General features: G+C 50.8%; 54 protein-coding genes and 1 pseudogene (2 of these 55 running past the window's edge). 22 read left to right on the top strand and 33 right to left on the bottom strand.

The window, feature by feature from the left end; genetic code table 11:
- The 6 genes from glcA to glcD all read right to left on the bottom strand — a co-directional run.
- Positions 1 to 1,279 carry the 5' portion of a glycolate permease GlcA gene (gene glcA, locus ACJHYO_RS01920; protein ID WP_000259280.1) on the bottom strand. 404 nt of this gene lie to the left of the window's left edge, so the window shows 1,279 of its 1,683 coding nt (coding positions 1-1,279); it begins with the start codon at positions 1,277 to 1,279; the stop codon falls past the left edge of the window.
- A gap of 354 nt (positions 1,280 to 1,633) precedes the next feature.
- Positions 1,634 to 3,805 carry a malate synthase G gene (glcB, locus tag ACJHYO_RS01925; RefSeq protein ID WP_085455530.1) on the bottom strand — a complete coding sequence of 724 codons (2,172 nt, stop codon included), beginning with the start codon at positions 3,803 to 3,805 and terminating at the stop codon, positions 1,634 to 1,636.
- 21 nt (positions 3,806 to 3,826) lie between these two features.
- Complete coding sequence (locus ACJHYO_RS01930) at positions 3,827 to 4,231, bottom strand: heme-binding protein (protein ID WP_085455531.1); 405 nt, start codon at positions 4,229 to 4,231, stop codon at positions 3,827 to 3,829.
- Between the two features lie 4 nt (positions 4,232 to 4,235).
- Positions 4,236 to 5,459 (bottom strand): glycolate oxidase subunit GlcF, encoded by a 1,224-nt coding sequence (glcF, locus tag ACJHYO_RS01935; RefSeq protein WP_001194819.1) that lies wholly within the window; start codon positions 5,457 to 5,459, stop codon positions 4,236 to 4,238.
- 10 nt (positions 5,460 to 5,469) lie between these two features.
- Entirely contained in the window at positions 5,470 to 6,522 is a 1,053-nt protein-coding gene (gene glcE / locus ACJHYO_RS01940; protein ID WP_000943075.1) for a glycolate oxidase subunit GlcE, read from the bottom strand.
- Complete coding sequence (gene glcD / locus ACJHYO_RS01945) at positions 6,522 to 8,021, bottom strand: glycolate oxidase subunit GlcD (RefSeq protein ID WP_000026153.1); 1,500 nt, start codon at positions 8,019 to 8,021, stop codon at positions 6,522 to 6,524. The genes glcE and glcD overlap by 1 nt, the downstream gene beginning before the upstream one ends.
- Positions 8,022 to 8,271: 250 nt before the next feature.
- Between glcD and glcC the strand changes: the two genes are divergently transcribed.
- Complete coding sequence (gene glcC, locus ACJHYO_RS01950; protein ID WP_001314155.1) at positions 8,272 to 9,036, top strand: transcriptional regulator GlcC; 765 nt, start codon at positions 8,272 to 8,274, stop codon at positions 9,034 to 9,036.
- 6 nt (positions 9,037 to 9,042) lie between these two features.
- Here glcC and yghO read toward each other — a convergent pair whose 3' ends face one another.
- Positions 9,043 to 10,185 carry a protein YghO gene (yghO, locus tag ACJHYO_RS01955; protein ID WP_001312102.1) on the bottom strand — a complete coding sequence of 381 codons (1,143 nt, stop codon included), beginning with the start codon at positions 10,183 to 10,185 and terminating at the stop codon, positions 9,043 to 9,045.
- Positions 10,186 to 10,555: 370 nt separating this feature from the next.
- Here yghO and ACJHYO_RS01960 point away from each other — a divergent pair, with 370 nt between their 5' ends.
- From ACJHYO_RS01960 to spt, 4 genes are read left to right on the top strand one after another with little or no spacing between them, the layout of a single operon-like run.
- A complete protein-coding gene (locus ACJHYO_RS01960; protein WP_001533618.1) occupies positions 10,556 to 12,280 on the top strand; it encodes a fatty acyl-AMP ligase in 1,725 nt (574 codons plus the stop codon).
- Positions 12,277 to 13,191 carry an NAD-dependent epimerase/dehydratase family protein gene (locus ACJHYO_RS01965; RefSeq protein ID WP_001077196.1) on the top strand — a complete coding sequence of 305 codons (915 nt, stop codon included), beginning with the start codon at positions 12,277 to 12,279 and terminating at the stop codon, positions 13,189 to 13,191. The genes ACJHYO_RS01960 and ACJHYO_RS01965 overlap by 4 nt, the downstream gene beginning before the upstream one ends.
- Before the next feature lie 31 nt (positions 13,192 to 13,222).
- The gene (locus tag ACJHYO_RS01970; RefSeq protein ID WP_000248098.1) at positions 13,223 to 13,471 is read left to right on the top strand and encodes an acyl carrier protein; all 249 of its coding nucleotides are present in this window, start codon (positions 13,223 to 13,225) and stop codon (positions 13,469 to 13,471) included.
- Entirely contained in the window at positions 13,471 to 14,643 is a 1,173-nt protein-coding gene (gene spt, locus ACJHYO_RS01975; protein ID WP_000524959.1) for a serine palmitoyltransferase, read from the top strand. The genes ACJHYO_RS01970 and spt overlap by 1 nt, the downstream gene beginning before the upstream one ends.
- A gap of 34 nt (positions 14,644 to 14,677) precedes the next feature.
- Here spt and lptG read toward each other — a convergent pair whose 3' ends face one another.
- Genes lptG through ACJHYO_RS02010 form a run of 7 tightly spaced genes read right to left on the bottom strand, consistent with a single transcriptional unit; the run spans position 14,678 to position 21,149 of the window.
- Complete coding sequence (gene lptG / locus ACJHYO_RS01980; RefSeq protein ID WP_001331686.1) at positions 14,678 to 15,757, bottom strand: LPS export ABC transporter permease LptG; 1,080 nt, start codon at positions 15,755 to 15,757, stop codon at positions 14,678 to 14,680.
- Complete coding sequence (gene lptF / locus ACJHYO_RS01985) at positions 15,754 to 16,824, bottom strand: LPS export ABC transporter permease LptF (RefSeq protein WP_000779629.1); 1,071 nt, start codon at positions 16,822 to 16,824, stop codon at positions 15,754 to 15,756. The genes lptG and lptF overlap by 4 nt, the downstream gene beginning before the upstream one ends.
- A gap of 30 nt (positions 16,825 to 16,854) precedes the next feature.
- The gene (locus tag ACJHYO_RS01990; RefSeq protein WP_001141145.1) at positions 16,855 to 17,415 is read right to left on the bottom strand and encodes a YtfJ family protein; all 561 of its coding nucleotides are present in this window, start codon (positions 17,413 to 17,415) and stop codon (positions 16,855 to 16,857) included.
- Positions 17,415 to 18,251, bottom strand: a complete 837-nt coding sequence (locus ACJHYO_RS01995; RefSeq protein ID WP_024231639.1) for a hypothetical protein — start codon at positions 18,249 to 18,251, stop codon at positions 17,415 to 17,417. Before ACJHYO_RS01995 ends, ACJHYO_RS01990 begins: the two co-directional genes overlap by 1 nt.
- On the bottom strand, positions 18,251 to 19,600 hold the full coding sequence (locus ACJHYO_RS02000; RefSeq protein ID WP_000257922.1) for a lipopolysaccharide biosynthesis protein: 1,350 nt from the start codon (positions 19,598 to 19,600) through the stop codon (positions 18,251 to 18,253). Before ACJHYO_RS02000 ends, ACJHYO_RS01995 begins: the two co-directional genes overlap by 1 nt.
- Positions 19,601 to 19,645: 45 nt before the next feature.
- The gene (locus tag ACJHYO_RS02005; RefSeq protein ID WP_001445422.1) at positions 19,646 to 20,404 is read right to left on the bottom strand and encodes a hypothetical protein; all 759 of its coding nucleotides are present in this window, start codon (positions 20,402 to 20,404) and stop codon (positions 19,646 to 19,648) included.
- Positions 20,405 to 20,435: 31 nt separating this feature from the next.
- Positions 20,436 to 21,149 (bottom strand): dTMP kinase, encoded by a 714-nt coding sequence (locus ACJHYO_RS02010; protein ID WP_001076281.1) that lies wholly within the window; start codon positions 21,147 to 21,149, stop codon positions 20,436 to 20,438.
- A 174-nt stretch (positions 21,150 to 21,323) separates the two neighbouring features.
- On the opposite strand from ACJHYO_RS02010, the gene ACJHYO_RS02015 reads away from it, so the two are divergent.
- The gene (locus ACJHYO_RS02015) at positions 21,324 to 22,016 is read left to right on the top strand and encodes a dTMP kinase (protein WP_001190683.1); all 693 of its coding nucleotides are present in this window, start codon (positions 21,324 to 21,326) and stop codon (positions 22,014 to 22,016) included.
- A 48-nt stretch (positions 22,017 to 22,064) separates the two neighbouring features.
- Here the strand turns inward: ACJHYO_RS02015 and pitB are convergent, their stop codons facing one another.
- Complete coding sequence (gene pitB, locus ACJHYO_RS02020) at positions 22,065 to 23,564, bottom strand: inorganic phosphate transporter PitB (protein WP_000933277.1); 1,500 nt, start codon at positions 23,562 to 23,564, stop codon at positions 22,065 to 22,067.
- 291 nt (positions 23,565 to 23,855) lie between these two features.
- Positions 23,856 to 25,715 carry a bifunctional glutathionylspermidine amidase/synthase gene (gene gss / locus ACJHYO_RS02025; RefSeq protein WP_024704867.1) on the bottom strand — a complete coding sequence of 620 codons (1,860 nt, stop codon included), beginning with the start codon at positions 25,713 to 25,715 and terminating at the stop codon, positions 23,856 to 23,858.
- A gap of 204 nt (positions 25,716 to 25,919) precedes the next feature.
- On the opposite strand from gss, the gene yghU reads away from it, so the two are divergent.
- Entirely contained in the window at positions 25,920 to 26,786 is an 867-nt protein-coding gene (gene yghU / locus ACJHYO_RS02030; RefSeq protein WP_001331683.1) for a glutathione-dependent disulfide-bond oxidoreductase, read from the top strand.
- Positions 26,787 to 26,927: 141 nt separating this feature from the next.
- Here yghU and hybG read toward each other — a convergent pair whose 3' ends face one another.
- From hybG to ACJHYO_RS02080, 10 genes and pseudogenes are all read right to left on the bottom strand, one after another.
- Complete coding sequence (gene hybG, locus ACJHYO_RS02035) at positions 26,928 to 27,176, bottom strand: hydrogenase maturation factor HybG (RefSeq protein WP_000334896.1); 249 nt, start codon at positions 27,174 to 27,176, stop codon at positions 26,928 to 26,930.
- A 12-nt stretch (positions 27,177 to 27,188) separates the two neighbouring features.
- Positions 27,189 to 27,530 (bottom strand): hydrogenase maturation nickel metallochaperone HypA, encoded by a 342-nt coding sequence (hypA, locus tag ACJHYO_RS02040; protein WP_000544952.1) that lies wholly within the window; start codon positions 27,528 to 27,530, stop codon positions 27,189 to 27,191.
- Complete coding sequence (hybE, locus tag ACJHYO_RS02045; RefSeq protein ID WP_000134031.1) at positions 27,523 to 28,011, bottom strand: hydrogenase-2 assembly chaperone; 489 nt, start codon at positions 28,009 to 28,011, stop codon at positions 27,523 to 27,525. Before hybE ends, hypA begins: the two co-directional genes overlap by 8 nt.
- Entirely contained in the window at positions 28,004 to 28,498 is a 495-nt protein-coding gene (locus ACJHYO_RS02050; RefSeq protein WP_001221940.1) for a HyaD/HybD family hydrogenase maturation endopeptidase, read from the bottom strand. Before ACJHYO_RS02050 ends, hybE begins: the two co-directional genes overlap by 8 nt.
- On the bottom strand, positions 28,498 to 30,201 hold the full coding sequence (gene hybC, locus ACJHYO_RS02055) for a hydrogenase 2 large subunit (protein ID WP_000083050.1): 1,704 nt from the start codon (positions 30,199 to 30,201) through the stop codon (positions 28,498 to 28,500). The genes ACJHYO_RS02050 and hybC overlap by 1 nt, the downstream gene beginning before the upstream one ends.
- Entirely contained in the window at positions 30,198 to 31,376 is a 1,179-nt protein-coding gene (hybB, locus tag ACJHYO_RS02060; protein ID WP_000017687.1) for a Ni/Fe-hydrogenase cytochrome b subunit, read from the bottom strand. Before hybB ends, hybC begins: the two co-directional genes overlap by 4 nt.
- Positions 31,366 to 32,352, bottom strand: coding sequence for a hydrogenase 2 operon protein HybA (gene hybA, locus ACJHYO_RS02065; protein WP_001081868.1), 987 nt, complete (start codon positions 32,350 to 32,352; stop codon positions 31,366 to 31,368). The genes hybB and hybA overlap by 11 nt, the downstream gene beginning before the upstream one ends.
- A gap of 2 nt (positions 32,353 to 32,354) precedes the next feature.
- Positions 32,355 to 33,473: a hydrogenase 2 small subunit gene (gene hybO, locus ACJHYO_RS02070; protein ID WP_000145410.1), complete on the bottom strand. Its 1,119-nt coding sequence runs from the start codon at positions 33,471 to 33,473 to the stop codon at positions 32,355 to 32,357.
- A 188-nt stretch (positions 33,474 to 33,661) separates the two neighbouring features.
- Positions 33,662 to 33,949: a DUF2623 family protein YghW gene (gene yghW, locus ACJHYO_RS02075; RefSeq protein WP_001059136.1), complete on the bottom strand. Its 288-nt coding sequence runs from the start codon at positions 33,947 to 33,949 to the stop codon at positions 33,662 to 33,664.
- 118 nt (positions 33,950 to 34,067) lie between these two features.
- Positions 34,068 to 34,851 (bottom strand): annotated as a pseudogene (locus ACJHYO_RS02080) (dienelactone hydrolase family protein).
- Between the two features lie 156 nt (positions 34,852 to 35,007).
- On the opposite strand from ACJHYO_RS02080, the gene gpr reads away from it, so the two are divergent.
- Positions 35,008 to 36,048, top strand: a complete 1,041-nt coding sequence (gene gpr, locus ACJHYO_RS02085) for an L-glyceraldehyde 3-phosphate reductase (protein WP_000262171.1) — start codon at positions 35,008 to 35,010, stop codon at positions 36,046 to 36,048.
- 39 nt (positions 36,049 to 36,087) lie between these two features.
- Here gpr and ACJHYO_RS02090 read toward each other — a convergent pair whose 3' ends face one another.
- Positions 36,088 to 36,582 (bottom strand): TIGR00645 family protein, encoded by a 495-nt coding sequence (locus ACJHYO_RS02090; protein WP_000439331.1) that lies wholly within the window; start codon positions 36,580 to 36,582, stop codon positions 36,088 to 36,090.
- 190 nt (positions 36,583 to 36,772) lie between these two features.
- Here ACJHYO_RS02090 and yghA point away from each other — a divergent pair, with 190 nt between their 5' ends.
- A complete protein-coding gene (gene yghA / locus ACJHYO_RS02095) occupies positions 36,773 to 37,657 on the top strand; it encodes an NADP(+)-dependent aldehyde reductase (RefSeq protein WP_000018758.1) in 885 nt (294 codons plus the stop codon).
- A 38-nt stretch (positions 37,658 to 37,695) separates the two neighbouring features.
- On the opposite strand, the gene exbD is transcribed toward yghA, so the two are convergent.
- Both exbD and exbB read right to left on the bottom strand, forming a co-directional pair.
- Positions 37,696 to 38,121 carry a TonB system transport protein ExbD gene (gene exbD, locus ACJHYO_RS02100; protein WP_001240712.1) on the bottom strand — a complete coding sequence of 142 codons (426 nt, stop codon included), beginning with the start codon at positions 38,119 to 38,121 and terminating at the stop codon, positions 37,696 to 37,698.
- Between the two features lie 6 nt (positions 38,122 to 38,127).
- On the bottom strand, positions 38,128 to 38,862 hold the full coding sequence (gene exbB, locus ACJHYO_RS02105; RefSeq protein WP_000527844.1) for a tol-pal system-associated acyl-CoA thioesterase: 735 nt from the start codon (positions 38,860 to 38,862) through the stop codon (positions 38,128 to 38,130).
- A 251-nt stretch (positions 38,863 to 39,113) separates the two neighbouring features.
- Between exbB and metC the strand changes: the two genes are divergently transcribed.
- Together metC and yghB are read left to right on the top strand one after the other, a co-directional pair.
- A complete protein-coding gene (metC, locus tag ACJHYO_RS02110; protein WP_001683298.1) occupies positions 39,114 to 40,301 on the top strand; it encodes a cystathionine beta-lyase in 1,188 nt (395 codons plus the stop codon).
- 139 nt (positions 40,302 to 40,440) lie between these two features.
- Positions 40,441 to 41,100: a DedA family general envelope maintenance protein YghB gene (yghB, locus tag ACJHYO_RS02115; RefSeq protein WP_000268419.1), complete on the top strand. Its 660-nt coding sequence runs from the start codon at positions 40,441 to 40,443 to the stop codon at positions 41,098 to 41,100.
- Positions 41,101 to 41,139: 39 nt separating this feature from the next.
- Here the strand turns inward: yghB and yqhC are convergent, their stop codons facing one another.
- A complete protein-coding gene (gene yqhC, locus ACJHYO_RS02120) occupies positions 41,140 to 42,039 on the bottom strand; it encodes a DNA-binding transcriptional regulator YqhC (RefSeq protein WP_139815377.1) in 900 nt (299 codons plus the stop codon).
- A 193-nt stretch (positions 42,040 to 42,232) separates the two neighbouring features.
- On the opposite strand from yqhC, the gene yqhD reads away from it, so the two are divergent.
- The 4 genes from yqhD (at position 42,233) to yqhH (ending at position 45,762) form a co-directional block, all read left to right on the top strand.
- The gene (gene yqhD / locus ACJHYO_RS02125) at positions 42,233 to 43,396 is read left to right on the top strand and encodes an alcohol dehydrogenase (RefSeq protein WP_085455534.1); all 1,164 of its coding nucleotides are present in this window, start codon (positions 42,233 to 42,235) and stop codon (positions 43,394 to 43,396) included.
- Between the two features lie 104 nt (positions 43,397 to 43,500).
- The gene (gene dkgA, locus ACJHYO_RS02130; RefSeq protein ID WP_000013163.1) at positions 43,501 to 44,328 is read left to right on the top strand and encodes a 2,5-didehydrogluconate reductase DkgA; all 828 of its coding nucleotides are present in this window, start codon (positions 43,501 to 43,503) and stop codon (positions 44,326 to 44,328) included.
- A 199-nt stretch (positions 44,329 to 44,527) separates the two neighbouring features.
- A complete protein-coding gene (locus ACJHYO_RS02135) occupies positions 44,528 to 45,454 on the top strand; it encodes a YbjP/YqhG family protein (protein WP_000691613.1) in 927 nt (308 codons plus the stop codon).
- Positions 45,455 to 45,504: 50 nt separating this feature from the next.
- A complete protein-coding gene (yqhH, locus tag ACJHYO_RS02140; RefSeq protein WP_085455535.1) occupies positions 45,505 to 45,762 on the top strand; it encodes a lipoprotein YqhH in 258 nt (85 codons plus the stop codon).
- A 41-nt stretch (positions 45,763 to 45,803) separates the two neighbouring features.
- Here yqhH and ACJHYO_RS02145 read toward each other — a convergent pair whose 3' ends face one another.
- Positions 45,804 to 48,023 carry a YgiQ family radical SAM protein gene (locus tag ACJHYO_RS02145; RefSeq protein ID WP_000095186.1) on the bottom strand — a complete coding sequence of 740 codons (2,220 nt, stop codon included), beginning with the start codon at positions 48,021 to 48,023 and terminating at the stop codon, positions 45,804 to 45,806.
- Between the two features lie 251 nt (positions 48,024 to 48,274).
- On the opposite strand from ACJHYO_RS02145, the gene ACJHYO_RS02150 reads away from it, so the two are divergent.
- From ACJHYO_RS02150 to ACJHYO_RS02180, 7 genes are all read left to right on the top strand, one after another.
- Positions 48,275 to 49,024: a FadR/GntR family transcriptional regulator gene (locus tag ACJHYO_RS02150; protein ID WP_000438655.1), complete on the top strand. Its 750-nt coding sequence runs from the start codon at positions 48,275 to 48,277 to the stop codon at positions 49,022 to 49,024.
- Positions 49,025 to 49,348: 324 nt separating this feature from the next.
- A complete protein-coding gene (locus tag ACJHYO_RS02155; protein WP_085455536.1) occupies positions 49,349 to 50,821 on the top strand; it encodes a mannitol dehydrogenase family protein in 1,473 nt (490 codons plus the stop codon).
- Positions 50,818 to 51,834, top strand: a complete 1,017-nt coding sequence (locus ACJHYO_RS02160; protein WP_000853929.1) for a zinc-binding alcohol dehydrogenase family protein — start codon at positions 50,818 to 50,820, stop codon at positions 51,832 to 51,834. The genes ACJHYO_RS02155 and ACJHYO_RS02160 overlap by 4 nt, the downstream gene beginning before the upstream one ends.
- Before the next feature lie 10 nt (positions 51,835 to 51,844).
- Positions 51,845 to 52,855, top strand: coding sequence for an Ldh family oxidoreductase (locus ACJHYO_RS02165; RefSeq protein ID WP_000214542.1), 1,011 nt, complete (start codon positions 51,845 to 51,847; stop codon positions 52,853 to 52,855).
- A gap of 72 nt (positions 52,856 to 52,927) precedes the next feature.
- Positions 52,928 to 53,911, top strand: coding sequence for a TRAP transporter substrate-binding protein (locus tag ACJHYO_RS02170; RefSeq protein ID WP_000645961.1), 984 nt, complete (start codon positions 52,928 to 52,930; stop codon positions 53,909 to 53,911).
- Positions 53,912 to 53,970: 59 nt separating this feature from the next.
- Complete coding sequence (locus tag ACJHYO_RS02175) at positions 53,971 to 54,435, top strand: TRAP transporter small permease (protein ID WP_219121305.1); 465 nt, start codon at positions 53,971 to 53,973, stop codon at positions 54,433 to 54,435.
- Positions 54,436 to 54,445: 10 nt separating this feature from the next.
- Positions 54,446 to 55,750, top strand: coding sequence for a TRAP transporter large permease (locus tag ACJHYO_RS02180; RefSeq protein ID WP_085455537.1), 1,305 nt, complete (start codon positions 54,446 to 54,448; stop codon positions 55,748 to 55,750).
- 70 nt (positions 55,751 to 55,820) lie between these two features.
- On the opposite strand, the gene ftsP is transcribed toward ACJHYO_RS02180, so the two are convergent.
- A complete protein-coding gene (gene ftsP / locus ACJHYO_RS02185) occupies positions 55,821 to 57,233 on the bottom strand; it encodes a cell division protein FtsP (RefSeq protein ID WP_000059395.1) in 1,413 nt (470 codons plus the stop codon).
- A 74-nt stretch (positions 57,234 to 57,307) separates the two neighbouring features.
- A protein-coding gene (plsC, locus tag ACJHYO_RS02190) for a 1-acylglycerol-3-phosphate O-acyltransferase (protein ID WP_000965712.1) crosses the window boundary here: on the bottom strand, positions 57,308 to 57,671 show its end. 374 nt of this gene lie beyond the right edge of the window; only the last 364 of its 738 coding nucleotides appear in the window; its start codon lies beyond the right edge, outside the window — the gene reads right to left on this strand; the stop codon is at positions 57,308 to 57,310.

Below are 57,671 nucleotides of genomic sequence, written 5' to 3' on the forward strand. Positions count from 1 at the left end.
CAAATGCCAGCACCATGCCAATCGACAGTATCGGCCACTTCAGACTAATTAGCGTTTCGGCAAAGACACCAATACCTTTCTTGATCCCCACGCCGAGGATGAAGATAGAGATAATCGCCGCAATAAAAATAGCGGTGCCACCAGCAGAGAGGGGGTCGAATTTAAACACCGCGTCCATTGGCGTCGGCTGGGCGACAATGGGGGCCGCTTTCAACACTTGTTGATGCAAATGAGGGATCTGGAAATTAATCACCAGCGAATAAAACGCGCCGCCCGGAGCAAATAACGCTTTAAACGGCTTCATGGTCCAGATGGTGACCAACACCGTTAAGATTAAAAACGGTGACCACGCACGAATGATTTGCCCCAGACGATATTCTGAAGGCACGGGACCGCCAGAAGACGGTTTATTCACCACCATCGCACCTGCGGATTGTCCCATACTGATTGCCGTTTCGGTATTTTTTGGCCGCCAGACTTTAAGAAATAAAGAAAGTGAGACGATACTCACCAGCGCCGAAGTAATATCCGGCAGTTCCGGACCAATATAGTTAGAGGTAAAGAACTGAGTGACAGCGAAGCTTCCCCCTGCAACCAGCGCCGCTGGCCACGTCTCTTTCACCCCTTTCCAGCCGTCCATCATTGCTACCAGCCAGAACGGCACAAGAACCGACAGGAACGGTAACTGACGTCCCGCCATTGCGCCAATGTCGAACGGATCGATTCCCGTTACCTGACCGGCGACCAGAATTGGCACACCCAACGCACCAAACGCCACCGGCGCAGTGTTGGCAATCAGACACAGCCCCGCCGCGTATAGCGGTTTGAAGCCCAGGCCCACCAGTAGAGCACCGGTAATCGCCACCGGTGCGCCAAAGCCAGCCGCCCCTTCCAGCAGCGCACCAAAGGAGAAACCAATCAGTAACACCTGCAAACGCTGATCGTCGGTGATGGAGATAACCGAGCTGCGGATAATATCGAACTGGCCGCTGGCAACGGTTAATTTATACAGGAATACCGCCGCGACAATAATCCACGCAATAGGCCATAAACCATAAATAAAGCCATAGCCCGCAGCAGCAAATGCCATATCAATCGGCATTTTAAAGGCGAATATCGCAATCAGAATAGATAATATAAGGGTTATTGCTCCAGCGACATGTCCTTTCAGACGTAATACCGCGAGTGCAACGAAGAAGAATATTATTGGGATCAGGGCGACCAGAGCGGATAGCCCCAGTCCTCCCATCGGCATATACATTTGGGTCCAGGTAACCATATTGTTCAGTCTCTTATTATCTTTATATGCTTGATATACTTAAGGTTGTAATAAGCAAAAGAGGACTGAACTGTAAAATATAGGCGTTATACTTTACAGCAACAGTACGCCGCTAACGCAATTGCTACCTCTGGCATAACAAGTATATCGGGTAAGGGTTTCTGTTCCGCACACGCAGGCGCAGAGTATCGTTAAGATGTCCATATTGTTGTTTTAATCCCGCTAGTGATGCGCTACGGGTATTTAATATTGTTAACCCCTGATAATCGCTCCGGTTATTTCCGGGATAAATGTACTACCGCAGTTACTATCATAGCCCCGACAATAAAACTTGCCGGGGCTTTTTTGACGCTATTAATGACTTTCTTTTTCGCGTAAACGCCAGGCGTGTAATAACGGTTCGGTATAGCCGTTTGGCTGTTTCACGCCGAGGAAGATTAAATCGCTGGCAGCTTTAAAAGCACACGAGTTAACAAAATTCCCCGCCATCGGACGATAAGCCGGATCGCCAGCGTTTTGCTGATCAACCACTTTCGCCATATTCTCCAGCGACGCCTGCACCTGATCTTTGGTCAGAATACCGTGACGTAACCAGTTGGCGATATGCTGGCTGGAAATACGCAGCGTTGCGCGGTCTTCCATCAACGCCACGTTGTGAATATCCGGCACTTTTGAACAACCAATCCCCTGCTCCACCCAACGCACCACGTACCCCAGAATCCCCTGCACGTTGTTATCCAGCTCTTGTTGGATCTCTTGCGCCGACCAGTTAGCGTTTTCAGCAACCGGAATAGTCAGCAGATCGTCCAGCAGCGGTTCAAATTCAGCATTGAACTCGGTCTGGGCAATGTTGGCTTGCACGCTCTGTACGTTGGTTTGGTGGTAGTGCAGCGCATGGAGCGTAGCGGCAGTTGGCGACGGAACCCAGGCCGTGTTTGCCCCGGCACGCAATTGGTCGCCCTTCTGGCTGTACATGTCTGCCATCAGGTCCGGCATTGCCCACATGCCTTTACCGATTTGCGCTTTTCCACGTAGCCCACAGAACAGACCGGAAAGCACGTTATTACGTTCGTAGGCTTTGATCCACGGCGTCGATTTCATCTGGTTTTTACGCAGCATCGGGCCCGCTTCCATCACCGAATGCATTTCATCGCCGGTACGGTCGAGGAAACCGGTATTGATGAACGCCACGCGGTTGCGCGCCTGAGCGATACAGCTACGCAAGTTCAGCGAGGTCCGGCGTTCTTCATCCATAATGCCCATTTTCAGGGTATTCGGTGCCATACCGAGCATTGTCTCAACGCGGGAAAACAGTTTGTTGGCGAACGCCACTTCCTGCGGACCGTGCATTTTCGGTTTCACAATATAGACGCTGCCAGTGCGCGAGTTTTTCTGCACTTTTAAATCATAGAGGGCAATCGCGCCAGTCATGACGCCATCAAGAATGCCTTCCGGGATTTCATTGCCTTCGCTGTCCCAAATCACAGGAATGGTCATCAAATGACCCACGTTGCGGATAAACAGCAACGAGCGTCCGTGCAGAGAAATTTCAGATCCATCGGCGGCAGTGTACTGACGATCGTCATTCAGTTTACGCACGATTTGCCGACCGTTCTTCTCCATTTTCTCTTGCAGAGTTCCCTGCATCAGGCCCAGCAGGTTGCGGTACAGCAGGATTTTATCTTCCGCATCAACCGCCGCAACCGAATCTTCGCAGTCGAGAATGGTACTGATGGCCGCTTCGACGATAACATCGTTGATGTGCGCCGAATCGTCTTTGCCAATCCGCCCGTTGGCATCGATTTGTAGCTCAATATGCAGGCCGTTATTTTTCAGCAAAATGCAGGTCGGCGCAGCAGTATCGCCACGGTAACCGACAAACTGTGCTGGAGTACGTAACGTGGTTTCTTTACCATTTTTCAACTGGATGCGTAATTGTTTATCGACCACCTTAAACGCCACCACATCCTGATAGCTGCCATTTTCCAGCGGTAGTGATTCATCGAGGAAACGCCGAACCCAGGCGATAACCTGCTCACCACGCTGCGGATCGTAGCCGCTGACCATCGCCCCTTCCTGCGGGATGATGTCGCTGCCGTATAACGCATCGTACAGTGAGCCCCAGCGAGCGTTCGCCGCGTTCAGCGCGTAGCGGGCGTTCATCGCCGGAACCACCAGCTGTGGCCCCGCCTGACTGGTGATTTCGCTGTCGATGCCCGTGGTTTCCACCGTAACGTGGTCAGGCTGTGGCACCAGGTAGCCCAGTTCACGCAGGAAAGATTTATAGGCCGCTTTATCTTTTACCGGCCCTGGATTGCTGCGATGCCACTCATCAAGCGCCGCCTGAATGCGATCGCGCTCTGCCAGCAACTGACGATTCTCTGGCGCCAGATCGTGAACGATCTCATCAACATTGTGCCAGAACGCGGCAGCATCCAGTTCCACGCCAGGCAAAACTTCTTCATCCACAAAACGTTTAAAATTGGCGTCAATGCGTAAACGGCCCTGGGTTATGGTTTGACTCATTGTTTATCTCCTCGTTTTCGCTTATTTCGCCAACACCGCTGCTGCCGCTTTCGCGACCTGCGCATCCTGTGCTCCGGTTAAACCAGAAACGCCCACGGCACCAATAATTTGCCCATTCACAACAACCGGTACGCCACCTTCCAGCGACGTCAGTAACGGCGCAGTCACGAACGCGGTACGTCCGTTGTTCACCATCTCTTCATAGCCCTTAGTTTCACGACGCCCCAGCGCGGCGGTACGCGCTTTCTCCTGGGAGATGTAAGCCGCAATCGGCGCGCAATCGTCCATGCGACTTAACGCCAGCAGATGACCGCCGTCATCGGCAACAGCAATGGAAACAGACCAGTTATTTTTCTGCGCCTCTTCCTGACCTGCGGCAATAATTGCACTCGCCATTTGCTGGCTAAGAATGACTTTAGTTTTCATTTTGTTATTCCTTTTCAAGGGCTTGTTCTACAATTTCAATCCAGTGACGCACAGAGGTACGACCGGCGCTCGCCAGATGCGTCTGGCAACCAATGTTGGCGGTGACGATCATTTCCGGTTTGCCGCTTTCCAGCGCATTCATTTTGTTATCCCGCAGCTGGCGTGCCAGATCGGGATGCGTTAACGCATATGTTCCCGCTGAACCGCAGCACAGATGGCTGTCGGGAACGTCCGTTAAGGTAAATCCAAGACGAAGCAACACTTTTTCCACTTCGCCGTTCAGCTTTTGCGCATGTTGTAGGGTACACGGGCAGTGGAAGGCCAGTTTTTTATCGCCGCGAATTGCCAGTTTTTCCAGCGGTTCCTCGCGCAGAAGTTCGACTAAATCGACCGCCAGCTCACTGACCTGACGCGCTTTATCGGCATACAACGCATCGTTTTTCAGCATCTGCCCATACTCTTTGACAAACGCGCCACAACCGCTGGCGGTTTGCAAAATTGCCTCGGCACCTGCTTCAATCGCGGGCCACCAGGCATCAATATTATTGCGCGCCCGCGCTAACCCTTTCTCTTGCGCATTAAGATGATAGTCCACCGCGCCACAACAGCCTGCTTCGTTAGCTGGCATGACGCTGATCCCCAGACGATCCAGCACTCGCGCAGTTGCCGCGTTGGTGTTGGGCGAAAGCGTAGGCTGGGCGCAGCCTTCCAGCATTAAAACCCGACGCTTATGGCGCAGTGGTGGACGCGGTTTAGCTTTCACGGTTTCAGCAGGCAGTTTTGCTCTGACCTGTTCCGGTAAAAACGGTCGCAGCACCAGCCCTACCTGCGTCAGCGCACGGAAGACCGCCGGACGCGGCACTACCTGGCGCAATCCTTCGCGCAGCATTCGCTCCGGCAGTGGGCGTTTCACTTTCTGCTCGACAATATCACGCCCGATATCCAGCAAATTGTGATAACGCACACCAGAAGGACAGGTGGTTTCACAATTGCGGCAAGTGAGACAGCGATCGAGATGCTCCTGTGTTTTAAGCGTGACTTCGTTGCCTTCCAGCACCTGTTTAATCAGATAGATGCGCCCGCGCGGCCCGTCCAGTTCATCGCCCAGAAGCTGATAGGTTGGGCAGGTTGCGGTACAAAATCCGCAGTGAACACAGGCGCGCAGGATGCTGTCGGCTTCCAGCGCGCGCGCGTTCTGCCGCATCTCTTCTGTTAATCGGGTTTGCATAGCCTGCTCCTCAAAGTTCCGCGTACATGCGACCGGGGTTAAACACGCCGCAAGGATCGAGCTGCTGTTTAAGCTGCTGGTGATAGCGGAATAAAGGTGCCGGTAGCGGGGCAAAGCCACCGTCTCCGGCACTAAACCGGGTCGCATGACCGCCAGCGTTGCGGGCGATGCGATGGATTTGATTATCATCGGCTGTCGATTTCAGCCAGCGTAACGCCCCGCCCCAGTCGATCAGTTGCTCGCCGGGTAAATCCATCATCGGCGCATCACTGGGTAATGAAATGCGCCATAAGGTACCTGGTAACGAGAAGAACGGCAGTTGTTGTTCACGCAATTGCTGCCAGAACTGACCTGCAACCTCTTCGCCACCCAGCAGTTCACGCGCTGCTTTTACCGATCCTTCGCCGCCCTCAAGGCGGATCCACAACGCATTGTCGAAGTAACATAAGCCACTAATGGGTAGCGGCTGGAGTTGCCACTGGGCGATTTCATTCATGGCTTCTTGCAGGCTGATTTCCCGACGCAGGCTCAGGGAGGCGCGCGGTCGCGGTAACACTTTCATCGAGATTTCAGTGAGCACGCCAAGACAACCGTAGCTTCCGGCCATTAACCGTGAGAGATCGTATCCGGCAACGTTTTTCATCACTTCGCCACCAAAACGCAGATGTTTTCCAGTGCCGGTAATAATGCGCGTGCCGAGGACAAAATCGCGGACCGAACCACTCCACGGGCGACGCGGCCCCGCCAGCCCGCAAGCGACCATCCCGCCCCAGGTGGCTTCTTCACCATAATGCGGCGGCTCGCAGGGGAGCATTTGCCCGGCGCTCTCCAGCGCTGCTTCAATCGCCACCAGCGGCGTTCCGGCACGCGCGGTTATCACCAGCTCGGTCGGGTCGTAATTAACAATGCCGCGATGACAACGCACATCCAGCGTTTGCCCGGTGACAGGGCGACCTAAAAAGGCTTTACTATTGCTGCCCTGAATCACCAGCGGCGTTTTATCGCTAATCGCCTGATTCACCTGCTCCAGCAGCGCCTGGCTGTAATCACACTCGCGTAGCATCAGAAACGCTCCAGTTCAGGAAAAGGTAAATGACCGTGATGCACATGCATGGCACCAAATTCAGCACAGCGGTGTAGCGTGGGAATGTTTTTTCCTGGGTTCAGCAAACCATCGGGGTCAAACGCCGCCTTGACCGCATGGAAGGTCGTGATTTCATCGCTGTTGAACTGGGCGCACATTTGATTGATTTTTTCGCGCCCGATGCCATGTTCCCCACTGATGCTGCCGCCAACTTCAACGCAGAGTTCGAGGATCTTCCCGCCCAGTTCTTCCGCGCGGGCAAATTCACCGGGTTCGTTGGCATCGAAAAGGATTAACGGGTGCATGTTGCCGTCTCCGGCATGAAAGACGTTGGCAACGCGTAAATCATATTGCTGCGATAAACGGGCAATGCCTTCCAGTACGCCTGGCAGGGCGCGGCGCGGGATGGTGCCATCCATGCAGTAGTAATCCGGGGAGATACGTCCTACCGCCGGGAACGCATTTTTGCGACCGGCCCAGAAACGTACTCGCTCTGCTTCGTCCTGTGCCAGACGGACGTCAGTCGCACCCGCGTTCAACAAGATGTCGTTAACCTGCTCGCAGTCTTCCTGTACGTCAGACTCCACGCCGTCCAGTTCGCATAACAAAATCGCTTCGGCATCGACGGGATAACCGGCATGAATAAAATCTTCCGCCGCGCGAATCGACAGGTTATCCATCATCTCCAGCCCACCGGGGATAATGCCATTGGCGATGATGTCACCAACCGCAAGTCCGGCTTTTTCTACCGAGTCAAAGCTGGCTAACAGAACCCGCGCCACGGGCGGCTTCGGCAACAGCTTCACCGTTACTTCGGTGGTCACGCCGAGCATACCTTCCGATCCGGTAAACAGCGCCAGCAGGTCAAAACCAGGCGAATCCAGCGCGTCCGATCCCAGCGTCAGCGCCTCGCCATCCAGCATTTGCACTTCAATTTTCAGCAGGTTATGTACGGTTAGACCATATTTCAGGCAGTGAACGCCACCGGCATTTTCCGCCACATTGCCGCCAATCGAACAGGCGATTTGTGAGGACGGATCCGGCGCGTAATAGAGATTATGCGGCGCAACGGCCTGGGAGATCGCCAGGTTACGCACGCCCGGCTGCACGCGCGCGCGGCGACCGATGGGGTTAATGTCGAGGATCTCTTTAAAGCGCGCCATCACCAACAACACACCTTTTTCCAGCGGCAGCGCGCCACCAGAAAGCCCGGTGCCTGCGCCACGGGTCACCACCGGCACACGCAGGCGGTGGCAGACAGCCAGAATCGCCGTCACCTGTTCCATCTGCTTAGGCAGAACAACCAGTAATGGACGCGTGCGATACGCGCTCAACCCGTCACACTCGTAAGGAATGATCTCCTCATCGGTATGCAGGATCTCCAGTCCAGGGACATGCTCACGCAGTGCCATCAGTACCGATGTGCGGTCGACTTCGGGTAAAGCGCCATCAAGACGCTCTTCGTACAAGATGCTCATGAGTAGGGTTCGCTTTGTTGTGTTGTGTGGCAGCTGATTTTTTCGCGCTGCTTCTGTGAACAGTTATTAAGCGGGCTTTTCGTTTTCGTCTATCTCTTTAGCTACCGGTCAGACCATTTTTTTTCCAGCTCTGTGACCTTGCTTTGGTTAACTTAATGTTAAATTGATGTAACATAATCACTTACGTGATGTGCGTGTTTTGCGAGTTAAGAACAGAAAAATTGGTCCTACCTGTGCACGAGGTCCGGGAATGAAAGATGAACGTCGCCCTATTTGCGAAGTGGTTGCAGAGAGTATCGAACGGTTAATTATCGACGGCGTGTTGAAGGTCGGTCAGCCGCTTCCCTCGGAACGTCGACTGTGTGAAAAGCTCGGCTTCTCACGCTCCGCACTGCGTGAAGGGCTGACCGTGCTGCGCGGGCGCGGGATTATTGAAACGGCGCAGGGTCGCGATTCTCGTGTCGCACGGCTTAATCGGGTGCAGGACGCCAGCCCGCTGATCCATCTGTTCAGTACGCAGCCGCGAACGCTGTACGATCTGCTCGACGTTCGCGCATTACTGGAGGGCGAATCGGCAAGGCTGGCGGCAACGCTGGGAACCCAGGCTGATTTTGTTGTGATAACCCGCTGTTATGAAAAAATGCTCGCCGCCAGTGAGAACAACAAAGAGATTTCGCTGATCGAACATGCGCAGTTGGATCACGCTTTCCATCTCGCCATTTGTCAGGCTTCTCACAATCAGGTGCTGGTGTTTACGCTGCAATCATTGACCGACCTGATGTTTAATTCGGTGTTTGCCAGCGTAAATAATCTCTACCATCGACCACAGCAAAAAAAGCAGATCGATCGCCAGCATGCGCGGATCTACAACGCGGTGTTGCAGCGGCTGCCGCACGTTGCCCAGCGCGCAGCACGCGATCATGTGCGGACCGTGAAAAAGAATCTCCACGATATCGAGCTGGAAGGCCACCATTTGATTCGCTCGGCGGTGCCGCTGGAGATGAAGCAGGGGTGACTGCCATCAAATCTGCTTTTCATACAATCGGTAACGCTTGTACGGTTCCGCCCCAATGCGTTCCAGCATGTTATTCATGCCTGTATTGGTTTCGAGGATCCATGACATTTCCAGCGCATCGATCTTCCGGCGGGCAAACGGATCGCGTAAGGCTTCAATCAATAACAGCGCAATCACCGGGCCGATGCGGCTGAACTGATACTCGTCCCGCACGCCCATCAGCGGCACTCGCGCAGTTCGCACACCGCTGACTTTCAAACGCCACAGCAATTTTGCCCAGCCGAAGGGAAAGAGCGATCCGTTCAGATCGGCAATCGCCTCGTTGATGTTCGGCAAGCCGACAATAAACGCGCAGGGTGCAGAATCAATCTCAGCGATGTAGATCATATCGTCCGGCACCAGATATTTAAGTTGATCGCCCATGGTCGCGAATTCATGTTCGGTAAACGGCACAAATCCCCAGTTGTGCTGCCAGCCAGAATTGAAAATCTCACGCAGGATCTGCATCTCTTCGGCAAACCGCTGGCGATTGATGCAGCGAATGGTTACTTTTTTGCGCACCTGATCCATCAGTTTTTTTAGCGCCGGAGAGAAAGTGAGATCGGTTCGCTGCATCCACCACGCCAGTAAATCAATGCCTTTGTGATAACCCAGTTGTTCAATATGCGCGGCATACCACGGTTTGCCGTGTGGCATCATCGCACAGGGAGGTGTGTCAAAACCTTCAATCAGTAATCCGCTTTCCTGATTGATATTCAGGCTGAAAGGCCCGCTGATCTTACTTGCACCTTGTGACTTCAACCACGCCTCCGCTGCGCCAAACAACGCGGCAAAAACCTGCGGATCATCAATGGCATCAATCATTCCGAAATGACCGGTATCTTCACCGTAACGCTCACGGTGCAAGGTATCTATTTGCGCGGTAATACGCCCAACTATCTGCCCCGCTTTTTTTGCCACCCACGCCTGCCAGATGATATGGTCCGTCCCCGGATTCTTCGCAGACAAATGCTCGCTACGTTCAATGAATAAAGGGGGTATCCAGTTTGGATCATCGGGATAAAGTGATGACGGAAAAGCGATAAATGCCTTAAGGTCTTTTTTATTAATTACTTTTTCAATTTTAATCATCAGCAGATCGCATTCCATATCTCTGTGGATAACAAATAATTAACGGTGAAAAACAGGTTGCAACAGCAACGAACGGCATCTTAATAATCAACCCAATGAATACAAACAAAGAATAAATAGTATTTATTAATGATTACGATAAGGTCAAAGACTACACAGAAGCGCCACAATGCCTCTTGTCGATTTAAGGCGACCGGACAAGGCTCCTTCTTAATATATTCACAAATTAAATATCATTCACAATAAAAACAAAAAAGCCAAACTTATTATTTAAATCAATGTTCATTTTCACACCGATGAAAATACTATCTCATTTATCTTTTATGCCTATATAATCCACCGCATTATTGTCATTTTATTTTTGATATCCAATTTTTTCGTGGTGTATATGTCTAATAAAATCTTTACGCATTCCCTACCTATGCGCTATGCCGATTTTCCAACGCTGGTTGATGCTTTGGACTACGCCGCTCTGAGTAGCGCCGGAATGAATTTTTATGACAGACGTTGCCAACTTGAAGATCAACTGGAATATCAGACGTTAAAAGCGCGTGCCGAAGCTGGTGCGAAAAGGTTGTTATCGCTGAACCTGAAAAAAGGCGATCGCGTGGCGCTGATTGCCGAAACGAGTAGCGGGTTTGTAGAGGCTTTTTTTGCCTGCCAGTATGCCGGCTTAGTCGCCGTCCCGTTGGCGATTCCAATGGGCGTAGGTCAGCGGGATTCCTGGAGCGCCAAACTGCAGGGTTTACTGGCAAGTTGCCAGCCCGCAGCCATTATCACTGGTGATGAGTGGTTGCCACTGGTCAATGCCGCGACGCATAACAACAACCCCGAATTACATGTTTTAAGCCACGCCTGGTTTAAGGCATTACCGGAAGCCGATGTTGTGCTCCAGCGTCCAGTTCCAAACGATATCGCCTACCTCCAGTACACCTCCGGCAGCACCCGTTTTCCCCGTGGCGTCATTATCACCCATCACGAAGTGATGGCTAATCTACGTGCTATAAGCCACGATGGGATTAAATTACGCCCTGGCGACCGCTGCGTCTCCTGGCTGCCTTTCTACCATGATATGGGACTGGTCGGCTTTCTCCTGACCCCCGTCGCCACGCAGCTTTCAGTAGATTATTTGCGCACTCAGGATTTTGCCATGCGTCCTCTGCAATGGCTTAAATTGATCAGTAAAAATCGTGGCACCGTTTCCGTTGCACCGCCGTTTGGCTATGAATTGTGCCAGCGCCGCGTGAATGAAAAAGATCTCGCTGAACTGGATCTTTCCTGCTGGCGCGTCGCTGGTATTGGCGCAGAACCCATATCCGCAGAACAACTCCATCAATTCGCTGAATGTTTCCGTCAGGTTAACTTTGACGATAAAACTTTCATGCCGTGCTACGGACTGGCAGAAAATGCGCTGGCTGTCAGCTTCTCTGATGAAGCCTGCGGGGTTGTGGTTAACGAAGTGGATCGCGACATCCTCGAATACCAGGGTAAAGCCGTCGCGCCGGGTGCTGAAACACGCGCCGTATCGACTTTCGTCAACTGCGGTAAAGCGTTGCCTGAACATGGCATTGAAATCCGCAATGAAGCAGATATACCTGTCGCGGAACGTGTGGTAGGCCATATTTGCATCTCCGGCCCCAGCCTGATGAGCGGGTACTTTGGCGACCAGGTTTCGCAAGACGAGATTGCCGCGACGGGCTGGTTAGACACCGGCGACCTTGGTTATCTGCTGGACGGTTATCTGTATGTCACCGGACGCATTAAAGATCTGATTATTATTCGTGGCCGTAATATCTGGCCGCAGGATATTGAATACATTGCGGAACAGGAGCCGGAAATTCATTCTGGCGATGCGATTGCTTTTGTTACCGCCCAGGAAAAAATCATTTTGCAGATCCAGTGTCGGATCAGCGACGAAGCACGTCGCGGGCAGCTTATCCACGCGCTGGCAGCTCGGATCCAAAGCGAATTTGGCGTTACCGCGGATATCGATCTGTTGCCGCCCCACAGTATTCCCCGAACATCCTCCGGCAAGCCTGCCCGTGCGGAAGCGAAAAAACGTTATCAGAAGGCTTATGCTGCCAGTCTTCATGTGCAGGAATCCCTGGCATGAATCAAACTGTCGCGGTGACGGGCGCTACCGGGTTTATCGGTAAATATATTATTGATAACCAGCTCGCCCGCGGCTTTCACGTTCGCGCATTGACGCGTACTGCCCGCGCTCACGTCAATGATAATCTCACTTGGGTGCGCGGTTCGCTGGAAGATACACATTCGCTTAGCGAACTGGTTGCCGGAGCCAGCGCGGTGGTCCATTGCGCCGGGCAAGTGCGCGGGCACAAAGAAGAGATTTTTACCCGCTGCAACGTTGACGGCAGCCTGCGCCTGATGCAAGCGGCAAAAGAGAGCGGCTTTTGCCAACGTTTTCTGTTTATCTCTTCGCTGGCGGCGCGCCATCCCGAACTCTCCTGGTACGCAAATTCCAAACACGTCGCCGAACAACGGCTGACTGCAATGGCTGACGAAATTACGTTGGGCGTTTTTCGCCCGACAGCCGTGTATGGTCCCGGCGATAAAGAGTTAAAACCGCTGTTTGACTGGATGCTGCGCGGTCTGCTACCACGACTTGGCACGCCAGAGACACAGCTCTCTTTTCTTCACGTCACCGATTTTGCGCAAGCAGTGGGTCAGTGGTTAAGCGCCGAAACTGTACAGACGCAAACCTATGAATTATGCGATGGCGTCGCCGGAGGCTATGACTGGCAACGTGTCCAACAGCTTGTTGCCGATGTCCGCTGTGGTTCCGTGCGGATGGTCGGTATTCCTCAGCCGCTACTCACCTGCCTTGCGGATATCAGTACCGCGTTGAGCCGTCTGGCGGGTAAAGAACCGATGCTGACTCGTTCGAAAATCCGTGAATTAACCCATGCCGACTGGTCGGCAAGTAATAACCGTATTTCTGAAGATATTAATTGGTTTCCCGGGATTAGCCTGGAACACGCATTACGCAACGGGCTATTTTGATTGTCTTGTTTAAAGGTGTGTTAACGTTTCTATGGTAAATCGTGAAATAGTAATGGATTACATCCTTTCCTGTTTACAGGATTTGGTCGAAAACGGTGTGGAAATTAAGCCCGACAGCGATCTCGTCAACGATCTTGGCCTGGAGTCGATCAAAGTGATGGATCTCTTAATGATGCTGGAAGACAGATTCGATATTTCCATTCCTATTAATATTCTGCTGGATGTCAAAACCCCTGCGCAATTAATGGAAACTCTACTTCCATGGCTGGAGAATAACTAATGGGGCTATACGATAAATATGCGCGCCTTGCTGGCGAGCGCCTGCAATTTAGTGACAACGGGTTAACACCATTTGGCACCTGTATTGATGAAGTGTATTCCGCCACCGAAGGCCGGATCGGCAATAAAAAAGTGATTCTGGCCGGGACCAATAATTATCTCGGTTTAACCTTTAATCATGATGCTATCCGCGAAGGTCAGGCAGCGTTAGCGGCCCAAGGCACCGGCACCACCGGTTCTCGTATGGCAAACGGCAGTTATGCGCCGCATCTGGCGTTAGAGAAAGAGATTGCCGAGTTTTTCAATCGCCCTACCGCTATCGTTTTTTCAACCGGTTATACCGCTAATTTAGGCGTCATCAGCACACTTGCCGACCATAACGCCGTGGTGTTACTGGATGCCGACAGCCACGCCAGTATTTATGACGCCTGTTCTCTCGGCGGCGCGGAGATTATTCGTTTCCGCCATAATGACGTCAACGATCTGGAACGGCGCATGGTCCGCCTCGGTGAACGGGCGAAAGAGGCGATTATTATCGTTGAAGGCATCTACAGTATGCTCGGTGACGTTGCGCCGCTGGCAGAAATTGTTGATATCAAACGTCGTCTCGGTGGTTATTTGATTGTCGATGAAGCACATTCGTTTGGCGTGTTAGGCGCTACGGGGCGCGGACTGGCCGAAGCTGTCGGCGTTGAAGACGACGTGGATATTATCGTTGGCACCTTCAGTAAAAGTTTGGCTTCCATTGGTGGTTTTGCCGTGGGTTCAGAAGCGATGGAAGTGCTGCGCTACGGCAGCCGCCCGTATATTTTTACCGCCTCTCCTTCTCCGTCCTGCATTGCGACCGTGCGCTCGTCGTTAAGAACCATTGCCTCACAACCAGAGCTGCGGCAAAAGCTGATGGATAACGCCAACCATCTGTATGATGGTCTGCAAAAACTGGGTTACGAGTTAAGTTCACATATTAGCCCGGTAGTGCCAGTAATAATCGGTTCGAAAGAGGAAGGTTTACGCATCTGGCGCAAGCTTATTTCGCTGGGCGTTTATGTGAATCTTATCCTGCCACCTGCCGCGCCTGCTGGCATCACGCTGCTGCGCTGTAGCGTAAACGCTGCCCACAGTCGTGAGCAAATCGATGCCATCATTCAGGCATTTGCTACTCAGAAGCAGTAATGTGAACCCGCCGTGGTGTTGCGCCACGGCGGGTTTAATGTTGTCTGTCATACCAATACACCAGGCTCAACGCCACCAGCACAAACGCTACCGGTAAACCGAGCGCGGTAACAGGTGCGCTCAACGCAAATAGCAATCCCAGATTGACCATGATTTGATAGCTGATCCAGGTGAGTAAACCAACGATGACGCCTACAGCGAGACGGCTACCCATCCCTGGCGAGCGCGGGACACTAAAGGTAAACGGCACAGCCAGCAAAATCATCGCCAGAGTCAAGATCGGTTGCCCCAGTTTTTCCCACAGTGCAAGGTGGTATTCGCTGCTGGGTTGCCCGGTATCCTGCAAATAATGGATGTAATGATTAAGCTGACGGACAGAAAAAGTATTCCCCGGCATCGATAACTCTTCAAGATTCATACTGGTGAAGGCCGATTGCCAGGCAAGATTATCTAATGTTTCCAGCGTTTCTTTGCCATTCAACCATTTTTTATAATTCACACCATGCAGGATCCACGTTTTATCGTCTTCAATGGTGGCACTGCGCGCATAAATGTAGGATTCGAGCGAGAGATCGTCGCGGTAATGAAAAATCTCCACGCCCACCGGCTGGCCCTGCTCGTTCAGCGATTTCACCGTCACAAATTCATTACCGCGCCTGGCCCAAAGCATATTGCCGATAATGTCATTGTCCTCCCCCAACGCGGTGGCAGTCGATTTGATTTGCAGCGCCTGTTGCTGCAATGGTGACGCCACCCACTCATCAATCGCGCCTAACGAAACAGTCCACAGTATCCCTGCAACCAGCGCCACCAGTGCAATGCGGAAGATAGAAAACCCCGTGCTGCGAATGGCGGTAAGCTCACTGTTTTTCGATAACTGCCCGAGACCAACAATCCCCCCCAATAACGCGATAAACGGCGAAAGTTCGACCAGTGTGCGCGGTAAGGTCATCAGCACCACCAGCACTGCCTGAGTCCAGCGATAACCGCCCGGACTGACATCATCCAGTTCGTTAATCAGGTTGAAGGTGGTAAAAAGCGGCAGCAATAGCCCTGCGGCGGCGGCAAAACCGAGAAAGAGGTGACGGATTAAATAGCGACTGAAAACATTCATCGGGGAAATTTCTGCAGCAAGGAGAAGTCGCGTGCGACCAGCATCAACAGGCCCATTAGCATGAGTCCGGGCACTAACCACAAACCAGGAATGAGGGGAATCGCGCCGTTAGCCACCAGCGTACGACAGACGTCGCCGCCATAAAAAATGGCAACAAACAGCAACGTCAGTGGCAGTAGCGTTGAAAATCGCCCCTGCCGCGGTTTTACCCGACTTAATGAAATGGCCAGCAGCGCCATCAACAATGCTGTCAGGCCACGGCTTTGTCGCCATTGCAGTTCGGCATGATCGGCTGGAAAGACGGAGCGTGCCAGCTCCGTGACCGATTTTGCTTTGCGTTTGACGTTAGGGCTTTGATCCAGCGGATTGAGATGCAATTGCAGATTACGGTAGATCTGTTCGTTGTCGTCACGCCCCTGATGATCGAGAAGATAGGCGGTACCGTTATGCAACATAACGGTCGGTTTCTCGGGTGATGGGTCAACCACATCAACCGAACGGGCGCGGAAAATGCGGGTTCGATTGGCAGTAGAAGTATAAATCAGCGCGTCAGTCAGGCGATTATTATCCTGATCAACCGTCTGCGAAAGGATCATTCGTCCGTTATCGTTAGTGTTAAATTTCTTTGCCCGCAACTGACGAACATCCAGCTCCGACTGCGATTGTTGCTCCAGTTGATAAATCTGCGCATAAGCCCAGGGACGACCATACATCGACAGAAGGGTGACAAAAATACTTAGCGGTATCGCCAGATAAAGAACGGCTTTGTACAAACGTCCCGGACTGCCCCCCGCCGCGGAGATAGCGGTAATTTCCGAGTCGGTATACATTTGCCCTAGCGTCACGCCAACTGAAGCATATAGTCCAACAGGTAACAGCATCTCCAGTGCAATCAGCACTTTGTAGAAAACGATATCCAGCACAACATCAAGAGCTAATGTCCCATTTGCCGCTTCGGTCAGATAACGCTGTGCGGAGTAGCTGGCGAAAATAAAGATCAGAAAACCGACGATAATCAGCACCAGACGGCGCGTACCACGCATGATGTAGTGTTCAACCAGCTTCATCTCGCTAACGCCCTCAATCCTTTGAATTTTTTATTCATTGATCAGTTTCTGCGCCAGCGCAATGACATGATCTACCTCTTCCGGTGTCAGGCTGCCGTCCTTTGCCCACTGAATTCGCCCGGCTTTATTCAATACCAGAATGGTTGAACTCTGCTCCGGCAATTGCCAGGCAACGCGTCCCAGACCATTGCCGTCAATAACGAATTGCGCCCACGGATAGCGGCGTTTATTTTTTTCGATTTTGCCAACGACAAAATAGCCAGTACCAAAGATGGCATCATCGGTGTTCACAATAGTGGTGGGCTGAAAACGATCCTGCGAAAAGTTTGCCGCTTCAACCGCTTTAATTAACAGTGAGTTCTTTTTCTTCGCAGACTTACGTCCGGCGATATACTGAATAATGCGGACTTTTCCCGTCAATTGTGTGCTGTTCCACTTTTGGTAGTGAATTTCGTCGTCGCTATTCAGAAGCAGCTCGCCGCCTTCCTGGATATAAACAGGGGTAACCGTTTTGCCAGTGACGAAATTGTGTGCCGCCGCGCCTGGCGCTAAGAGTGCGATGATCAGAGCGAAAATCCAACGAGATGGCATTATTGCTCCGGATAGAGTGGGAAACGCGAAATAAGCAGTTCTAAACGCTGGCGAATATCGCTATCCAGCGCCACCGGTGCATCATATGACCGGCGGTTCTCCATATCATCCGCCACCATGTCGTCGTGCTTATCCCCCATCAGACCATTAATGGCGGCGAGAAAACGGGAAATCAGTAACGCCTCTTTATTTTCAGGATCAAGCGATCTTAAGGTGTCGTAATAAGAAACCTGCTGGCTGATGATTTTTCGCACATCATGAAATTCCCTGCCAGTTAGTTGCGGTTTAGCAATAATCTCTTTCAGGATGTACATTTGCTTCTGGCGGTAGGCGATAAAACCGTTCACGGTTTCTAACTGGCTATGGCGCAATGAATAGTTCACCAGCCACCAGACAGGGGAGCTCAAATAAACACGTAACAGGTTACCGTAAAACGACACAATATTTTTCTTACCGTTACGAAAGCCATCCTGAAAATGCCCAAGAAAAACGGTCGTTTTGCCGAATAAAAATCCGGCCTGATGCTTCTTTAAATACAGCCGTTGCGCAAAACGCAGATGCTTGTAGCGCGCTCGCATGTATTTAAACTGTTTGCGCTCGTCTGTCGTCAGCTCATCGCCTTTCGCCTGTTTGCGGATTAAACGCAGTAACTCCTGACGATTAACACCATCCAGCCAGAATTTCAGGCATAACGCGTAATTATCATGGATGATTTCGGTGGTACAACTTAGTGCGATAGTCGGCGGCAAACTGACCTGTGCATCAACAACATCATCTTCTTCAATCGCAACAAATAGACGCTCGCTCGCCTCAAGCGGGAAATATTTTCTCATCATCAGGATTTCTCTCCGGTTGAGTTATAAAGCAAGGAATGGCGCTGAAAAAATGCCTTTAAGGTCGGAATTAGCGAGAGCACCACATCCAGACATTGCCCACCGAAGTAAGCAAATGCAGCCCCCAGCACGCCAAACAGATGACAGAACATGAACAGCAATACGATGTAGCCGATTGAGGCGATGGTTTGCGCCACGAGAAAAGCGCGCTGTTTTCCCGCCATCAATAGCAATGACTCCTGTGGGAAGCCCAGCATCGAAATCACAATTGCGCCCAGCATCACCTGAATCAGGTCATACGCTTCGAGATACTTAACGCCAAACACCAGCGAAATGAGCGGCTTGCCGACGATCAACACCGCGAGCGCCACCAGAATACCGATTCCGCCCGCCAGTAAACCGGACTTCACGCCTAACAACCACGGTCTGGTGGTGCGTGGATCTAAACGCATCACCTCTGGGTAAAAACTTTTGCCCAGTAAACCCGCTGGCGTTCCGGCGGCATCGAAGAATGTCATGGCGATTTTAAATAACCCGGCGGCAGCGGGTCCTAACACGATCCCCACCAACACTGTGCTGCACGAGTTACGCGCCGACCAGATGGAGTGGGCAATGTTGGTTGACCAGACAAAACTCCACGCGCCTTTAATGTGTCGGGCAGACTCAAACAGATTCAATTTGAAGGCGTTATGGATATTTCTGCGGCGTAATTCGCGCGCGGCAAACCACCAGTACATGGTGCCGCCAACCAGATTCGACACGTACCAGGCAATAACAAAACCCGCAAAACCAAAGTCAAAATACCAGGCTACGACGCTCCCCGCTGCGCGCAGAAAAGGTTTCGTCGCCTGCTGTACAGCAATCAAATCAAAGCGATCTACCGCACGCAGAATGCCGGTCGGCGTGGAGGAAGCCATTGAAGGAATGAGCGTGCAATAGAGCGCCGCCAGCCAAAAGCTTTGGTCATCCAGACCTAATGAATGGGAAAGGAATGGCAGTAAGGCAATGCCGCCGACAATCGCCACCGCGCCGCTGACGATATCCAGCGAGAAGGAAAATGAGACAACATTGCGAAATTGCTGCGGATCATTGTTGGTCAAAGCTGGCGTTCCGTACTGAACCACCAGCTGCCATGTCTGAAACTTAATAAAATCGCTGATCGACTTGGCGTACGATTGCACAATTACCAGTACGCCAAACATGGCGGGCGTCATCCCTTTACCGGCACACGAGAGCGCCAACAGCCCCAGCAAAGCGCTCACAACATTACTGGAGCCTAACCAGGCGCTATTGCGAATAATGGTGCGAAACGCGCCATCTGCAAACCAATGTTTGATGTTAAAAACCGCCAATTCAGCCTGACCTTATCGTTGATAGTAAAAAGTATCCCGCCAGCCTTAAGTTAAACTTCGGCGGTCAGAAACGATGGCAACCAGAGAAACCGCCTTCTGTGCCTGTTCCAGCACCTCGCTGTAAGGCGCTCTGGAATCAATCTCAAGAATTTTTGTGCCGTTATAACCAATCGTCGACATGACGCCGATTTTGTCCTGCAGCTCGGCATAGTCATGGTCAGGCTTGCGGGAGATGGCAGTATCAATATCAATCCCCAAGCGAATGATTAATTCAGGACGGTATTGCGCCATTTTTTGGTATAAACGCCGTTCACGCTGCGCCAGAAACCTGCTGATTTTCCCGGTCGCACGTTCGACGCCAATCCCCGGTCCGTCATAATAAAATCCCGAAATTTCAGCCTGCGGGAAGCGATCGCTAACCACCAGAACGCCACTTTGCGCCAGTCGCTGAACCTTGCGCAGATTCGCCATTCTTCGCAGCGAGAAGCAGTACATAATCACCGCCGCCCATAGCGCCGGAGATTTGGTTTTCATGCTTTGGGTTTTCGAGGATTTGGCCGCCAGTCGCCGTTCGAGCCAGACACCAACCAACGGCAATCGTTTGATTTTGTCGCCGTCTTCGCCGGAGAGCAGCCCCAGATAGCGCCGCTCGGTTTGCCAGTGTTGTTGCAGCGATTTCACCAGGTCATTGGTCAGTGTGGATTTACCGGTGCCATCACACCCGACCACCGCAATCAGCCCCGGAATGTAGTTGGGCTGCGGCGCGGTTGTACTCTTAACAGTTTGTGTTTGTAGTGCATCCATTCGTTTAATCATCCCCTATCCATTTTGGTGATCAGGAAAGCGCGGCGTGAATTGCGAGTAGTGACGCTTGCAGAATTTCATCGGCTGGTTGCCGACCATCCAGTTCAAGGATCCTGGCGCCATTGAATGTCAGTTGCGGCGTAACGGCGATTTTTTCCTGTAACGCTGCCAGTTGGTGGTCAGGTTTACGCGCAAACGCGGTTTGTTCATCAATGCCAAGACGAATCAACAATACAGGCAAATAAGACGCCATCCATTGGTACAGCTTCAGCTCACGCTGCCTTAACATTTTTATCCAACCGTTACCGCCCGTGGTTTTTGCCAATTGCGGGCCATCAAAGCGGAAACCCGGCACTTCAACCTGCGGGTAGCGGTCGGTGATGAGCAGATAGCCTTGCTGGTTTTTACACAACATTTTGCGAAACTTGTACGCCCGCCAGCAGGAAAGCAGATAGATAACCAGCGCAGTAATATTGCCAGGCGGTGTTGAGGGCTTTTCGTGCACATGTGCCGCTTTACTTCGCAAATAACGCCCAAAAGGTGCGCCAATAACAGGTAGCTGTGAAATCCATTCGCCAATTCGCCCGGACGATTGCCCGAGATAAATGTGTTCTGTTGGCATTCTTGATGCCAGTTCATTTACCAGGCTTGCCGTGAGGGTCGATTTACCTGAACCATCACATCCTACAATGGCAATAACACGCACTGGCGTGGAATTAATTATTGACATATTACGTTGATTCACGAAAAACCCGGCAGCAAATAATGTATTGAATATTACGTGGTCCGTGCTCAGAATATCCGTTCAACCTTATTGTGACAATGGTTAATTGTGACATTGACCTGAATTACGCTTTCATCAAAAACATATTAACCAAATAAATATTTTGGATGGATATTTAAATTTAAGGATATATTCATGCAGTCAATAATACCTCCATTAATTGCCGTTATTGGTAGCGATGGTTCAGGCAAGTCAACGGTGTGTGAACATCTTATTACCGTTGTCGAAAAATATGGTGCTGCCGAAAGGGTTCATTTAGGAAAACAGGCCGGAAATGTCGGTCGTGCAGTGACAAAATTACCGTTGATGGGAAAATCCTTACATAAAACAATTGAACGAAATCAGGTAAAAACAGCAAAAAAATTGCCTGGACCAGTTCCGGCGCTGGTAATTACAGCGTTTGTCGCCCGCCGCTTACTGCGCTTTCGTCATATGCTTGCCTGTCGTCGTCGCGGGTTAATTGTTTTAACCGACCGTTATCCGCAGGACCAGATTCCTGGCGCTTATGATGGTACGGTGTTTCCGCCTAACGTTGAAGGTGGTCGTTTTGTCTCATGGCTGGCAAGTCAGGAACGTAAAGCATTTCACTGGATGGCGAGCCACAAGCCCGATCTGGTCATCAAACTCAATGTTGACCTTGAAGTTGCCTGCGCGCGTAAACCCGACCATAAACGGGAATCGCTGGCGAGGAAGATTGCCATAACGCCACAGTTAACCTTTGGTGGTGCACAACTGGTTGATATCGACGCCAATCAGCCACTGGAAAAGGTGCTGGTTGATGCAGAAAAAGCGATTACGGATTTTATGACCGCGCGTGGTTATCACTAGTGAAAAATGGAAATGCCCGATCGCCAGGACCGGGCATTTTCAGGAAGGTTAAATCAACTGCAATGCTATCCAGTACAACCCACCAGAAAGAAAAATCGCCGCCGGTAAAGTAAATACCCACGCCATCAGGATGCTGGTTACCGTTTTACGCTGTAACCCACCGCCGTCCACCACCATCGTTCCTGCTACGGCAGATGAGAGTACGTGTGTTGTGGAGACGGGCATCCCAATATAACTGGCAAGGCCGATAGACACTGCCGCCGTCATTTGTGCCGCCATGCCTTGCGCATACGTCATGCCGCGCTTACCAATCTTCTCACCGATGGTCATCGCTACACGACGCCAGCCAATCATGGTGCCGATGCCGAGCGCCAGTGCTACCGCCATGATGATCCATACCGGTGCGTACTCAATGGTGCTTAACATATCGCTGCGCAGTTTTTTCAGCAGGTTCTGGTCTTCTTTACTGACGCCTGGCAGTTTCGCCAGCTTCGCGGAGGTATCAGAGATGCACAGCATAATGCGGCGCAGCTGGCTGCGCTGACTCACGCTTAACGGCTCGTAACTTTCCATATTGCCTGGCAGCATCGTTTTAACGCGCGCAATCGCATCAAAGGTATTTGCTGGATGACAGTGAAACTCTGTTACTTGCGTGCCATCAGTCGATGTCGCAGGCAATGGAGGTTCCATCGTAATCAACTTCTGCGGCAGTTCAGGATGCTGTTGCAGGTAGTGTTCGAAGTTGGTGACGGCATCGCGGGTACGGGTAATTTCATAGCCGGACGCGTTCATATTGACGACAAACCCGGCGGGAGCAATCCCCACCAGCACCAGCATCACCAGACCAATTCCTTTCTGCCCGTCGTTCGCGCCGTGCGAAAACGCCACGCCCGCAGCGGAAACAATGAGGGCAATACGCGTCCAGAATGGCGGCTTACGTTTGCCTTTTTTCTTTTTGCGATCTTCAGGAATACGATGAATACGGTCACGCTTTTTCGTCCCACTCCAGAAACGGCGTAGCAGAAAAATTAGCCCCCCCGCAATCACCAGCCCCACGATGGGAGAGACAATGAGTGAAGAGAAAATCTTGGTGACTTCGCGCAGGTTTAACGCATCCATCACCGACGAGCCGGTTAACAGCGCGTTGGTTAAACCAATGCCGATAATCGCACCAATCAAAGTGTGCGAACTGGAGGCCGGTAAACCAAAGAACCACGTTCCCAGGTTCCAGATAATCGCCGCCAGCAGCATGGAAAAGACCATCGCCAGACCGTGAGTTGACCCCATATTCAGCAACAAATCGGTTGGCAACATATGGACGATGGCATAGGCAACGCTAAGCCCGCCAAGCAATACGCCAAAAAAGTTAAAAAATGCCGCCATGACCACGGCAAGCTGTGGTTGCATGGCACGGGTATAAATAACGGTTGCCACCGCATTCGCCGTGTCATGAAAACCATTGATTGCTTCATAGAACAACACAAATGCCAGAGCAAGTAATAACAAAAGCCCCGTATATATATCAAGGCCAACAAATAAATTTAGCATATATTAGATTACGCCATTTTGAATTTACGAACGGAGGCATTATCAGTGACTTTCACGGCGTGGGCAAAGTGAAATATCATTTTTTAACGATAAAAAGCGTGTTATTTCTTGTGTATCAGACAATAAGCCTTCATTCAAAACCTTTAGAAATAATCAAAACACAGGTATTTCACTTGTTAATATATTCATATATAAAATGAATAAATATTGAAATATATAAATATTGAATATTTTGATTAATCCCCGTACTGATTATTCTTCATAATCAGTACGGGGTTGCTACAACATGTATTACTCTTTCACCACAATTAACGGTTCAATATCACTCTCTTTTTTGATGACCAGTGATTCATCACCGCGCAAACACGTCCCACCGTAGTTGCCGCCAACGGTGAAAGTACATACCTGAATGTATTTACCGTCCACTTTCGGCAAACACCACAGTTGCTGGTAAATATTTTTCTGTTCGGCAAATTTACCACTGGTCTGATCAAGCACCTCTTCATGATGGCTGACCAGGTCAATGTTGCTACCACAGCGCCCGGCAATCGGTTTAACGGCATAACCGGTTTTAACCAGCTCATCATTCACGGTGAAGTCAGTATCCAACAGATAACGATGGTGCGGGAACAGCGACCAGAGGATCGGCAGAATCGCTTTGTTGCCGGGGATCACCGTCCACAGCGGCTCAAAGACCAGCACTTCCGGGCGCAGCAATACGTCGATAAGACGCACTTCATTTTGCGGATGACCGGTCCGAATCGGCACTGCGGCAAATTCACGGTCGCTCACTTCGCGGATTTGATCAAATGCCGTTTCCCACGCCCAGGTTTTCCATACGCAGTTAACCTGTCGCCCTTCTCCATCAATCAGTTGCCCGGCAGCATCCCAACGCAGTTCCTCTAACCCGCGTAAAATACGCGTTTCAAAGCCTGCTTGTTGCAGCGCCTGCTCCATAAACTGCGCGTGATAGTTTTCCTCGATATCTTTGTCCTGCATGATATGGACAAACGGACGTGCACGACTGTGTTTCCAGGCACCAGCCAGTTCGTTAATCAGTCCTTCCGCAGGATTGAAGCCGTTGCCTTTATAGCCCTGCTCCGCCCAACGTTCGAGGATCAAGCCCGCTTCGGTATGACAGGAGGCAGAATCGGCGTTGTATTCGTAGACTTTCAGACCACGTTCATCCATGCAGAAATCCATACGACCAGTGATCATATGATGACGGCGACGCTGCCAGGAGAGACGCAAACGTGGCCAGAGGATTTTCGGAATGTCGAACAACGCCAGCAGGTTGTCATCTTTCAGCACCTTGTCGGTGGCGTGAAGATACATCAGGTGCAGCTCGTTGGTGGCTTTAATCAGCTCCTGCTCGGCGCTCTCGGTAATGGTGTAGTAATGATACGGATCCTGATTGATCACCTGACCGTTGGCCTGTACATAGACGTTTTGCAGCGGATCTTTTTCATCCAGCCATTTACCGTCAAACTGGCCTTTGTTTTCCAGACACGCCCCGCTGATTTTCAGCAGTTCGCCTGCAATTTCCGGCTGTGGCAAGCTGTATTCGGTATCTTCCGTCTGGATCATCCAGCCCAGAATAGTGGTGTCATCGAAGGTGTCTTTCAGGGTATAGCCGCCGTTTTCGACCACCATCTCCAGCTCGCGTGTCCACTGTTGTCCTTGCGGCAACGGGGTATGAATCACGTTCTGTTCCGCAATACGGACTTTGTTGCCATGCAATTGGGTAATGATGGCGACATGGCCAGTGTCTTTAAATTCACCGCCTTTATCCCAGATAAGAAGCGCCCCCGCTACCGGTGCACGCGGCGAACCGTTAGGAAATGCCTGCAATGGCAGGATGTTGTCATTGACCACTTCACGCAGGAAGCGCAGTGAGAAAATCTCCCATGCCATACCCACGTCAGTGAAGACTACACCGTAGTTCAGAAAGAGAAAACGGCGAGCAAATTCAACGCATTGCCATTTGTGGCCCATATATTCATCGTCGATATAGCTACGGAATACGGCGTCATCTTCGTATTCCTGCGGATCGAGAGAACTGTAATCTGAAGAGTAGATTGCTACCCCACCTGGGGCGTAGCCCAATAATGTCCCGAACGGGGCATCCTGGCTGGTCGTTCCTTTGCTCATCACTTTACCTTTAACAATACAACCTAAGCAGTTGGCGTAATTGTTGTGCTCTGATTACCTGCTCAGCGACATTAACCGGACAGAGGTCAGACTAATCATACACCTCATCGCAGCGGCTGGCGCAAAGGGTTAAAAAATTCACATTCTGTACAGCAAGTGACCTGCTACACTGCTTCAACACTACCACTCAGAAGGCAACTCACTATGACAGACAATACTTATCAGCCCGCGAAAGTCTGGACGTGGGATAAATCCGCTGGCGGCGCGTTCGCCAATATCAATCGCCCGGTTTCTGGTCCGACGCATGAAAAAACGCTGCCGGTGGGCAAACATCCATTGCAACTTTATTCGCTGGGAACGCCGAACGGTCAGAAAGTAACGATTATGCTTGAGGAGCTGCTGGCACTGGGCGTTACTGGTGCAGAGTACGACGCCTGGCTGATTCGCATTGGCGATGGCGATCAATTCTCCAGCGGCTTTGTCGAAGTGAACCCGAATTCGAAGATCCCGGCATTGCGCGATCATACCCATAATCCGCCGATCCGCGTGTTTGAGTCAGGCTCGATTCTGCTTTATCTGGCGGAGAAATTTGGCTACTTCTTGCCGCAGGATCTGGCAAAGCGTACTGAAACGATGAGCTGGCTGTTCTGGTTACAGGGCGCGGCACCGTTCCTCGGCGGTGGTTTTGGTCACTTTTACCATTACGCGCCGGTGAAAATTGAGTACGCCATCAACCGCTTTACTATGGAAGCCAAGCGCCTTCTCGACGTGCTGGATAAGCAACTGGCGCAGCATAAGTTTGTTGCGGGCGATGAGTACACCATTGCGGATATGGCGATTTGGCCATGGTTTGGCAATGTGGTGTTAGGCGGCGTATATGACGCCGCAGAGTTTCTTGATGCGGGCAGTTATAAGCATGTACAACGCTGGGCGAAAGAAGTGGGCGAACGTCCGGCAGTGAAGCGTGGGCGTATTGTTAACCGCATCAACGGACCGCTGAACGAGCAGTTGCATGAGCGCCATGACGCCAGTGATTTCGAGACAAATACGGAAGATAAGCGTCAGGGGTAATGGTTAGCGTTCGTCGCAGCAAGCCATCCAGACCAATGTAGGCCGGATAAGGCGTTCACGCCGCATCCGGCAATCAGGCACAATGCCTGATGCGACGCTGCCGCGTCTTATCAGGCCTACGAAAGCATCCGGCTTTAATCATCACGCGCTGGTAATGTCGTAATCCATTTGGCGCAGTGCGTCTAATGTGGCTTTGGCTTCGTCTTCATCGATAATGCTCATGGCAAATCCGACGTGTACCAGTACCCACTGGCCCAGCAGATCGGCAGGGTTACCTTCACAAATCAGGGCGATATTCACGTCGCGCTTGATACCACATACTTCAACCTGCGCAAGCTGGTGAATATCTTCACCGACAGCCAGCACCTGGCCTGGAACGCCAATACACATTGTTAACTCCGGTTATTCAACTTCAATACTTTTGACGATTAGCGAATCGCCGGTATCGACACGCAACCGCTCGCCGTGACAGATCGGACACTGCGCATCGTGCTGATGAATCTCCACCACCTGGCTGCAATCCCAACACCAGGCCTGGGCGGGTTTATAGACGATATGTAAATCGCACCCTTGCGCTACCGTTCCGTGGCAGACAATTTCAAAACTAAAACGGACGGCGCTCTCCTCAACGCAGGAGAGTGCACCAATTTCCAGCCACACGGCGGTGACGCGCTTAACATCGTGCTGCTCCGCCTGCCGTTGGATAATTTCAACGGCGCTCTGGCAAAGCGACAACTCATGCATTTTCGCCACTCCTGCGGCCAAATAGCAGGGCACGACGCCCTGCGTGTGGTACATCCGGATTGGTGACTGGCAGCGAAAGGATCATTCGGGCGCAGTCATCCGTCAGCCGTTGGCCCTCTTCAATCGACATGCTGTGCGAAAGCGGCGACATCAGCGAGCAGGAGAGGTATTGCGAAACACCGTCCAGTTCACCAACAGTAAAGGTCATAGTGCCATACGGCAGTTGCAGACCAATTTTTTCACTCACTTTGCGCAGCGGCCAGAGTTGATCCGGGCCGGGGAAGATAACTGCACTCAGCATCCACGGGGTGATCACACACCCCGTCCACTGACCTTCGAACAGCGTAAAGTCAGAAACATACACCGGCATTGAAGGATGCAGAAAAGAGAGATCATGCATCGAACGCCGGGCAATTTCTTCAAAAGCTGCCTGTACTTGCACCTTCGGGGAGGTCTGGAAACCTGCTATCTCTTCAGTCATGAGTCGCCTCCCGTGGGATAGCTTCCACGCCTGATTCGCGCAGCGCAGCCAGAACCTGCTCAAGCGCAGGTTCAATCATCGCTTCGACCGTCGGCGTCAAACCGATGTGTGGCTCCAGTGATTCCGGGATCACGCCGACCAGGGTCAGCTTTTTCGGAAACTCGCCGGTGAAGCGCAGGGCCGACAATACGTCGGCCAGGCCAAGCTGATGCGGAGAGATTTTGTTGGTAAACAACGCCGGAACTTCTTCATCCCGCAGGATCATCATCGTTCCCGGTGCGTTCTTTTTTGACACAATGGCATCCGCAATAATCAGATGATCGCGATTTGCCATGTCACCAAGCAGCTCCATTCCCGCCGTGCCGCCATCGAGGATCTCAACATAATCCGGCAGAATGTATCGTTGCTCTAACGCTTCAACAATCCGCACACCGATGGCTTCATCGGTCAGCAAAATATTGCCGACCCCTAAGACTAAAATACGCATTACAGAACCTTCACTGAAACCACTTCGTTGCCGTCGGCATCCACTACGTGTACCGCACAGGCCATGCACGGGTCGAAGGAGTGAATGGTACGCACCACTTCCAGCGGTTTATTCGGATCGGCAACCGGTGTACCCACCAGCGACTGCTCGTAAGGACCGACGTCATCATTGAAGTTACGCGGGCCAGAGTTCCAGGTTGATGGAACAACCGCCTGGTAGTTACTGATAATACCGTCTTTGATCACCATCCAGTGAGAGAGCATACCGCGCGGTGCTTCGAGGAAGCCTACGCCTTTGAACTCACCCGTTGCCGGAATGTTCGGCTTCACAAAGGTGGTGTGATCGCCTTTGCCGATATTGGTGATCAGTGCACTGTATTGATTTTGCAGGATATCCTGCAATTCACAGCAGTGAACGGTACGACCAATAATACGGCCCAGCGTGGAGTGCAGCTGCGCCACTTCCAGCGTGTTGCCAGTCAGTTTCTGATAAATCGCAACGATTTCATTCAGTTTGTTCTGGGTAGACTCGCGTCCTGCCGCCAGTTTCACCAGCATGTTAGCCAGCGGACCCACTTCTACCGTTTTGCCGTAGAAAGTCGGTGATTTCACCCAGGAATATTTACCGTCGTCAGACCAACCATCATAAGCCGGAATGGTGGTACCTTCCCACGGTGCCTGCGGCGCTTCGTCTTTATACCAGGAGTGCTTCGCGCTTTCCTGAATCCCTTTGATCAGGTATTCATCGGAATGAGAAGTGATCGGACGATACGAGGACAGATCCGCATTCTCAATGTAGCCGCCCGGGAACAGGAAGCTGCCATTTTTACTGTCGGTCGGGAATTCCGGCACGCTCAGGTAGTTCACCGCACCTTTACCGCGCGTCAGCCATTCCGGGTAGAACGCAGCGATAACTGCAGTATCAACCTTGTAAACCTGCTCAACAAAGTCGCTCAGCTTGTCGATGAAGGACTTGATGTACATCAGGCGCTCAAGGTTCAGCACACCCAGACCGTCGAGGTTGATCGGGTTCGCGACACCACCTACCGCCAGGTTCTGAATATGCGGCGTTTTACCGCCCAGCAGCGCCACAACGCGGTTAGCGTCACGCTGGCACTCCAGCGCCTGCAGGTAGTGCGCTACCGCAATCAGGTTCACTTCCGGCGGCAGTTTCATTGCCGGGTGACCCCAGTAGCCATTGGCGAAAATACCCAACTGACCGCTGGCAACCAGATCTTTGATCTTGTTCTGAACTTTGGTGAACTCTTCCGGGCTGTTCAGATGCCAGGTCGAAACGCCTTTCAGCATTTCGGAGGCTTTGGCTGGATCAGCTTGCAGTGCAGAAGTGATGTCCACCCAGTCCAGCGCCGAAAGCTGATAGAAATGAACAATATGGTCATGCGTGGTGTGCGCAGCCAGAATGATGTTACGGATGTATTGCGCGTTAACCGGAACGTCGATATTCAGCGCACTTTCTGCCGCACGAACGGAAGACAGCGCGTGAGTGGTAGTACATACGCCACAGATACGTTGCACAATCATCCATGCATCGCGCGGATCGCGGTTTTTCACGATCTCTTCCATGCCGCGCCACATGGTACCGGAAGCCCATGCTTTCGAAACGACGCCATTTTCGATTTCGCAATCGATGCGTAAATGCCCTTCAATACGGGTTACCGGATCAATAGTAATTCTCTGGCTCATGCTTTGCTCGCCTCATGACGATTATGATCGTTTTGTTTTAAAGGAGGAAGTATCGGCAGTAGACGAATGAGTACGATATAAGCGCAAATCTCAATAGCCACAAAACCAATAGAAATCAACAGTTCTTCCCAGGTCGGGAAGTAGGCGTAACCGCCACCCGGGTTGAATGCCACCAGCGAATAGGTCAGACGCCAGGTTGCACAACCTAACAGTGCACTCAGTGCTGACAGAAACAGCATGCGGGAATCATTACGCAACTTCGCCACACGCAGAACGACCAGCGGGAAGAGCATCAGCAGGACTTCAATCCAGAACATCACGGAGTAGAAGTCACCGGCAAACGCTAACGACAGCTTGTCGCGATAGATAAGCTCGCCAAAGCGCAGCACGATGAAAATCGCCAGCAACACACTGATGGTATTGGTCAGCTTAACGAACAGACTCTTTTCATCCGGACCGTTGCCACGCAGACCCGCCTGCACCAACGAACCTTCAAAGATGACAATCGAGAAGCCCATGATGAACGCCGTCAGCAGCGAGAACAGCGGCAACATTTCATAGCTTTGCCACAGCGGATGCACCTTGTAGCCCGCCGAGATCATCAGCGATCCCATTGAAGACTGGTGCATAGTTGGCAGCAGCGCACCAAGCGCGATGATAAAGAACATCACCTTGTTCAGACGTTTGAGTGACAGCTTCCAGCCCAGACGTTCAAACAATGCCGGAGCAAACTCCAGTGCCATCACACCGATGTAGATGGTCATACAGACCGCCGTCTCGAACAGTACCGAGTTCACGTTGAAGTGACCCGGAATGTAGAAGTACGGCAGGTTCCAGTAGCGACCCACGTCGATAGTGATCGACAAGCCACCCAGTGAATAACCAAACAGACTCGCCAACAGCGCCGGACGCACCAGCGGATGGTATTGCCCACGGTTAAAGACGTATACTGCCCACGCCAGCGCCCAGCCGCCACAGGCAAAGCCGGTACCGATCAGCAGGTCAAACGCGATCCACACGCCCCACGGGAAGCCGCCGTTCAGGTCGGAGACAGAGCCCAGACCGAACACCAGACGCTTCACAATCAGGAGCATACAGATGACGATTAACGGTCCAAAAATCATGACCGGTTTACTGATGATTTTGCCGCCCAGCGGTTGTGGATCATGACTCATGATCGTCTCCTCCGTCGTGATGGTCGTTTTTAGTGTTGCGACGAACCAGCACGGTTAAGCCCGCCAGCACAGCCAGTGGTAGCATCATGCCTTTATACAGGGTGTGTTGGACATGTTCGGAACGCGCACCAGTAGAAAGATCGTCCAGTTTCGGCAGGTCGAGATTTTCATAAGGCACACCCGTCAGTACCAGAACCTGAGTACCGCCGCCCTCTTTCTCGCCGTACAGATGCGGATAATATTTCGGCACCGTATGCAGGTAAGTGTCGCCAGATTTCAGCGTCTGACGCGGATAGTGGTATTCGCTGCCCGGCTTCAGCGCCAGACGTTTTTTCGCCTCCGCCATCAGCTCTTCACGCGTACCAAAAATCACCGCGCCCGCCGGGCACACTTCTACGCAGCCAGGCAGACCGCCTTTATCGAGACGTTCCACACCTTTCTGGTTGCACAACTCGCACTTATGCAGCGCACCAAACGGGTTGTTGTAGTCGTACTTCGGCACGTTGTATGGGCAGGCGACCATGCAGTAACGGCAGCCGGTGCACACATCTTTGTCGTAATGGACAATGCCGGTTTTCGGATCTTTTTTCAGCGCAGAGACCGGGCACACAGAGACACAGTTCGGATCGACGCAGTGCATACACTGTTTCTTAATGTACGCGTAGCCATTCTCCTCCTGGTCTTTGTTGACCCCTGTGCCGCTGGTCCACACCTGAATGATGTTATTGGTATACGGCGACAGTTTGTCGTTGTTCGACCAGGTCTGTTCCCCTTGCGGGTTACGTTCAGGGAAGTTGATATCCTGACACTTGGTGACGCAAGCCTGGCAGCCTACGCACAAGGTCGAGTCGTACAACATCCCCAGCGATCCCGGAATTGGCGGGCGGTTTTCAGCAGCCGCATGACTGACAGACGGCAGCGCGCCCGTCAGCAATGCCCCGCAGGAGGCTGCTTTAATAAAATTACGTCTGTTCACGGTTATTCTCCCCGTGAGTCAGCGTTATCTTTCTTTTGCTGACGACCCAGTTCACGCACCGCCATCACGCTGACACCGGCAACCAGCCCAACCACTCCGCCGAGCAAACCAATAGCGCCTGCCGAGACGTTGCCGCCTTCTTTAGCGTTAACGTCCGGTTTCTGTGAACGCGGAGTCTGGTTTTCGACGTTGGCAAGCTGATGGATGCCTTTATGGAAGCCGATACCTTCTTCGTTACAGCCATAGCACGGGTGACCAATCGCTACCGGCCACACGCCGCCAACATCGCAGAATTGCAGCGTTGAGCAGTTGCCGTAAGTTTCTGGCCCTTTACAGCCGAGGTGGTACAGGCACCAGCCTTCGCGGTGACCTTCATCACCGAACTCTTTGGCAAAACGACCAGCATCGAAGTGCGGGCGACGTTCACAGTGTTCGTGAATCAGACGACCATAGGCGAAAGTCGGACGGTTTTTGTCATCCAGTTTCGGCGGTTTGCCGTAAGTGATGATGTGCGCAACGGTCGCGAGGAAGTTGTGCGGGTTCGGCGGGCAGCCAGGAATATTGATAACGGTTTTGCCCGGTAGAACTTCTTGCAGGCTGACTGCGCCAGTTGGGTTAACTCCAGCTGCGGCAACACCGCCCCACGCAGAGCAGGAACCGATAGCGATAATGGCTGCTGCGCCTTCCGCCGCTTTGCGGATGTGATCCACAATCGGCTCACCGGCAACCATGCAATAAATACCGTTATCTTTTAATGGGATGGAACCATCCACCACTAACACATACTGCCCTTTGTACTTCTCGAGAGCGTTATGTTTGTTCTCTTCGACCTGATGACCGAAGGCGGCGGAAAGCACTTCGTGATACTCCAGAGAGATAGTCTCCAGCACGAGGTTTTCTACCGTTGGATGCGTTGCACGAAGCAGAGATTCCGTACAACCGGTGCACTCCTGCGCGCCAATCCAGATAACTGGCGGACGCTGCGGGTTAGTAACCGATTCGGCCATCTCTGCAGCGGCTTTGCTACTTAACCCCATGGTGGCGGCTAATGCTGCACAAAGCTTCATGAAATCACGACGGTTAATGCCGTGAGAATGGATGAGGGTGTTATCTCCAGTCATTTATAGTTATTCCGTTGCGAAGACCTGGCATATATTTTGCCTCAATCGCAAAATCAATAATGCGATCGATGCGCCATTTACCACACATTTATTATGGTTATCGATATCATGATACTGCGGCGGGGCACTAAAACGAAGGGAAGAAGCATTAGTGTAATTAATTAAAGCAAGATAATACGTATGTTTGATCAATTTTCTAGGCGATAACCGGCCATAAAAAAGCGCAACGTAGAACAGGAATTATTCTCACGAAAGAAATCCATTACCATCTCTTTATCCAGTCCATAACGGCGCGTCAGAATACCCGCTTCCCAGGCGCTAAGCTGGCGATCTCCGGTCTTTTCGTACATCCGGTGTGAGTAGCCTAATACAAAACCGCGTTTATAATCGGCACAGAATTTTGTCACATTAACCGCACTGTCGGCATGCGTTGCTTTTAATCCCGCCATTAAGCCTTTACCAAAATGGTTATTCATCGTTCACCTCATTCGCTATATATTGTCATATATAGCGATATTTTAGGCAAAGAACGACATTTGCGCACGCTATTTTTTCATGCTTGTTTAAGACGTAATCCTGTAAGAGATAAACCCATCAGGAGAGATATTTATCGAACCATTTCAGCGTCCTTTGCCAGGCAAGATCGGCGGCAGATTTGTCATAACGGGGCGTGGAATCATTATGGAATCCGTGATTAACCCCCGGATATATATACGCCTCATAGACCTTATTATTGGCTTTCAACGCCGCCTCGTAAGCGGGCCAGCCCTCGTTGATTCGGCTATCCAGTTCAGCGTAGTGGAGCAGTAAAGGCGCTTCAATCTTCGCCACATCGGCAGTGGGTGCCTGACGCTTGCGGATAGCGTTGCATAAACTCAATTGCGGCAAAGAAATCATTCATCAGTTTGGTTGGATCAACCTGCTGTTGCAGTTCGCGGCCTTTATCATCGTTACCAGGATAGCCACCTACTGAGCTTAAACCGTCTGGCGCCAGGGCGATGTACCCTTCCTTCGCCACTCGCCGCGTCACATCTTCGATATACGGATTCAGCCCTCGATTCTCATGCACCACTACCACGGCTGGCGTTTTACCGCTCATTTTTGCGGGCTTCACCAGATAACCCCGTACCTCGCCGTGACCATTTGGCGAGGGATACGTGATGTACTCTGCAACAATTTCCGGGTCAGTAAACTCTACCTGAGTCGCCAGCGCATAATTTGGCTTGAGCAAATCAAACAGCGCTAATGCCGTCATCCCGCCCACCGCATACTTCGCCGCAAGGTTGAGGAACTCACGTTTCGAGATTTTCCCGTGAGCGTAATAGTCGTAGTAATCCAGCAACTCTTGTGGGAAAGCTTTGGCAGTTAAACGCGGCATCGTTGCACTCCTCAACTGGTGTTTTTTTAAGCAAAGCATAAGCGCGTGTTTTTGCCCAGTTTTTCGTCACTCTGTGAGCCAGACTACGGGATACGCGCTGGCGAATCGCTAAACTAGAAACATTGTTTCGAAATTGAACGATGGAAAGGAGAGGTCATGGTCTGGTTAGCGAATCCCGAACGTTACGGGCAGATGCAGTACCGCTATTGCGGAAAAAGTGGTTTACGCCTGCCCGCGTTATCGCTCGGTTTATGGCACAATTTCGGTCACGTTAACGCGCTGGAATCACAGCGTGCGATCCTGCGTAAAGCGTTTGATTTAGGCATTACGCACTTTGATTTAGCCAACAACTACGGGCCGCCTCCAGGAAGCGCAGAAGAGAACTTTGGTCGCCTGCTGCGCGAGGATTTTGCCGCTTATCGCGATGAACTGATTATCTCTACCAAAGCCGGATACGATATGTGGCCCGGCCCATACGGCTCTGGCGGCTCACGTAAATACCTGCTCGCCAGCCTCGACCAAAGCCTGAAGCGTATGGGGCTTGAGTATGTCGATATCTTTTACTCTCATCGCGTCGATGAAAATACGCCGATGGAAGAAACCGCCTCTGCGCTGGCTCATGCTGTACAAAGCGGTAAGGCGCTGTATGTCGGGATCTCCTCTTACTCGCCAGAGCGGACGCAAAAAATGGTCGAGTTGCTGCGCGAGTGGAAAATTCCGCTGTTAATTCATCAACCTTCGTACAATTTACTGAACCGCTGGGTGGATAAAAGCGGCCTGCTGGATACCCTGCAAAATAACGGCGTGGGCTGCATTGCCTTTACTCCACTGGCACAGGGATTGCTGACCGGAAAATATCTCAACGGTATTCCGCAAGATTCACGGATGCATCGTGAAGGGAATAAAGTTCGTGGTCTGACGCCGAAAATGCTCACCGAAGCCAACCTCAACAGCCTGCGGTTATTGAATGAAATGGCACAGCAGCGTGGACAATCAATGGCGCAAATGGCGTTAAGCTGGTTGCTGAAAGATGATCGCGTGACGTCGGTATTGATTGGTGCCAGCCGCGCGGAGCAACTTGAGGAGAACGTGCAGGCGCTGAATAATCTGACATTTAGCACCGAGGAGCTGGCGCAGATTGATCAGCATATCGCCGATGGCGAGCTGAATCTGTGGCAGGCGTCTTCCGATAAATGACCTGTTAATAACGGGCGCGAGAACCGCGCCCGAATCAGATCAGTGATTATGACGAGTCAGTCGGTCAAGATAGCCCATCACAAATGCAGAGAGCACAAACGTCAGATGGATAATGACGTACCACATCAGTTTGTTATCCGGGACATTTTTCGCATCCATAAAGACGCGCAGTAAGTGAATGGAAGAAATTGCCACAATCGACGCTGCTACTTTGTTTTTCAGCGACGTTGCATCCATTTTCCCCAGCCAGTTCAGCTTCTCTTTGTTCTCGGAGATATCCAGTTGTGAGACGAAATTCTCGTAACCGGAAAACATCACCATCACCAGCAAACCGCCAACCAGCGTCATATCCACCAGCGACAGCAACACGAGGATCAAATCTGATTCCGCCATCGAGAAGATATTCGGCAGTACGTGAATAATCTCCTGGAAGAACTTCAGCGCCAGGGCAACTAACGCCAGCGAAAGGCCAAAGTACACGGGGGCAAGCAGCCAGCGAGAAGCATACATTGCATTTTCAAGAAAACGTTCCATACATTCCTGTCGTGTAGTTAAAACGAGCAACAGTATATCGCAATTAAGTAAACAGCACGCAACAGCAAATCAACATATACGTTAAACCTTTGTCGCATAATTCTGAGGGTTAGGGATCTTCCTGGTTCCCTTATCAACGCATCGAGAGCGTCTACCCTTAAAGGACGTTGAACCTGAAGGGAGAAAAATGATGTCTCATTTAAAAGACCCGACCACGCAGTATTACACTGGTGAATATCCCAAACAGAAACAACCGACGCCAGGCATCCAGGCGAAGATGACACCGGTACCGGATTGCGGCGAGAAAACCTATGTTGGTAGCGGTCGCCTGAAAGATCGTAAAGCACTGGTGACAGGGGGCGATTCCGGAATCGGTCGCGCTGCCGCCATTGCTTACGCGCGTGAAGGGGCTGACGTGGCGATCAGTTATCTTCCCGTGGAAGAAGAAGACGCTCAGGATGTGAAAAAGATCATTGAAGAATGCGGACGCAAAGCCGTTCTGCTGCCAGGCGATTTAAGCGATGAGAAATTCGCCCGTTCGCTGGTTCACGAAGCACACAAGGCGTTAGGCGGGCTGGATATTATGGCGCTGGTAGCCGGGAAACAGGTTGCCATTCCTGATATTGCAGACCTCACCAGCGAACAGTTTCAAAAGACCTTTGCCATTAACGTTTTCGCGTTGTTCTGGCTAACCCAGGAAGCGATCCCCCTGCTACCGAAAGGTGCAAGTATCATCACCACTTCCTCAATCCAGGCATACCAGCCAAGCCCGCATTTACTGGACTATGCGGCTACGAAGGCGGCAATTCTGAACTACAGCCGTGGCCTGGCAAAACAGGTCGCGGAGAAAGGTATTCGTGTGAATATTGTCGCACCGGGCCCGATCTGGACAGCACTGCAAATTTCCGGCGGGCAAACGCAGGATAAAATCCCGCAGTTTGGTCAGAAAACGCCGATGAAGCGTGCGGGGCAACCGGCGGAACTGGCCCCTGTATATGTTTATCTGGCAAGTCAGGAGTCGAGCTACGTCACCGCAGAAGTGCATGGCGTGTGCGGCGGCGAGCATTTAGGCTAAAAAAATGCCCGGTTGTGAAAAGCAACCGGGCATCATTTTTATTTCGCTTTGGCAGTTTCTTCGCCGACCAGACCTATCTTCAGGTAACCCGCCTGATGCAGCGTATCCATTACCTTCATCAACGTCTCGTAATCGACGGTTTTGTCCGCTCGGAAGAAGATGGTGGTGTCTTTCTTGCCTTCGGTTAACGCATTCAACGCCGTAATCATTGTTTCATCGGTGACCGGATCGTTACCGATAAACATCGAGTTGTCTGCCTTCACCGACAGATAAACCGGTTTTTCCGGGCGCGGCTGCGGCGTGCTGGTAGAAGCAGGCAAATTCACCTTCACATCTACCGTCGCTAACGGTGCCGCCACCATAAAGATAATCAGCAAAACCAACATCACGTCGATAAACGGCGTCACGTTGATATCATGCATTTCGCCGTTATCGTCGAGGTTTTCGTTAAGATGCATCGCCATCGGACATTATCCTGCGCGTAATTTTTGTGCGACACGAACCGGATGTGCAGCGGCGCTGGCTTCCAGATCCAGGTCACGGCTTTGCAGCAACAATACCTGCGCTGCAACATCACCCAGCATCGCTTTAAAGCCGCCAATCTGGCGTGCAAATACGTTATAGATAACGACCGCAGGAATCGCTGCCACGAGGCCGATTGCCGTTGCTAACAGAGCTTCTGCAATACCCGGCGCAACGACTGCCAGGTTAGTGGTCTGCGTTTGCGCGATACCAATAAAGCTGTTCATGATGCCCCAGACCGTACCAAACAGACCAACGAACGGCGAAATCGCGCCGATGGTTGCCAGATAGCCGTTACCACGGCCCATTTGACGACCTACTGCGGCGACCCGACGCTCCAGACGGAAGCTGGTACGTTCTTTAATACCTTCGTTATCGTCGCTGCCTTCTGACAGTTCCAGCTCATTCTGCGCTTCATTGAGCAAATGCAGGCTCAAGCTTTTGCTACCAAAATCAGCGGCGATATCGTTGGCCTGGTTTAAGGAACGCGCTTCAGCCAGCAATTGCTGCTCGCGCTTAAGACGACGCTTCTGATTGAAGAACTCCACGCTCTTACTGAAGAAGATTGCCCAGGTGACTACGGAGGCCAAAATAAGCCCAATCATCACGCACTTAACGACAATATCGGCGTGCTGATACATACCCCAGACGGAGAGGTCCGTCTGCATTAAATTATTACCCACTGTGTATCTCCAGGACGCAAGTCACAAAATCTGTGCATAATAATATCAAAACGACGTCGAATTGATAGTCGTTCTCATTACTATTTGCATACTGCCGTACCTTTGCTTTCTTTTCCTTGCGTTTACGCAGTAAAAAAGTCACCAGCACGCCATTTGCGAAAATTTTCTGCTTTATGCCAATTCTTCAGGATGCGCCCGCGAATATTCATGCTAGTTTAGACATCCAGACGTATAAAAACAGGAATCCCGACATGGCGGACAAAAAGCTTGATACTCAACTGGTGAATGCAGGACGCAGCAAAAAATACACGCTCGGTGCGGTAAATAGCGTGATTCAGCGCGCGTCTTCGCTGGTCTTTGACAGTGTAGAAGCCAAAAAACACGCGACACGTAATCGCGCCAATGGCGAGTTGTTCTATGGACGGCGTGGAACGTTAACCCATTTCTCCTTACAAGAAGCGATGTGCGAACTGGAAGGTGGCGCAGGTTGCGCGCTGTTTCCTTGCGGGGCGGCAGCGGTTGCCAATTCCATTCTTGCTTTTGTCGAACAGGGCGATCATGTGTTGATGACCAACACCGCCTATGAACCGAGTCAGGATTTCTGTAGCAAAATCCTCAGCAAACTGGGCGTAACGACATCGTGGTTTGATCCGCTGATTGGTGCCGATATCGTTAAGCATCTGCAGCCAAACACTAAAATCGTGTTTCTGGAATCGCCAGGTTCCATCACCATGGAAGTCCACGATGTTCCGGCGATTGTTGCCGCCGTACGCAGTGTGGTCCCGGATGCCATCATTATGATCGACAACACCTGGGCAGCCGGTGTGCTGTTTAAGGCGCTGGATTTTGGCATCGATGTTTCTATTCAAGCCGCCACCAAATATCTGGTTGGGCATTCAGATGCGATGATTGGCACTGCGGTGTGCAATGCCCGTTGCTGGGAGCAGCTGCGAGAGAATGCCTATCTGATGGGCCAGATGGTCGATGCCGATACCGCCTATATAACCAGCCGTGGCCTGCGCACATTAGGTGTGCGTTTGCGCCAACATCATGAAAGCAGTCTGAAAGTGGCTGAATGGCTGGCAGAACATCCCCAAGTAGCGCGAGTTAACCACCCTGCTCTGCCTGGCAGTAAAGGATACGAATTCTGGAAACGAGACTTTACAGGCAGCAGCGGGCTATTTTCCTTTGTGCTTAAGAAAAAACTCAATGATGAAGAGCTGGCGAACTATCTGGATAACTTCAGTTTATTCAGCATGGCCTACTCGTGGGGCGGGTATGAATCGTTGATCCTGGCAAATCAACCAGAACATATCGCCGCCATTCGCCCACAAGGCGAAATCGATTTTAGCGGGACCTTGATTCGCCTGCATATTGGTCTGGAAGATGTCGACGATCTGATTGCCGATCTGGACGCCGGTTTTGCGCGAATTGTATAACATTGCCACTTTTGGACAATTTTGCAGACATTTTATTGTGAAAAGTCTTAAATTGTTGCGTCCGGGATCAAGGCGTCCCGGACGATTCAGGAGTACAATAGGCAGATAAAGGCTTAAACGCTGTTCCACAGGAAAGTCCATGGCTGTTATTCAAGATATCATCGCTGCGCTCTGGCAACACGACTTTGCCGCGCTGGCGGACCCTCATATTGTTAGCGTTGTTTACTTTGTTATGTTTGCCACGCTGTTTTTAGAAAACGGCTTGCTGCCCGCCTCATTTTTGCCAGGCGACAGCTTGTTGATACTGGCTGGCGCATTGATTGCCCAGGGGGTTATGGATTTTCTGCCTACGATTGCGATTCTGACCGCCGCAGCAAGTCTGGGCTGCTGGCTAAGTTATATTCAGGGGCGCTGGTTAGGGAATACCAAAACGGTGAAAGGCTGGCTGGCACAGCTTCCTGCTAAATATCACCAGCGCGCCACCTGCATGTTTGACCGCCACGGTCTGCTGGCGCTGCTGGCTGGACGTTTTCTTGCATTTGTCCGTACGCTGCTGCCAACCATGGCGGGAATTTCCGGTCTGCCAAACCGCCGCTTCCAGTTTTTCAACTGGTTAAGCGGATTGCTGTGGGTCAGCGTGGTAACCAGTTTCGGCTATGCCTTAAGTATGATTCCGTTCGTTAAACGCCATGAAGATCAGGTAATGACGTTCCTGATGATCCTGCCAATTGCCTTGTTAACCGCTGGCTTGTTGGGTACGCTGTTTGTGGTGATTAAAAAAAAATACTGTAACGCCTGACGATTTTCCCCGTTCCCGGTTGCTGTACCGGGAACGTATTTAATTCCCCTGCATCGCCCGCATTCTTGCCGCATCTTCTCCCGGCGTCACACCGAAGTAACGTTTAAACTCACGGCTAAATTGCGATGCGCTTTCATAGCCGACGCGCATCGCCGCCGCGCTGGCCTTCATGCCGTCGTGGATGATCATCATCCGCGCCTTATGCAGACGGTAATTCTTCAAATACTGCAACGGCGAGGTGCTGGTGACAGACTTAAAATTATGGTGGAACGCCGATACGCTCATGTTGGCTTCTGCCGCCAGTTGCTCGACGCTCAGGTTTTCGGTGTATTTATTCTCAATCCGTTTCAGCACGCGACTAATCAGGCTGAAGTGAGTCTGGCGGCTGACCAGTGCCAGTAACGCGCCGCCGCAAGGTCCGGTCAGCACGTAGTACAGAATTTCGCGGATAATCTGTTTGCCGAGAATGCGCGCATCCAGCGGTCGCTCCATCACATCCAGTAACCGCTCTGCCGCGCATAAAATCTCTTCTGATAACGTGGCGGAGTTAATACCGCTGGCTGCCATTGACGGCTGAAAATGTTCATCTTCGCCAATGTCCATCAACAGTTCCTGTAACTGCAAAATATCGACATTGAGACGCAACCCTGCCAGCGGCACCTCTGACGTGGCATAGGTTTCGCACTCAAACGGCAACGGCACCGTCAGCAGGAGATATTCATTAGCGTCATAACGAAACACGCGTTCATTGATATAACCGATTTTATGTCCGGAAAAGAGAATTATGATGCCAGGCTCGTACATCACCGGTGTGCGTGCGAAAGGCGTCTCGCCATACAACAAACGCACATCGGGCAACAGCTCTGACAAACTATTTTCTTTATTTTTCAGGCTATTAACTTTATCCGCCAGCAAGCGGCAAATCTCTTCACGTTTCATATCGCGTAATTTCTTAGGAATAATGCGGCAATTTGATTGTGCGCAATTTTGTAGCATTTCTCCAGCACTCTGGAGAAATAGGCAAGACATTGGCAGAAATGAGCATTGAGAGGTACGGCGCTGGCGACCACAATGAAAAACATCAGGCAGACCGATCTCTGCCCTCATATTGACCCAGCAAAGGGAGCAAGTAATGAACAACTTTAATCTGCACACCCCAACCCGCATTCTGTTTGGTAAAGGCGCAATCGCTGGTTTACGCGAACAAATTCCTCACGATGCTCGCGTATTGATTACCTACGGCGGCGGCAGCGTGAAAAAAACCGGCGTTCTCGATCAAGTTCTGGATGCCCTGAAAGGCATGGACGTACTGGAATTTGGCGGTATTGAGCCAAACCCGGCTTATGAAACGCTGATGAACGCCGTGAAACTGGTTCGCGAACAGAAAGTGACGTTCCTGCTGGCGGTTGGCGGCGGTTCTGTACTGGACGGCACCAAATTTATCGCCGCAGCGGCTAACTATCCGGAAAATATCGATCCGTGGCACATTCTGCAAACGGGCGGTAAAGAGATTAAAAGCGCCATCCCGATGGGCTGTGTGCTGACGCTGCCAGCAACCGGTTCAGAATCCAACGCAGGCGCGGTGATCTCCCGTAAAACCACAGGCGACAAGCAGGCGTTCCATTCTGCCCATGTTCAGCCCGTATTTGCCGTGCTCGATCCGGTTTATACCTACACCCTGCCGCCGCGTCAGGTGGCTAACGGCGTAGTGGACGCCTTTGTACACACCGTGGAACAGTATGTTACCAAACCGGTTGATGCCAAAATTCAGGACCGTTTCGCAGAAGGCATTTTGCTGACGCTGATCGAAGATGGTCCGAAAGCCCTGAAAGAGCCAGAAAATTACGATGTGCGCGCCAACGTCATGTGGGCGGCGACTCAGGCGCTGAACGGTTTGATCGGCGCTGGCGTACCGCAGGACTGGGCAACGCATATGCTGGGCCACGAACTGACTGCGATGCACGGTCTGGATCACGCGCAAACACTGGCTATCGTCCTGCCTGCACTGTGGAATGAAAAACGCGATACCAAGCGCGCTAAGCTGCTGCAATATGCTGAACGCGTCTGGAATATCACTGAAGGTTCAGACGATGAGCGTATTGACTCCGCGATTGCCGCAACCCGCAATTTCTTTGAGCAATTAGGCGTGCCGACCCACCTCTCCGACTACGGTCTGGACGGCAGCTCCATCCCGGCTTTGCTGAAAAAACTGGAAGAGCACGGCATGACCCAACTGGGCGAAAATCATGACATTACGCTGGATGTCAGCCGCCGTATATACGAAGCCGCCCGCTAAGCTTTTTACGCCTCAAACTTTCGTTTTCGGGCATTTCGTCCAGACTTAAGTTCACAACACCTCACCGGAGCCTGCTCCGGTGAGTTCATATAAAGGAGGAACGTATGGCTAATCCAACCGTTATTAAGCTACAGGATGGCAATGTCATGCCCCAGCTGGGACTGGGCGTCTGGCAAGCAAGTAATGAGGAAGTAATCACCGCCATTCAAAAAGCGTTAGAAGTGGGTTATCGCTCGATTGATACCGCCGCGGCCTACAAGAACGAAGAAGGTGTCGGCAATGCCCTGAAAAATGCCTCAGTCAACAGAGAAGAACTGTTCATCACCACTAAGCTGTGGAACGACGACCACAAGCGCCCCCGCGAAGCCCTGCTCGACAGCCTGAAAAAACTCCAGCTTGATTATATCGACCTCTACTTAATGCACTGGCCCGTTCCCGCTATCGACCATTATGTCGAAGCATGGAAAGGCATGATCGAATTGCAAAAAGAGGGATTAATCAAAAGCATCGGCGTGTGCAACTTCCAGATCCATCACCTGCAACGCCTGATTGATGAAACTGGCGTGACGCCTGTGATAAACCAGATCGAACTTCACCCGCTGATGCAACAACGCCAGCTACATGCCTGGAACGCGACACACAAAATCCAGACCGAATCCTGGAGCCCATTAGCGCAAGGAGGGAAAGGCGTTTTCGATCAGAAAGTCATTCGCGATCTGGCAGATAAATACGGCAAAACACCTGCGCAGATTGTTATCCGCTGGCATCTGGATAGCGGCCTGGTGGTGATCCCAAAATCGGTCACTCCTTCACGCATTGTCGAAAACTTTGATGTCTGGGATTTCCGTCTCGACAAAGACGAACTTGGCGAAATTGCAAAACTCGATCAGGGCAAGCGTCTCGGTCCCGATCCTGACCAGTTCGGCGGCTAACGTGCAAATTATCCCGGTGGCGGTAATGTTCCGCTACCGGACTTTTCAGAAATCATTTATTCCCCTCGCGTCCCGCCCGTTGCTACTCTTCCTTGTTCAGGAATGCCAAATATAAGGACATCATCATGCAGAGCCGGAAGCTCTTAAAAGAACAACCCATCTATATCCGGGATAAATGCAACGGAGAGGTGAAAAACAGATGAAAATAATACTTCTGTTTTTAGCAGCCCTGGCAAGTTTTACCGTACACGCACAGCCCCCCTCACAGACCGTAGAACAAACAGTCCGGCATATTTATCAGAACTATAAATCAGATGCCACTGCCCCTTATTTTGGTGAAACCGGAGAGCGGGCGATAACATCTGCGCGTATTCAACAGGCGCTTACCCTGAACGACAATCTTACGCTGCCGGGCAATATTGGCTGGCTGGATTATGATCCGGTTTGTGATTGTCAGGATTTTGGCGATCTGGTGTTAGAAAGCGTAGCGATAACCCAAACTGACGCCGATCATGCCGATGCCATTGTGCGCTTTCGTATCTTTCAAGACGATAAAGAAAAGACCTCGCAGACACTGAAAATGGTGGCGGAAAGTGGTCGTTGGGTCATTGACGATATTGTCAGCAATCATGGCAGCGTCTTACAAGCGGTTAATAGCGAGAATGAAAAAACGCTGGCCGCTATAGCTTCGTTGCAAAAAGAACAGCCGGAAGCCTTTGTTGCCGAACTCTTTGAACATATTGCTGATTATAGCTGGCCGTGGACGTGGGTGGTTTCCGACTCTTACCGCCAGGCGGTCAATGCCTTCTATAAAACCACCTTCAAGACGGCCAACAATCCCGATGAAGATATGCAAATAGAACGGCAATTTATTTACGACAATCCGATCTGTTTTGGCGAAGAGTCGTTATTTTCACGCGTTGATGAAATTCGAGTCCTGGAGAAAACCACCGATTCCGCCCGCATTCATGTTCGTTTTACGCTGACCAATGGCAACAACGAAGAGCAAGAACTGATTTTACAGCGGCGCGAAGGTAAGTGGGAAATCGCTGATTTTATCCGCCCAAACAGCGGCAGCCTACTTAAGCAGATTGAGGCAAAAACCGCCGCCAGATTAAAACAATGAGCTGAATTAAATAACAATTAGCCGGAACAATAAATAAAAGGGAACACTATATGAAAACGATTTTCACCGTGGGAGCTGTTGTTCTGGCAACCTGCTTGCTCAGTGGCTGCGTCAATGAGCAAAAGATCAATCAGCTGGCGAGCAATGTGCAAACATTAAATGCCAAAATCGCCCGGCTTGAGCAGGATATGAAAGCATTACGCCCACAAATCTATGCTGCCAAATCCGACGCTAACAGAGCCAATACGCGTCTTGATGCACAGGACTATTTCGACTGCCTGCGCTGCTTGCGTATGTACGCAGAATGATAAAAAAATCCCCGGCAGCATTCTGTTACCGGGGATATTTTTTAACGTCCAACCGCCGCTTTAGGGCGTTTCTTCGCACCAGCATTCTGCAGGCGAGATTGCGTAGACGACGCTTTTTTTGCCGTAGCAGGCGTCTGACGCTGGGTCGCCATCGGCGTATGTTTAGTCAACGCCGGACGGGTATTGCGGTTCTGACGGCGAGCTTCACGCATCTCTTCAATGGTTGGCGCAGGCACTAAGCAATCGCGACGGCTGCCAATCAGATGCTTTTTGCCCATCGCTTCCAGCGCCTGGCGGATTAACGGCCAGTTTGCCGGATCGTGGTAACGCAACAACGCTTTATGCAGGCGACGCTGCTTGTCGCCCTTCGGTACGAAGACGTCTTCACTCTTATAACCAATCTTCGCCAGCGGGTTTTTGCCGGTGTAATACATGGTGGTCGAGTTAGCCAGCGGCGACGGATAGAAGTTCTGCACCTGGTCGAGGCGGAAGCGATGCTTTTTCAGCCATAGCGCCAGATTCACCATATCTTCATCACGCGTACCCGGGTGCGCGGAGATGAAATACGGGATCAGATACTGTTCTTTACCTGCCTGTTTCGAGTAAGTATCGAACAGCTCTTTAAAGCGGTCATAGCTGCCCATGCCCGGCTTCATCATCTTCGATAACGGCCCTTCTTCGGTATGTTCCGGGGCAATCTTCAGATAACCGCCAACGTGATGGGTCGCCAGCTCTTTGATATAGCGCGGATCTTCTACGGCGATGTCATAACGCACACCAGAGGCAATCAGGATCTTTTTAATGCCTTTCAGATCGCGCGCACGGCGATAGAGGTTAATCGTCGGTTCGTGGTTAGTGTCCATATGCGGACAAATATCCGGATAAACGCACGACAAACGACGGCAGGTTTGCTCAGCGCGTGGCGATTTGCAACGCAACATATACATGTTGGCAGTAGGCCCACCGAGATCGGAAATCACACCCGTAAAACCTGGAACAGTGTCGCGGATCGCTTCGATCTCATTAATAATCGAATCTTCGGAACGGCTCTGAATAATGCGCCCTTCGTGCTCGGTAATAGAACAGAAAGAGCAGCCGCCAAAGCAGCCACGCATAATGTTGACCGAGAAACGAATCATTTCGTAAGCCGGAATTCGGGCATTACCGTAAGCCGGATGCGGCACGCGCTTGTACGGCAGCGCAAAGACGCTATCCATCTCTTCGGTAGAAAGCGGAATAGCAGGCGGGTTGATCCATACATAGCGGTCGCCATGTTTTTGCATCAATGCGCGGGCGCAGCCTGGGTTAGTTTCGTGGTGAAGAATGCGCGAAGCATGGGCGTACAGCACTTTATCGCCCTTCACTTTCTCGAAAGAAGGCAGCAACACGTAGGTTTTTTCCCACGGTTTCGGGCGTGGTGGCTGCACGGTTACAGCTTTGGCTTCCTGCTTTTTCGGAGCTACCGGTTTGTTATCCGCGCACGGCAAATCTTCGCCATACGGATGCGGGATTGGGTCGATTTTCCCTGGGGTATCAAGACGGGTGGAATCCACACCGCTCCAGCCTGGCAACGCCTCTTTTACGATAATCGCGGTATTACGCACATCGCGGATTTCACTAATCGGCTCGCCCATCGCCAGACGGTGCGCCACTTCCACCAGCGGACGCTCACCGTTACCAAACATCAGCATGTCGGCTTTCGAATCCACCAGCACAGAACGGCGCACGGTATCGGACCAGTAATCATAATGCGCGGTACGGCGCAGGCTGGCCTCAATACCGCCGAGGATCACCGGCACATCTTTCCACGCCTCTTTACAACGTTGGGTATAAACCAGTGTGGCGCGATCCGGACGCTTACCCGCGACATTATCTGGCGTGTAGGCATCGTCATGACGTAAACGGCGATCGGCGGTATAGCGGTTGATCATCGAGTCCATGTTGCCAGCAGTAACACCGAAAAACAGATTCGGTTTACCCAGACGCATAAAGTCGTCTTTACTGCTCCAGTCTGGCTGGGCGATGATCCCGACACGAAAGCCCTGCGCTTCCAGCATACGACCGCAAATCGCCATCCCGAAGCTTGGGTGATCGACATACGCGTCGCCAGTAACCAAAATGATGTCGCAGCTATCCCAGCCAAGTTGATCCATCTCTTCACGTGACATCGGCAAAAACGGTGCCGGTCCAAAACAGGCGGCCCAGTACTGCGGCCAGGAGAACAGGTCGCGATCCGGTTGGATCAGGGAGATAGAGCTCATTTTGCTTCCAGAAATGGTAAAAAAATAATCAAAGGCCGGGGATTATACGCTGTATCACGCGCGGAAATGAAGTGATGTTGATGAACGGTGGCGAAATACCCTGGTGAGGTTTTTCACTGCCCAACTTGGGCAAGCACATTTAAGGCTGGCGGTATCGTGGCAACTGCCGCTACTATTTATGCCGATCAGCAACGTTCAAATCATATGGCACGACGATCGGCTATCCGAGGACACCCACAGTAAGGCAAGGTATGGAACAGGTTATTACAAAGCGCCGCTATTACGATATTGGTCTACAGATTGAAGAGCTGCTGTATTCAGGCGTATTTAAGGCCGGAGAACGCTTACCTTCAGAACGTGAACTGAGCGAGCGGTTTAATACCAGCCGAACTACCATTCGTGAAGCCATCATTATGCTGGAACTGAAAGGCGTATTGAATGTGAAGCAAGGGTCAGGGATTTTCTTTGTCGACTCCACCGATAAGCTCAACCAGAAATCATTAATGCCCTATTCAGAAATTGGCCCGTTTGAACTGTTGCAGGCGCGTCAGGTGATTGAGAGCAATATTACTGGTTTTGCAGCCAGCCAGATCAGCTTTAACGAGTTACAAGAGTTAAAGAAAATCATTAGTTTGCAGGAAAACGCTATCGCTGCGGAAAGTGATAGATTTGAAGACCTGGATCATCGTTTTCATAGCATTATTGCCGAAGCGACGCAAAATCGGGTACTCATCAAACAAGCTGCTGAATTATGGCGGGCAGTTCGTACAGAAAACCCCCGCTGGAAGAAACTTAACTACAAGTACCTGCATGAAAAGCATTTGCGTCTGCAATGGCTGGAAGATCACCGGGCTATTTTCCTGGCTCTGCAACAGAAAGATTCAGAGCTCGCCAGGGAAGCGTCCTGGAGACATCTGGAAAACAGCAAAAATGAACTGATCAAAATCTTCAAACAAGACGCTTCCATCAGCGATTTTGATGACTTTTTCTTCGCTCGTTAACCTTCATTAGTCCAGAGCTGGCGGAAAAAATAACGCCGGCTCTGCCTTCCGCCCTCCACTGGTACACGCTCTCTTTTCAATTGGTCTAATAAATCGATTATCATCAGATATCTTAGATTAGCGGCAATTATCCCAAAAACTGACCTCTAAAAAACTTTCCTTTCATTTTATTCATATAACTCATTGATACAGATATAAATAACGCCTTGTTGTTCTGTTTCGTACTTTTGCCTTTCTCTGCAAGCGTGATGCATCTCTCTGTTTTTGGTCTAGTGAATTATGTAAATTGGTCTATACACACCAGCTACCAGGAGTAAGAGCATAATGTCAGGGAACGAAAGTATCGCTGTCGCCCACTATGATCAGGTAACCACCTGGCCTCGGGACGAGTTACAGGCAGATATTGTCCATATTGGTTTTGGCGCTTTTCATCGCGGACACCAGGCTGTCTACACGGATCTCACTAATCAACTTTCGGACACCCGCTGGGGGATCTTTGAGATCAACCTGTTTGGTGATGCTCAACTGATCGAAAACTTAAATGCGCAAAATGGGCTGTTTTCGGTTGTGGAAACATCTGCATCGCAATCTACCTCACGCCTTGTGCGTTCGGTGGCTGGCGGTATTCATACCCCCAGAGATGGCATTGCCGCAGCAATCCATAAACTGGCTGAACCTCAGGTAAAAATCGTTTCATTAACTATCACCGAGAAAGGCTATTGTCTCGATCCGCAAACGCGATCACTTGATCTCACCAATGGATTAATCAACCACGATCTACAAAATCCGGATGCGCCTCAGTCGGCTATTGGCGTGATCGTCTGTGCTTTGCAACAACGTAAAGCGGCAGGACTCGCCGCTTTTAGTGTGCTCTCCTGTGACAACTTGCCAGACAATGGGCATCTGACGCGCAATGCCGTTCTCGGTTTTGCCCGACAACTGGACCAGCCCCTGGCTCAGTGGATCGAAGAAAATGTCTCATTTCCAGGCACGATGGTCGATCGCATTGTTCCGGCAATGACTGAATCGCAATTCGCCTTACTGGAAACTAAAACCGGTTATGCCGATCCCTGCGGGATCGTCTGCGAATCATTTCGTCAGTGGGTGATCGAAGATAATTTTGTGCGCGGACGACCGGAATGGGATAAAGCCGGCGCGATGTTTGTCAGCAATGTTCAGCCTTATGAAGAGATGAAGTTACGCATGTTAAATGGTAGCCATTCATTTCTGGCTTATAACGGCTCACTGGCTGGCTATGAGTTTATCTGGCAATGCATGGAAGACGCTAATTTTCGTTCCATTACCCACCAACTGATGATTAATGAACAAGCCCGAACACTTAATCCAGACTTAAATATCAACATCCAGGAATACGCCGACCTGTTAATTGAACGCTTTAGCAACCGTAACGTTGCACACCGTACCGGGCAAATAGCCATGGACGGTTCACAAAAGCTTCCCCAGCGTGCACTGACGCCCTGGCTGAAATTGCATCAGCAAAAACAAAACAATGCTGTTCTGTCACTGCTCGTTGCTGGTTGGTTGCATTATGTCATTGATGCTGTTGAGAAAAGCCAGTCTGTCGCTGATCCAATGAATGACCAATTTCAGACGCTAATAAAGGAACAACAAGACGCATGGCAACAGGCGCTCGCATTACTGCACCTTAGCGCCATATTTGGTGATTTAAGCAACCATCAGCCATTTATAAATGAAATAAAAATCGCCTTTGCGAATATAAAAAACAAAGGCATCAAGGCCACCATCAGCCAATTATTATCGGATGAGCAGAAATGAAAACATTAATTTGCCAGCAGCCTGGCGTTATGGAATATGTGGAAAAGGATATTCCCACACCAGCAGATAATGAAGTGCTGTTAAAAATCAAAGCTGTGGGTATTTGTGGTACTGATATTCACGCTTTTGCCGGCAGACAGCCTTTTTTTAGCTACCCACGTGTATTAGGTCATGAAATATGCGCCGAAGCGGTTTCGCGAGGCAGCCAGTGCCAAACAGCACAATCAGGCCAGCGCTATTCCGTCATCCCATGCATTCCGTGTGGCGAGTGCGCAGCCTGTCGGGAAGAGAAAACGAACTGCTGCGAACGTGTTTCGCTGTATGGCGTGCATCAGGATGGGGGTTTTAGTGAGTATCTTGCGGTACGTGAAGACAACCTTGTGCCTCTCCCTGACGAGGTCAGCGACAGTGCCGGAGCATTGGTTGAATGTTTCGCCATTGGTGCACATGCCGTTCGTCGGGCAGAGATCAAGGCTGAACAAAACGTACTGGTGGTTGGCGCTGGGCCAATCGGTCTGGCTACCGCAGCCATCGCCAGGGCTAAAGGGGCACATGTTGTTGTTGCTGATATTGACTGTCAACGTCGCCAGCACGTTGTGGATCATCTGGCGATTAATGCCTTCAATCCCACACAGGAAGATTTTATTGCCGCGCTTCGTGAGGCCTTTGGAGGCGAACTGGCTTGCGTAGTACTGGATGCGACGGGAAATAAAGCTTCAATGAGTCATGATGTAAATCTTATTCGTCATGGCGGCAAAATTGTTTTCATCGGTTTGTACATTGGTGAACTTGTTATTGACGATCCGACCTTCCATAAAAAAGAGACAACGTTACTCAGCAGCCGCAATGCCACACAGGAAGATTTTGCGTTGGTGATTGAACTGATGCGCAGCAATAAAATTCACGAAAATTTAATGAAAAACCAGGCGTTCGATTTCTTTAGTGTTGGCGAAGATTACCAGCGTAACGTTGTAGAAAATAAAAATATGGTCAAAGGTGTGATCACTTTTTAAGGGAACAAATATGACAACTGTTTATGTCAGTGAAGAAAATTTAAAATCACTGGTGCACCACAAATTACATACCGCCGGGCTGGATACCGACACCACACAACAGGTGACAGATGTTTTAGTACATGCCGATATTACCGGTGTGCATTCACATGGTGTTATGCGTGTCGAACATTATTGCACCCGCCTTGCTGCCGGAGGGTTAAATAAAGCCCCGCAGTTTAGCATTGAGCAAATTTCACCGTCAGTGGCCATTCTCGACTCTGACGACGGAATGGGGCATTCCGCATTAATTAGCGCCACTGAGCACGCTATTAAACTGGCCCAGCAAGAGGGTCTCGGTTTTGTTAGCGTTAAAAACACGTCTCACTGTGGTGCGTTATCTTATTTTGCGGAGATGATCACCAACAAAGGGTTGGTTGCTATCGTAATGACGCAAACCGATACCTGTGTGGCTCCCCATGGCGGCGCCGAGCGCTTTTTGGGAACTAACCCCATCGCCTTTGGTTTCCCGGTGGAAAACAGCCATCCGATGATTGTTGATATGGCGACCAGTGCCACGGCTTTCGGCAAAATACTTCATGCAAAGGAAACCGGAAAACATATTGGTGAAGGGCTGGCGATAGATAAAAACGGTTATGGCACCACTGATCCGTATAAGATTGAAAACCTGCTACCTTTCGGCCAACACAAAGGTTCAGGCATTGCACTGGCTATTGATGCACTGACTGGCGTGCTGATGAATGCGAATTTTGGCAACCATATTGTTCGCATGTATGGTGATTATGACAAGATGCGTAAGCTGGCAAGTTTGGTTATTGCCATCGATCCGAAAAAGCTCGGCAATCCTGTTTTTGCAAAAACTATGGCGAAAATGGTCACGGAGCTGCATGCCGTTAAACCGGCTCCTGGTGTCGAAAAAGTGTTAGCGCCGAACGATCCGCAAATGCACTACAAAGAAAAATGCCAACAGGAAGGTATTCCGGTTCCGGCAGGAATATTCCATTATCTGGCAGAGAATTAATCACTATTTTTTATTATAACGATAGAAAAGCGCTGTATTTATCGTTTCTGTTATATTAACCAGGAGCAGGATATGAAAGCACTTCGTCCTCTGACGGCATCGCTTATGCTGTTAACCAGTTGTTTATTAATATCTAATACCACACTGGCAAAAACAACATTAAAACTGAGTCATAATCAGGATAAAAGCCATGCTGTCCATAAAGCATTAAGCTATTTAGCGGATAAAACCAAAGAGTATTCTAATGGTGAATTAGTTATTCGCATTTACCCAAATGCGACATTAGGTAATGAGCGTGAATCACTGGAATTAATGAACTCCGGTGCATTACAGATGGTTAAGGTTAATGCCGCATCACTAGAATCATTTGCTCCGGATTACAGCCTTTTCAGTCTGCCGTTCTTATTCCGCGACCGTGATCACTATTATCGTGTTCTGCAAAGTGATTTAGGTAAAAAAATACTTAATTCATCAGAAAGCAAAGGTTTTGTTGGTATTACGTACTATGACGGCGGTGCGAGAAGTTTTTATTCCAATAAACCGATTACAAAACCTGAAGATTTAGCGGGAATGAAAATCAGGGTTCAACAAAGCCCCAGCGCCATTGCAATGATGAAAGCACTCGGTGGTGTCGCTACCCCGATGGCGCAAGGCGAACTCTACACCGCACTTCAGCAAGGAGTGGTTGATGGCGGAGAGAACAATACCGTTGTCTATGCCGATATGCGTCACGCCGAAGTCGCAAAAGTCTATTCACGTGATGAACACACCATGGTACCTGATGTGTTAATTATCAGCACCGACGTGTTGAATAAACTTGGTGATAAAGAGCGCACGGCATTATTAAAAGCAGCCGATGAGTCAATGATGCAGATGAAGGACGTCATTTGGCCTGCGGCTGAAAAAGAAGCCTACGACAAAATGAAAGGGATGAACGCAACAGTTGTTGATGTTGATAAATCCGCTTTCAAAGAACGCGTCAAACCGTTATACGATGAATTCAAGGCGAAAGATGCACAATCAGCCAAAAACCTTGAGCTAGTAGAAAGTATGTAACCCTAATGGGCAGGTAATTCCTGCCTTTTCATGGAAGACTTATGTGAACACTCACTCATATTCTTAATAAGATCCTTGCCGGATGTTGCTGCATTATTCTCGCCATTATGGTGTTCTGCGTAACCTGGCAAGTTATTGCACGTTTTATTTTTAACGCTCCCAGCACTGTGCTTGATGAGTTCACCCAGATTTTATTTATGTGGATGATTTTACTTGGCGGTGTATATACTGCGGGGTTAAAAAAACATCTGGCCATTGATTTGTTGGCTCAAAAACTTCCGGCTGCATCTGTTCTGACGCTTGACAGTTTTATCCAAATTATTATTACGGTCTTTGCGGTTATTTTCATGATCTATGGCGGGAATATTGTTGTTGAAAAAGCACAACATGTTGGACAAATCTCTCCAGTATTAAAATGGCCAATGGATAAAGTATATTGGGTTATGCCTGTCAGTGGGCTTATTCTGGTCTGGTATTCAGTAATGAATATTATTGACAACTATCGTAAACGGAATTTTCATTAACGAGGGAAATATGGACTTTGAATATATCTACCCCGTCTTAATTTTATTTGGCAGTTTTGCCGTCATGCTGGCAATAGGTGTGCCAATTACTTTTGCGATTGGTCTTTCTTCGCTGTTATCTATTATTACTGCCTTACCACCCGATGCCGCCATTTCTGTTATTTCACAAAAAATGACTGTAGGGCTGGATGGCTTTACGCTATTAGCCATTCCCTTCTTCGTGTTAGCCGGAAACATTATGAATACCGGTGGTATAGCCAGACGACTGGTTAACCTGGCGCAAGCATTAGTTGGGCGTCTTCCTGGCTCACTGGCTCATTGTAATATCCTCGCGAATACACTGTTTGGTGCGATTTCAGGTTCAGCCGTTGCGTCAGCCGCAGCGGTAGGTGGGATTATGTCACCACTGCAAGAAAAAGAGGGATATGATCCGGCGTTTTCAGCAGCGGTTAATATTGCCTCTGCACCCATTGGCCTGATGATCCCACCGAGCAATGTGTTGATTGTTTATTCCCTCGCCAGTGGCGGGACTTCTGTCGCTGCGTTGTTCTTAGCTGGATATCTGCCGGGCATCCTCACCGCTGTTGCCTTAATGTTTGTAGCTGCACTTTATGCCCGACGTCACCATTACCCAGTGGCCGAACGCATCAATTTTCGTCAGTTTTTACAAGTATTCCGCGAATCAATTCCTAGCCTGATGCTTATTTTTATCATTATTGGCGGTATTATCGCCGGGGTATTTACGCCTACAGAAGCATCGGCAATTGCGGTAATTTATAGTTTAGCCCTGGCGATGATTTACCGGGAAATCACTCTTAAGAAGCTCAATGATATTCTGTTAGATTCGGTAGTAACCAGTTCAATTGTTCTGTTACTGGTAGGCTGCTCGATGGGGATGTCATGGGCCATGACGAATGCTGATGTTCCTGAGTTGATCAACGAACTGATTACCCGCGTTTCGGATAACAAATGGGTCATTCTATTTATTATTAATATCATTCTGTTGATCGTCGGTACCTTTATGGATATCACGCCGGCGATCCTGATATTTACACCTATTTTCCTGCCGATCGCCCAGCATCTGGGGATTGATCCGATTCACTTCGGCATCATTATGGTTTTCAACTTAACCATTGGCCTTTGCACACCACCTGTCGGCACCATTCTGTTTGTGGGGTGCAGCATTGGTAAGGTCAGTATCGACAGGGCAATAAAACCATTACTGCCGATGTTTCTGGCATTGTTTGTAGTAATGGCAATTATTTGTTATTTCCCGCAGCTTAGTCTGATGTTGCCAGGATTATTTTCGACCTGATACACAATGAAGACTGCATACTGAGTAATTTTCAATGCCCCACCACTCTGTGGGGCATTGAATTGGTCCATTACGGTACCGGATTGACCAACAGTTGCCCAATCGAGCCACGGTCCGCCATTTCCAGCGTCTGACTGTTGAAGTAGAACGGGAAGTGCGCCCAGGAAGGCTGACCGAAATAAACAAGCAGCTCCACTTGCCCGTCAACCCAAACGGTATCTTTCCAGCCTCTGTCTTCCGGGAACGGCATCGCGCCATTCACGTTACGGATCTGGAACATCACGCCTTCAATATGGAACGCTTGCGGCTCGTCCGCGCGTACCGTCCAGCGTTCCCACGTTCCTTGCTGCGCGGTGACATCAATACGGTTGACGTCCCACAGTTGTCCATTAATCCCCGGGTCATCACCCAGACTAATATCGCGACTGCGAATCGGCGAACCGGCCATGATTTCAGTTGGCAGCAAACGCATCGGAAGACTGTCTGTGACCAGCGGCAGAAGGCCGGTTGGGCGCAGCGTTAGCACCAGCGTAGAAACCAGAATGCTGGATGGCTCAAAGAAGCCACGAATACGATCAACAATGCTCGCCGCTTCGCCACAGGTAATCGACACTTCATCACCGTTGCTCATATCCACCAGAATCTCACGACGCTCGCCCGGTGCCAGCGAAAGTTGCTTCACCGATACAGGAGCGGGCAGGAATCCCTGATCGCCAGAAATCACATGTAACGGGCGACCATCGCTCATCTGTAGTTGATAGCGACGAGAGTTCGACGCGTTCAACAGACGCAAGCGCACCCAGCCACGCGAGACTTCAACGTACGGGCTTTGTACACCGTTAACCAGTAGCGTATCGCCAACAAAGCCGCCGCTTCCCGGTTCGTTATATTCTGGCGTACCAAAGTTATCCAGCCGTTTATCCTGAATAATGACAGGAAAATCATCCACACCATAATGGTTGGGGATAGGCAGCGATTTACTGACTTCATCTTCCACCAGCCACATTCCGGCAAGGCCGTTATAAACCTGCTGAGCCGTGCGGTTGGGAGTATTGGCGTGATACCACAGAGTAGCTGCGTTCTGGCGAATGGGCAGTACGGGTGCCCAGTCAGCATTTGGCGACATCATCCGTGCCGGACCGCCCATCAGCGGGCCAGGTACCTGTAGCCCGGCCACCGTCATTGAGACATTTTCTGTCAGGCGGTTGCTGTAAATAAGCTTAACATCGTCGCCCTTCCAGACGCGGATAGTCGGCCCCAGGTAACGACCATTGATTCCCCAAACCGACGCGCGTGTCCCTGGCGTAAATGACCAGTGCGCACGTTGTACAGTCATAAACAGCGGTTGCCCACGGCGAGATTCAAGCAGCGGCGGAACGGGTAGCGGTTGCTGTTGCCCGGCTGCGCTGGCCTTCAGGGGAACAGCGCCTGCACAAAGTGCAATCCCCGATGCCTGAATGAACTGACGCCGACTGAGTGACATATTTGCTCCATGTAAAACTGGCTAAAGTAATACCGTGCAGGAAAGTGTTCCCCGCAAAAATACAGATTGCCGACTTAAACTTTTCCGGCGGCTTCGCGTTCTGCGACTTCTTTATCGAGCTCGGCGATTTTTTGTTCCATTATCGAACGACAATGGGCAGCCAACTCGCGAACCTGATCTTTGCCATACTGACTGACGTCAATTGGCGGCAGCATTTCGACAATCACCAGACCGTTGTGTAGCCGATTAAGATTAATCTTATTCGAAGTTGTAGAGACGCACACGGGTATAATCGGGACGCCCGCCGCAATTGCCGCGTGAAATGCCCCGGTCTTGAACGGCAGCAGGCCGCGACCACGGCTGCGGGTTCCTTCCGGGAACATCCAGATGGAAATACGGCGTTTTTTGAAGTGATTCACTACTTCCGCAATAGTGCCG

Source organism: Escherichia sp. WS1118 (assembly GCF_046487695.1).
Lineage (GTDB): Bacteria > Pseudomonadota > Gammaproteobacteria > Enterobacterales > Enterobacteriaceae > Escherichia > Escherichia coli.

Excerpts from the sequence above, each read along its gene's own strand:
- yqhC (WP_139815377.1), bottom strand. The coding sequence starts at position 42,039 with ATGAAACGTGAAGAGATTTGCCGCTTGCTGGCGGATAAAGTTAATAGC.
- ACJHYO_RS02145 (WP_000095186.1), bottom strand. The coding sequence starts at position 48,023 with ATGAGCTCTATCTCCCTGATCCAACCGGATCGCGACCTGTTCTCCTGG.
- exbD (WP_001240712.1), bottom strand. The coding sequence starts at position 38,121 with ATGGCGATGCATCTTAACGAAAACCTCGACGATAACGGCGAAATGCAT.
- glcB (WP_085455530.1), bottom strand. The coding sequence starts at position 3,805 with ATGAGTCAAACCATAACCCAGGGCCGTTTACGCATTGACGCCAATTTT.
- hypA (WP_000544952.1), bottom strand. The coding sequence starts at position 27,530 with ATGCATGAGTTGTCGCTTTGCCAGAGCGCCGTTGAAATTATCCAACGG.
- yghU (WP_001331683.1), top strand. The coding sequence starts at position 25,920 with ATGACAGACAATACTTATCAGCCCGCGAAAGTCTGGACGTGGGATAAA.
- hybC (WP_000083050.1), bottom strand. The coding sequence starts at position 30,201 with ATGAGCCAGAGAATTACTATTGATCCGGTAACCCGTATTGAAGGGCAT.
- gss (WP_024704867.1), bottom strand. The coding sequence starts at position 25,715 with ATGAGCAAAGGAACGACCAGCCAGGATGCCCCGTTCGGGACATTATTG.
- ACJHYO_RS01930 (WP_085455531.1), bottom strand. The coding sequence starts at position 4,231 with ATGAAAACTAAAGTCATTCTTAGCCAGCAAATGGCGAGTGCAATTATT.
- ACJHYO_RS02005 (WP_001445422.1), bottom strand. The coding sequence starts at position 20,404 with ATGGATGCACTACAAACACAAACTGTTAAGAGTACAACCGCGCCGCAG.
- yghW (WP_001059136.1), bottom strand. The coding sequence starts at position 33,949 with ATGAATAACCATTTTGGTAAAGGCTTAATGGCGGGATTAAAAGCAACG.
- ACJHYO_RS02160 (WP_000853929.1), top strand. The coding sequence starts at position 50,818 with ATGAAAACATTAATTTGCCAGCAGCCTGGCGTTATGGAATATGTGGAA.
- hybG (WP_000334896.1), bottom strand. The coding sequence starts at position 27,176 with ATGTGTATTGGCGTTCCAGGCCAGGTGCTGGCTGTCGGTGAAGATATT.
- lptG (WP_001331686.1), bottom strand. The coding sequence starts at position 15,757 with ATGAATGTTTTCAGTCGCTATTTAATCCGTCACCTCTTTCTCGGTTTT.
- yghA (WP_000018758.1), top strand. The coding sequence starts at position 36,773 with ATGTCTCATTTAAAAGACCCGACCACGCAGTATTACACTGGTGAATAT.
- glcF (WP_001194819.1), bottom strand. The coding sequence starts at position 5,459 with ATGCAAACCCGATTAACAGAAGAGATGCGGCAGAACGCGCGCGCGCTG.
- yqhD (WP_085455534.1), top strand. The coding sequence starts at position 42,233 with ATGAACAACTTTAATCTGCACACCCCAACCCGCATTCTGTTTGGTAAA.
- hybE (WP_000134031.1), bottom strand. The coding sequence starts at position 28,011 with ATGACTGAAGAGATAGCAGGTTTCCAGACCTCCCCGAAGGTGCAAGTA.
- glcC (WP_001314155.1), top strand. The coding sequence starts at position 8,272 with ATGAAAGATGAACGTCGCCCTATTTGCGAAGTGGTTGCAGAGAGTATC.
- ACJHYO_RS02135 (WP_000691613.1), top strand. The coding sequence starts at position 44,528 with ATGAAAATAATACTTCTGTTTTTAGCAGCCCTGGCAAGTTTTACCGTA.
- ACJHYO_RS02090 (WP_000439331.1), bottom strand. The coding sequence starts at position 36,582 with ATGGAACGTTTTCTTGAAAATGCAATGTATGCTTCTCGCTGGCTGCTT.
- ACJHYO_RS02015 (WP_001190683.1), top strand. The coding sequence starts at position 21,324 with ATGCAGTCAATAATACCTCCATTAATTGCCGTTATTGGTAGCGATGGT.
- gpr (WP_000262171.1), top strand. The coding sequence starts at position 35,008 with ATGGTCTGGTTAGCGAATCCCGAACGTTACGGGCAGATGCAGTACCGC.
- metC (WP_001683298.1), top strand. The coding sequence starts at position 39,114 with ATGGCGGACAAAAAGCTTGATACTCAACTGGTGAATGCAGGACGCAGC.
- yghB (WP_000268419.1), top strand. The coding sequence starts at position 40,441 with ATGGCTGTTATTCAAGATATCATCGCTGCGCTCTGGCAACACGACTTT.
- ACJHYO_RS02150 (WP_000438655.1), top strand. The coding sequence starts at position 48,275 with ATGGAACAGGTTATTACAAAGCGCCGCTATTACGATATTGGTCTACAG.
- hybO (WP_000145410.1), bottom strand. The coding sequence starts at position 33,473 with ATGACTGGAGATAACACCCTCATCCATTCTCACGGCATTAACCGTCGT.
- ACJHYO_RS02170 (WP_000645961.1), top strand. The coding sequence starts at position 52,928 with ATGAAAGCACTTCGTCCTCTGACGGCATCGCTTATGCTGTTAACCAGT.
- lptF (WP_000779629.1), bottom strand. The coding sequence starts at position 16,824 with ATGAAGCTGGTTGAACACTACATCATGCGTGGTACGCGCCGTCTGGTG.
- pitB (WP_000933277.1), bottom strand. The coding sequence starts at position 23,564 with ATGCTAAATTTATTTGTTGGCCTTGATATATATACGGGGCTTTTGTTA.
- glcE (WP_000943075.1), bottom strand. The coding sequence starts at position 6,522 with ATGCTACGCGAGTGTGATTACAGCCAGGCGCTGCTGGAGCAGGTGAAT.
- dkgA (WP_000013163.1), top strand. The coding sequence starts at position 43,501 with ATGGCTAATCCAACCGTTATTAAGCTACAGGATGGCAATGTCATGCCC.
- ACJHYO_RS01970 (WP_000248098.1), top strand. The coding sequence starts at position 13,223 with ATGGTAAATCGTGAAATAGTAATGGATTACATCCTTTCCTGTTTACAG.
- ACJHYO_RS01965 (WP_001077196.1), top strand. The coding sequence starts at position 12,277 with ATGAATCAAACTGTCGCGGTGACGGGCGCTACCGGGTTTATCGGTAAA.
- ACJHYO_RS02155 (WP_085455536.1), top strand. The coding sequence starts at position 49,349 with ATGTCAGGGAACGAAAGTATCGCTGTCGCCCACTATGATCAGGTAACC.
- ACJHYO_RS01960 (WP_001533618.1), top strand. The coding sequence starts at position 10,556 with ATGTCTAATAAAATCTTTACGCATTCCCTACCTATGCGCTATGCCGAT.
- ACJHYO_RS02050 (WP_001221940.1), bottom strand. The coding sequence starts at position 28,498 with ATGCGTATTTTAGTCTTAGGGGTCGGCAATATTTTGCTGACCGATGAA.
- ACJHYO_RS02180 (WP_085455537.1), top strand. The coding sequence starts at position 54,446 with ATGGACTTTGAATATATCTACCCCGTCTTAATTTTATTTGGCAGTTTT.
- ACJHYO_RS01995 (WP_024231639.1), bottom strand. The coding sequence starts at position 18,251 with ATGATGAGAAAATATTTCCCGCTTGAGGCGAGCGAGCGTCTATTTGTT.
- yqhH (WP_085455535.1), top strand. The coding sequence starts at position 45,505 with ATGAAAACGATTTTCACCGTGGGAGCTGTTGTTCTGGCAACCTGCTTG.
- ACJHYO_RS01990 (WP_001141145.1), bottom strand. The coding sequence starts at position 17,415 with ATGCCATCTCGTTGGATTTTCGCTCTGATCATCGCACTCTTAGCGCCA.
- ftsP (WP_000059395.1), bottom strand. The coding sequence starts at position 57,233 with ATGTCACTCAGTCGGCGTCAGTTCATTCAGGCATCGGGGATTGCACTT.
- spt (WP_000524959.1), top strand. The coding sequence starts at position 13,471 with ATGGGGCTATACGATAAATATGCGCGCCTTGCTGGCGAGCGCCTGCAA.
- hybB (WP_000017687.1), bottom strand. The coding sequence starts at position 31,376 with ATGAGTCATGATCCACAACCGCTGGGCGGCAAAATCATCAGTAAACCG.
- yghO (WP_001312102.1), bottom strand. The coding sequence starts at position 10,185 with ATGGAATGCGATCTGCTGATGATTAAAATTGAAAAAGTAATTAATAAA.
- glcD (WP_000026153.1), bottom strand. The coding sequence starts at position 8,021 with ATGAGCATCTTGTACGAAGAGCGTCTTGATGGCGCTTTACCCGAAGTC.
- ACJHYO_RS02165 (WP_000214542.1), top strand. The coding sequence starts at position 51,845 with ATGACAACTGTTTATGTCAGTGAAGAAAATTTAAAATCACTGGTGCAC.